The organism is Streptomyces shaanxiensis, assembly GCF_039537145.1.
Lineage (GTDB): Bacteria > Actinomycetota > Actinomycetes > Streptomycetales > Streptomycetaceae > Streptomyces > Streptomyces shaanxiensis.
Map to the genome: position 1 here is coordinate 311945 of NZ_BAAAZY010000028.1, position 57671 is coordinate 369615.

44 protein-coding genes, 1 pseudogene and 1 riboswitch (1 of these 46 cut by a window edge) are annotated in these 57671 nt (G+C 71.2%); of the genes and pseudogenes, 12 read left to right on the forward strand and 33 right to left on the reverse strand.

Features of this window, described 5'->3' with window-relative positions:
* Window positions 1-88 carry the 5' portion of a Dyp-type peroxidase gene (locus ABD932_RS39635; RefSeq protein WP_345020785.1) on the reverse strand. Its footprint begins 866 nt before the window's first position, so only the first 88 of its 954 coding nucleotides appear in the window; the start codon lies at window positions 86-88; the stop codon falls past the left edge of the window.
* A 167-nt stretch (window positions 89-255) separates the two neighbouring features.
* Here ABD932_RS39635 and ABD932_RS39640 point away from each other — a divergent pair, with 167 nt between their 5' ends.
* A complete protein-coding gene (locus ABD932_RS39640; protein ID WP_345020787.1) occupies window positions 256-2421 on the forward strand; it encodes a TerD family protein in 2166 nt (721 codons plus the stop codon).
* 102 nt (window positions 2422-2523) lie between these two features.
* Here ABD932_RS39640 and paaE read toward each other — a convergent pair whose 3' ends face one another.
* The 25 genes from paaE to ABD932_RS39765 all read right to left on the reverse strand — a co-directional run bounded on the left by paaE (window position 2524) and on the right by ABD932_RS39765 (window position 36396).
* Window positions 2524-3726: a 1,2-phenylacetyl-CoA epoxidase subunit PaaE gene (paaE, locus tag ABD932_RS39645; RefSeq protein WP_345020788.1), complete on the reverse strand. Its 1203-nt coding sequence runs from the start codon at window positions 3724-3726 to the stop codon at window positions 2524-2526.
* Window positions 3727-4239, reverse strand: coding sequence for a 1,2-phenylacetyl-CoA epoxidase subunit PaaD (gene paaD, locus ABD932_RS39650; protein WP_250081293.1), 513 nt, complete (start codon window positions 4237-4239; stop codon window positions 3727-3729). It abuts the gene before it with no gap.
* Entirely contained in the window at window positions 4233-5060 is an 828-nt protein-coding gene (paaC, locus tag ABD932_RS39655) for a 1,2-phenylacetyl-CoA epoxidase subunit PaaC (protein ID WP_345020789.1), read from the reverse strand. The genes paaD and paaC overlap by 7 nt, the downstream gene beginning before the upstream one ends.
* A gap of 10 nt (window positions 5061-5070) precedes the next feature.
* Window positions 5071-5364 (reverse strand): 1,2-phenylacetyl-CoA epoxidase subunit PaaB, encoded by a 294-nt coding sequence (gene paaB, locus ABD932_RS39660; RefSeq protein WP_328429416.1) that lies wholly within the window; start codon window positions 5362-5364, stop codon window positions 5071-5073.
* Window positions 5361-6338 (reverse strand): 1,2-phenylacetyl-CoA epoxidase subunit PaaA, encoded by a 978-nt coding sequence (paaA, locus tag ABD932_RS39665; protein WP_345020793.1) that lies wholly within the window; start codon window positions 6336-6338, stop codon window positions 5361-5363. The genes paaB and paaA overlap by 4 nt, the downstream gene beginning before the upstream one ends.
* Before the next feature lie 144 nt (window positions 6339-6482).
* The gene (locus ABD932_RS39670; RefSeq protein WP_345020795.1) at window positions 6483-7370 is read right to left on the reverse strand and encodes a peptidoglycan-binding protein; all 888 of its coding nucleotides are present in this window, start codon (window positions 7368-7370) and stop codon (window positions 6483-6485) included.
* Complete coding sequence (locus tag ABD932_RS39675; RefSeq protein WP_345020797.1) at window positions 7370-8917, reverse strand: DUF6519 domain-containing protein; 1548 nt, start codon at window positions 8915-8917, stop codon at window positions 7370-7372. Before ABD932_RS39675 ends, ABD932_RS39670 begins: the two co-directional genes overlap by 1 nt.
* A gap of 102 nt (window positions 8918-9019) precedes the next feature.
* Window positions 9020-11215, reverse strand: coding sequence for a hypothetical protein (locus ABD932_RS39680; RefSeq protein WP_345020799.1), 2196 nt, complete (start codon window positions 11213-11215; stop codon window positions 9020-9022).
* Window positions 11215-15030, reverse strand: coding sequence for a putative baseplate assembly protein (locus ABD932_RS39685; protein WP_345020801.1), 3816 nt, complete (start codon window positions 15028-15030; stop codon window positions 11215-11217). Before ABD932_RS39685 ends, ABD932_RS39680 begins: the two co-directional genes overlap by 1 nt.
* Window positions 15027-18134: a putative baseplate assembly protein gene (locus ABD932_RS39690; protein WP_345020804.1), complete on the reverse strand. Its 3108-nt coding sequence runs from the start codon at window positions 18132-18134 to the stop codon at window positions 15027-15029. The genes ABD932_RS39685 and ABD932_RS39690 overlap by 4 nt, the downstream gene beginning before the upstream one ends.
* Window positions 18131-18514 (reverse strand): GPW/gp25 family protein, encoded by a 384-nt coding sequence (locus tag ABD932_RS39695; protein ID WP_345020806.1) that lies wholly within the window; start codon window positions 18512-18514, stop codon window positions 18131-18133. The genes ABD932_RS39690 and ABD932_RS39695 overlap by 4 nt, the downstream gene beginning before the upstream one ends.
* On the reverse strand, window positions 18511-18864 hold the full coding sequence (locus ABD932_RS39700) for a hypothetical protein (protein ID WP_345020807.1): 354 nt from the start codon (window positions 18862-18864) through the stop codon (window positions 18511-18513). Before ABD932_RS39700 ends, ABD932_RS39695 begins: the two co-directional genes overlap by 4 nt.
* 19 nt (window positions 18865-18883) lie before the next feature.
* Window positions 18884-19417 carry a phage baseplate assembly protein V gene (locus tag ABD932_RS39705; RefSeq protein ID WP_345020809.1) on the reverse strand — a complete coding sequence of 178 codons (534 nt, stop codon included), beginning with the start codon at window positions 19415-19417 and terminating at the stop codon, window positions 18884-18886.
* Between the two features lie 86 nt (window positions 19418-19503).
* Window positions 19504-20595, reverse strand: a complete 1092-nt coding sequence (locus ABD932_RS39710) for a hypothetical protein (protein WP_175647801.1) — start codon at window positions 20593-20595, stop codon at window positions 19504-19506.
* A 43-nt stretch (window positions 20596-20638) separates the two neighbouring features.
* Window positions 20639-21007, reverse strand: coding sequence for a LysM peptidoglycan-binding domain-containing protein (locus ABD932_RS39715; protein ID WP_345020811.1), 369 nt, complete (start codon window positions 21005-21007; stop codon window positions 20639-20641).
* 7 nt (window positions 21008-21014) lie between these two features.
* Window positions 21015-21701 (reverse strand): hypothetical protein, encoded by a 687-nt coding sequence (locus tag ABD932_RS39720; protein WP_345020813.1) that lies wholly within the window; start codon window positions 21699-21701, stop codon window positions 21015-21017.
* On the reverse strand, window positions 21698-22480 hold the full coding sequence (locus tag ABD932_RS39725; RefSeq protein ID WP_345020815.1) for a hypothetical protein: 783 nt from the start codon (window positions 22478-22480) through the stop codon (window positions 21698-21700). The genes ABD932_RS39720 and ABD932_RS39725 overlap by 4 nt, the downstream gene beginning before the upstream one ends.
* 13 nt (window positions 22481-22493) lie before the next feature.
* The gene (locus ABD932_RS39730) at window positions 22494-28973 is read right to left on the reverse strand and encodes an eCIS core domain-containing protein (protein WP_345020817.1); all 6480 of its coding nucleotides are present in this window, start codon (window positions 28971-28973) and stop codon (window positions 22494-22496) included.
* The gene (locus tag ABD932_RS39735; RefSeq protein WP_345020819.1) at window positions 28970-29278 is read right to left on the reverse strand and encodes a hypothetical protein; all 309 of its coding nucleotides are present in this window, start codon (window positions 29276-29278) and stop codon (window positions 28970-28972) included. Before ABD932_RS39735 ends, ABD932_RS39730 begins: the two co-directional genes overlap by 4 nt.
* Window positions 29269-31284 carry an ATP-binding protein gene (locus tag ABD932_RS39740; protein ID WP_345020821.1) on the reverse strand — a complete coding sequence of 672 codons (2016 nt, stop codon included), beginning with the start codon at window positions 31282-31284 and terminating at the stop codon, window positions 29269-29271. Before ABD932_RS39740 ends, ABD932_RS39735 begins: the two co-directional genes overlap by 10 nt.
* Window positions 31285-31317: 33 nt before the next feature.
* Window positions 31318-32316, reverse strand: coding sequence for a Pvc16 family protein (locus ABD932_RS39745; protein ID WP_345020822.1), 999 nt, complete (start codon window positions 32314-32316; stop codon window positions 31318-31320).
* 33 nt (window positions 32317-32349) lie between these two features.
* Window positions 32350-33096, reverse strand: coding sequence for a hypothetical protein (locus tag ABD932_RS39750; RefSeq protein WP_345020824.1), 747 nt, complete (start codon window positions 33094-33096; stop codon window positions 32350-32352).
* A complete protein-coding gene (locus ABD932_RS39755; RefSeq protein ID WP_345020827.1) occupies window positions 33089-33946 on the reverse strand; it encodes a hypothetical protein in 858 nt (285 codons plus the stop codon). The genes ABD932_RS39750 and ABD932_RS39755 overlap by 8 nt, the downstream gene beginning before the upstream one ends.
* 26 nt (window positions 33947-33972) lie before the next feature.
* Complete coding sequence (locus ABD932_RS39760) at window positions 33973-34497, reverse strand: phage tail protein (protein ID WP_004003113.1); 525 nt, start codon at window positions 34495-34497, stop codon at window positions 33973-33975.
* A gap of 33 nt (window positions 34498-34530) precedes the next feature.
* A complete protein-coding gene (locus tag ABD932_RS39765; protein ID WP_345020829.1) occupies window positions 34531-36396 on the reverse strand; it encodes a phage tail sheath subtilisin-like domain-containing protein in 1866 nt (621 codons plus the stop codon).
* Window positions 36397-37020: 624 nt separating this feature from the next.
* Here ABD932_RS39765 and ABD932_RS39770 point away from each other — a divergent pair.
* Window positions 37021-37418 (forward strand): annotated as a pseudogene (locus ABD932_RS39770) (enolase C-terminal domain-like protein); the annotation flags it as partial.
* Window positions 37419-37449: 31 nt separating this feature from the next.
* Here ABD932_RS39770 and ABD932_RS39775 read toward each other — a convergent pair.
* Complete coding sequence (locus tag ABD932_RS39775; protein WP_345020831.1) at window positions 37450-38196, reverse strand: dienelactone hydrolase family protein; 747 nt, start codon at window positions 38194-38196, stop codon at window positions 37450-37452.
* A 7-nt stretch (window positions 38197-38203) separates the two neighbouring features.
* The gene (locus ABD932_RS39780) at window positions 38204-39109 is read right to left on the reverse strand and encodes an NAD(P)-binding domain-containing protein (protein ID WP_345020832.1); all 906 of its coding nucleotides are present in this window, start codon (window positions 39107-39109) and stop codon (window positions 38204-38206) included.
* Here ABD932_RS39780 and ABD932_RS39785 point away from each other — a divergent pair.
* The 5 genes from ABD932_RS39785 (at window position 39075) to ABD932_RS39805 (ending at window position 45667) form a co-directional block, all read left to right on the forward strand.
* Window positions 39075-39680 carry a TetR/AcrR family transcriptional regulator gene (locus tag ABD932_RS39785; protein WP_345020834.1) on the forward strand — a complete coding sequence of 202 codons (606 nt, stop codon included), beginning with the start codon at window positions 39075-39077 and terminating at the stop codon, window positions 39678-39680. The genes ABD932_RS39780 and ABD932_RS39785 overlap by 35 nt on opposite strands.
* A gap of 53 nt (window positions 39681-39733) precedes the next feature.
* Entirely contained in the window at window positions 39734-41302 is a 1569-nt protein-coding gene (locus ABD932_RS39790; protein WP_345020953.1) for an amidohydrolase, read from the forward strand.
* 136 nt (window positions 41303-41438) lie between these two features.
* Entirely contained in the window at window positions 41439-42497 is a 1059-nt protein-coding gene (locus ABD932_RS39795; protein WP_345020836.1) for an NAD-dependent epimerase/dehydratase family protein, read from the forward strand.
* Between the two features lie 141 nt (window positions 42498-42638).
* Window positions 42639-42814: riboswitch (cyclic di-AMP (ydaO/yuaA leader) on the forward strand.
* A 56-nt stretch (window positions 42815-42870) separates the two neighbouring features.
* On the forward strand, window positions 42871-44349 hold the full coding sequence (locus ABD932_RS39800; protein WP_345020838.1) for a C40 family peptidase: 1479 nt from the start codon (window positions 42871-42873) through the stop codon (window positions 44347-44349).
* A 313-nt stretch (window positions 44350-44662) separates the two neighbouring features.
* Entirely contained in the window at window positions 44663-45667 is a 1005-nt protein-coding gene (locus ABD932_RS39805) for a sugar ABC transporter substrate-binding protein (RefSeq protein WP_345020840.1), read from the forward strand.
* A gap of 87 nt (window positions 45668-45754) precedes the next feature.
* Here ABD932_RS39805 and ABD932_RS39810 read toward each other — a convergent pair whose 3' ends face one another.
* Window positions 45755-46756, reverse strand: a complete 1002-nt coding sequence (locus tag ABD932_RS39810; protein WP_345020955.1) for a LacI family DNA-binding transcriptional regulator — start codon at window positions 46754-46756, stop codon at window positions 45755-45757.
* Between the two features lie 244 nt (window positions 46757-47000).
* Here ABD932_RS39810 and ABD932_RS39815 point away from each other — a divergent pair, with 244 nt between their 5' ends.
* The 4 genes from ABD932_RS39815 to ABD932_RS39830 are packed head-to-tail and all read left to right on the forward strand — an operon-like array spanning window position 47001 to window position 51326.
* Complete coding sequence (locus ABD932_RS39815; RefSeq protein ID WP_345020842.1) at window positions 47001-47960, forward strand: TIM barrel protein; 960 nt, start codon at window positions 47001-47003, stop codon at window positions 47958-47960.
* An 11-nt stretch (window positions 47961-47971) separates the two neighbouring features.
* Window positions 47972-49396 (forward strand): sugar porter family MFS transporter, encoded by a 1425-nt coding sequence (locus tag ABD932_RS39820; RefSeq protein WP_345020843.1) that lies wholly within the window; start codon window positions 47972-47974, stop codon window positions 49394-49396.
* A gap of 50 nt (window positions 49397-49446) precedes the next feature.
* The gene (locus ABD932_RS39825) at window positions 49447-50463 is read left to right on the forward strand and encodes a Gfo/Idh/MocA family oxidoreductase (protein ID WP_345020845.1); all 1017 of its coding nucleotides are present in this window, start codon (window positions 49447-49449) and stop codon (window positions 50461-50463) included.
* Window positions 50460-51326, forward strand: coding sequence for a sugar phosphate isomerase/epimerase family protein (locus ABD932_RS39830; RefSeq protein ID WP_345020847.1), 867 nt, complete (start codon window positions 50460-50462; stop codon window positions 51324-51326). Before ABD932_RS39825 ends, ABD932_RS39830 begins: the two co-directional genes overlap by 4 nt.
* 36 nt (window positions 51327-51362) lie before the next feature.
* Here ABD932_RS39830 and tgmB read toward each other — a convergent pair whose 3' ends face one another.
* Both tgmB and tgmA read right to left on the reverse strand, forming a co-directional pair.
* On the reverse strand, window positions 51363-52319 hold the full coding sequence (gene tgmB, locus ABD932_RS39835; protein ID WP_345020849.1) for an ATP-grasp ribosomal peptide maturase: 957 nt from the start codon (window positions 52317-52319) through the stop codon (window positions 51363-51365).
* Window positions 52320-52334: 15 nt separating this feature from the next.
* Window positions 52335-52526: a putative ATP-grasp-modified RiPP gene (gene tgmA / locus ABD932_RS39840; protein ID WP_345020851.1), complete on the reverse strand. Its 192-nt coding sequence runs from the start codon at window positions 52524-52526 to the stop codon at window positions 52335-52337.
* Between the two features lie 281 nt (window positions 52527-52807).
* On the opposite strand from tgmA, the gene ABD932_RS39845 reads away from it, so the two are divergent.
* A complete protein-coding gene (locus ABD932_RS39845) occupies window positions 52808-54802 on the forward strand; it encodes a GDSL-type esterase/lipase family protein (RefSeq protein WP_345020853.1) in 1995 nt (664 codons plus the stop codon).
* A gap of 132 nt (window positions 54803-54934) precedes the next feature.
* Here ABD932_RS39845 and ABD932_RS39850 read toward each other — a convergent pair whose 3' ends face one another.
* Together ABD932_RS39850 and ABD932_RS39855 are read right to left on the reverse strand one after the other, a co-directional pair.
* Entirely contained in the window at window positions 54935-56128 is a 1194-nt protein-coding gene (locus ABD932_RS39850; protein WP_345020855.1) for an esterase-like activity of phytase family protein, read from the reverse strand.
* A gap of 54 nt (window positions 56129-56182) precedes the next feature.
* Entirely contained in the window at window positions 56183-57661 is a 1479-nt protein-coding gene (locus ABD932_RS39855; RefSeq protein WP_345020957.1) for an MFS transporter, read from the reverse strand.
* Window positions 57662-57671 lie beyond the last annotated feature (10 nt).

Genomic DNA, 57671 nt, shown 5'->3' on the forward strand with positions numbered 1-57671 from the left:
TGACCACCAGGAAGACGGCAACGGGCGCCGGCGGACTGAGCATTGCTTGTGGCTGTGCTCCGGCCCACCGTATCGACGACGACGGCATGGTTCCCCTCTCACCCTCAAACCCCGCCACCTAACGATGCCCGGCCGAACGGCGTACGATACCCGCCGAATTCCGCACATCCGGCGAGTGCGACGGGTGAGGAAGACCGGGCTCCGAGGCGGGAAACCCGCATGCGAACAGGCGTATGAGTCTGGGACCATCCCGGCATGGTCCACCGTCTCGAACCCCTGGTCGTCCGGCATGCCCACCGCCTCCCCTCCCCCGCGGGACCCGCCGGGGAAGGCGCGGTCGCGGCACGGCAGTTCGACGCCGCGTTGATGTCCGTGGGCTTCAAGCTCTCGGGGGAGCTGCTGACCCGTCTGTCGGGGCTGTCCGAGGGAACGGTCGTCGACACCGCCGTACGGACGCTGGGCACCGTCCGCGAGATGGTCGGCGACCATGTGCGGCACAACGTGTACTTCATCGACTTCCCGGCCAACGTGCCGGACACCTATGACTTCTGGACGCACTGCATCGCCGAGGCGCTCGCCGACGACGCGACGCGCCAGAGCGTGCTGGAGCAGTTGAGCGACGGTGTCGTCGACCTGCTCACCCTGCCGTCGTACGGCCGCTACCAGCACTCGTACGCCGAGATGCTCGGCCACCACGAGGAGCTGATCGCGGCGGCGGGCGACCGTATGACGGTGCTGCACGCGGGCGGCGACGCAGACGCCGAAGTCACCGCCCTCTACCTGGCGTTGGCGGGCAGCACCACCCCGCTCGGCGAGGACGCCCTGCGGGATCTGGAGGTGCTCGCCGAGGCATGTGTGGGCGGTCCGCAGCCCGCGGAGATCCCGGTCCGGGAGAACCGTGCCGTGATCAACCGGGCCCGGCTGCGGGCCGGTTCGGAGCTGCTGCTGGACACGGTCACCGATGTGCTGCGGCTGGCCTGCGCGGTGTCGGGCGGTGACGTGACCCTGCTGGAGCCGACCCGGTTCCGGGGGCTGACCCGGCCGGTGCGCCGTGCTCTGCTGGCGGGCCTCGACTCGGTGGTCGCCGACGCGCCCGCCAAGCTCGCGGACGTCCCCGCGTACCGGGAGGAGTTCAAGCGGCTGGGCGAGCGGCTGCATCCGCACGAGTACCCGCAGTGGCCGCACGCCGCCGACGTGTTCGCGGTCGCCCGTGGCGAGAAGAAGGCGCGTTCCTTCGACAGCCTGGTCGAGGAGCTGCTCGAGGCGCATGACGTCACCGGCGCGGTGAAGCTTCTCAAGTCTGCGCCGGGCAAGCTGTTCCGCGCCCTGGACCGGCTGCTGCGCATGGCGCTCACGCAGGAGGAGCGGTTCGCGGTCGTGGCCGCCGCCGAGGAGGTCGCCCCGCAGGTCGCCGGACGGGTGCTGCTGTCGGTGCGTGAGCACCTCCACAACCGGGCGAAGGAGACCGGCGAGCGCCGTGTGTTCGTCAACCGCCTCGGCCGTGCCTGGGTCACCGAGGACACCCGTCAGGCGGTCCTGCCGTCCTTTCGGCTGCGCCTGACCACCATGCTCGACGCGGAGCTGCGGCGCCGTCTGCCGGCTCCGGGTCATCTCCTGCTCGACCCGGCCGTGCTCGACGTCGCGCTCCCGCTCAGCGGCAAGGCGGTCTCGTCCGGTCTCGGCGTGCTGCCGCGCGGCTCCTTGTCGACGATCGACGGCGAGCTGCTGCGCTTCTTCGTGTACTGGAAGCAGAAGAGCCGCGACACCGACTACGACCTGTCGGCGCTGATGCTGGACGACGACTACCGGACCGTCTCCTGGCTGTCGTACACCAACCTCACCGACGTCGACGGAGAGCACTCCGGCGACATCACCGAAGCGCCCGAGGGCGCCTCGGAGTTCATCAACCTGCGGCTGGGCGCCGTGCGGGGGACGTTCATCGTGCCGCAGGTCAACCTCTTCTCCGGCGAGGGCTTCGAGGAGGTCGAGGAGTCGTTCTTCGGGTTCATGCTGCGCGAGGGTGAGCAGCAGGGGCGTCCGTTCGAGGCGCGTACCGTGCGGATGAAGTCGGAGCTGCGCGGTCCCGGCCGGGTGGCGCTGCCGCTGGCGTTCTGGCGCGGGGAGGACGGGCAGTGGCGTGCCAAGTGGCTGCACCTGTATCTCAAGGGCAGCCCGGCGGCCAACCGGGTCGAGGGCAACCAGGTGTCGGTGGCGACGCTCCTGCGCGGCATCGTGGAGCGCGAGCAGCTGACGGTGCGCTATCTGACGGGTTTGATGGACGCCGCGACGACGACCCTGTGGGACGGCGAGAAGGTCCCGGACGGCCCGGTCACCTTCATCGGTCTGCAGCGCCCGGACGGGCTGCACCCCGAGTCGCGGATCCTCACTCCCGAAAATCTGCGCGACCTGATCCCCGCCTGAGTGCTAGCGTTCGTCGTGGCGAGGCCATGAAGGGGCTTCCTTCTCAACCTCCTTGAATCTAGTCCCTTCGCTTTCCTCGCCACTCAAGCTTCCTCAGCCGGCTCAGCTGTCGTAGTCCACCGTCAGCGTCTCGGACACCGGGTACGACTGACAGGTCAGGACGTAGCCGGCGTCCACCTCGGCCGCCTCCAGCGCGAAGTTGCGCCGCATGTCCGCCTTGCCGTCGGTGACCAGCGCCCGGCAGGTGCCGCAGACGCCGCCCTTGCAGGCGAACGGCAGGTCGGGGCGGGTGCGTTGGGCGCCGTCGAGGATGGTCCGCTCCCTCGGCAGGGCGGCCGTGGTGGAGCGGCCGTCGAGGGTGATGGTGACCTGGCTGACGGGCCCTTGCGGGCCGGCCTCCTCGTGGTACACCTCCCGTACGGGCTCGTCGTCGGCGTAGAACAGCTCCTGGTGCACCCTCTCCGGCGGGACCCCGAGTGCCTCCAGCACTCCCTGCGCGTCCCGGACCATGCCGTGCGGGCCGCACAGCCACCAGTGATCGGCGGCCGTCACGTCGACCAGGGCGTCGACGAGCGTCGCGAGCCGGTCGGCGTCGATACGGCCGGACAGCACCTCGGCCTCGCGGGGTTCGCGGGAGAGCACGTGGGCGAGCTGGAACCGGGTCGGGTAGAGGTCCTTCAGGTCCGCGAGGTCGTCGGCGAACATCACGGTGTCGCTGCGTCGGTTGCCGTAGAAGAGGGTGACCGTCGAGCGGGCGTCGGCGGCCAGGACGGACTCGGCGATGGACATCATGGGCGTGATACCGGAGCCCGCCGCGATCAGTACGTGATGGCCGGGCGTGGTGAGGTCGGGGGTGAAGGCGCCGGTGGGTGCCATGACCTCGACGGTGTCGCCGGGGCGTACGTCGTTGACGAGCCAGGACGAGAACAGGCCGCCAGGCACGACCCGGACGCCGATGCGCGGACTCGACCCGGCCGGCGAGCAGATCGAGTACGACCGCCGCTCGTCCCGCCCCTCGACCTCGCGCCGCAGCGTCAGCGACTGGCCCGGCGTGAAGGCGAACTCCTCGGCCAGCTCCGCCGGGATGTCGAAGCCGACGGCGACGGCATCCGCGCACAGGGGCTGTACGGCGGCGACGCGCAGGGCGTGGAAACCGGGGCGGCGGCGGCGCGCACGCGGGCGTACAGCCGGGGCTGCTTCGGTGCCGGAAGCCGGGGCGGGGGTAACCGCGTCCGGGTCCGGTGCGATGCGGGCGTCGGGCGTCGGTTCGGCCTGGGCCGCCGGTCCTTCCCTCAGGCCTTCCATTCAGATCTCCTTGACGTACTCGAACGGCTCGCGGCAGGCGCGGCAGCGCCACAGCGCCTTGCAGGACGTGGCGGCGAAACGGGAGGTCTCCTCGGTGTCCGCCGAGCCGCAGCGCGGGCAGGTCACCGCGTGCCGGGTGGGTGACAGCACGAGCGGGACGGGGCCGGCGCCGCGCGGTGCCGGCCCGGGCGGGGCGATGCCGTGCTCGGCGAGCTTGCGGCGGCCGGCCGGGGTGATCCAGTCGCTGGTCCACGGCGGGTCGAGCACCGTACGGATCTCCACGCGCGCGTACCCCGCGTCACGCAGCCGCGCCGCGACATCGGCCCGCATCTCGGCCATGGCCGGGCAGCCCGAGTAGGTCGGGGTGAGGCGGGCGACCACCGTGCCGTCCTCGGTCAGTTCGACGCCGCGCAGGACGCCGAGGTCGGCCAGGGTGAGCATGGGCAGCTCGGGGTCCGGCACCTGTTCGGCGACATGCCGGGCGCGCCGCGCGTCGAGCAGGGTGGTCACCATGTCGCCTCCGGGTGAGCGCGGGCCACGCCCTGCAACTCGGCCAGCAGCGGGGCGAGATGCTCGGTGTGCTCGCCGTCGCGGCCGGAGCCGGGGAATGGCCGGTACACCGGCATGGGCAGTCCGGCGGCCTCGGTGACCTGGCGCAGGACGGCGACGACCTCGTCCCGTGCGTCGTAGGCCGTGAACAACTCGCCGAGGTACGGGGCGACTTGCTCCTGGGCCCGGCGCATCCGCCGGTGCGACTCCTGCGTGCCGTCGCCCAGGCGCACCGCCCACTCGGCGGCGTACTGCCGGTGGTAGGCCAGCTCCTTGACGCCCTTCGCGGCGATGGCCGCGAGCACCGGGTCCGGGTGCGCCGCCAGCCGTTCGAAGTGCGCGAGACGCCAGCTGGAGAGCACCAGCAGCCGCGCGATCGAGAACGCGAAGTCGGCATTCGGCAGTTCCGCCAGGCGTACGTTGCGGAAGTCGCCGGCGTCCCGGAAGTAGGCGTAGGCGTCCTCGTCGCGGCCGGTGCCGTCGACCTGGCCGGCGCGGGAGTAGAGCAGGCGGGCCTGGCCGAGCAGGTCGAGGCCGATGTTGGCGAGCGCCACCTCCTCCTCCAGCTCGGGGGCGCGGGTGACCCACTCGCCCAGGCGCTGTGCCGAGACCAGGGCGTCGTCGGCCAACGCCACGCACAGGGCGGCCAGTTCGCCGGCGTCGATACCGTCGGGCACGGTGGTGTCGACGCCGTGCAGCGGGTCCTCGAAGCCGGTGCCGTAGGCCCAGCGGGTGTCGTCCTCGTGTCCCTCGGCGAGGGTCATGTAGACGTGGTCGTCGCTCATGCCCTCTCCTTCAGATGTGGGGGACGTCGTCGGGGATGTCGTAGAACGTCGGGTGACGGTAGACCTTGTCGGCGCTGGGCTCGAAGAACGGGTCCTTCTCGTCGCGGGTCGAGGCGGTGATGTGCTCGGACCGCACCACCCAGATGGACACGCCCTCGTTGCGCCGCGTGTACAGGTCGCGCGCGTGGGTGAGCGCCATCCGGTCGTCGGCGGCGTGCAGCGAGCCCACGTGGACGTGGTTGAGTCCGCGCTTGCCGCGCACGAACACCTCGTACAGCGGCCATCCCTGCTTGTCGGCGCTCATGCCACCGCTCCCTTCTCCGCACGGGCCGCCTGCTTGGCCGCGTGGGCGGTGGCCGCCTCCCGCACCCAGGCGCCCTCCTCGTGAGCGCTCCTGCGCCGCTGCATCCGCTGGTCGTTGCACGGCCCGCCGCCCTTGATGACCCGCATCAACTCGTCCCAGTCGGGGGTGCCGAAGTCGTGGTGACCGCGCTCGGCGTTCCACCGCAGTTCGGGGTCGGGCAGGGTGACGCCGAGCTTCTCGGCCTGCGGGACGGTCATGTCGACGAAGCGCTGACGCAGCTCGTCGTTGCTGTGCCGCTTGATCTTCCAGGCCATGGACTGCGCGGAGTTGGGCGAGGAGTCGTCCGGCGGGCCGAACATCATCAGAGAGGGCCACCACCAGCGGTTCACGGCGTCCTGCACCATATCGCGCTGGGCCTCGGTGCCGCGCATCATCGTCATCAGCAGTTCGTAGCCCTGCCGCTGGTGGAACGACTCCTCCTTGCAGATCCGCACCATCGCGCGCGCGTACGGCCCGTACGAGCTGCGGCACAGCGGCACCTGGTTGCAGATCGCGGCGCCGTCCACGAACCAACCGATCACACCGACGTCGGCGAAGCTCATGGTCGGGTAGTTGAAGATCGACGAGTACTTCTGGCGCCCCTCGATCAGCCGGTCGGTCAGGTCCGCACGGTCGGCGCCCAGGGTCTCCGCCGCCGAGTACAGGTACAGCCCGTGTCCGGCCTCGTCCTGCACCTTGGCGAAGAGGATCGCCTTGCGGCGCAGGGACGGTGCCTTGGTGATCCACTCGCCCTCGGGCTGCATGCCGATGATCTCCGAGTGGGCGTGCTGTGCGATCTGGCGGACGAGCGTCTTGCGGTAGCCGTCCGGCATCCAGTCGCGGGGCTCGATGCGCTGGTCGCGCGAGATCGTCGCATCGAAGTGCTCCTGCAGGTGCCCCGGTGGGGGCGCCTCGGCGGAGTGTGAAGTCGTCATCGATAACCAGCTTCCCAACCGACCATTCGTTCGGTTCCAGTGTGACGTGTTTCCGATGGCTGGGCAAGACCTTTGACGTGCATGAAGACGGCCCAGGACACCCCCGAGGGGTACCTGGGCCGTTTCAGCGACCGGGAGAAACCGTCACACGTTGGGCACCTTCAGCTTGTCCCAGCTGACCTTGCCGGGAATCCCGTCCGCGTCCTTGCCCCTGAAGTGCAGCTTCTGCTGCCAGGCGGCGTAGGAGCGGCGGTCGGCCTCGGTCCACTCGGGGCTGGGACCCTCCTCGTAGCGACCGCAGCCCTCGGCGACCAGGCGGCGCCCCATGGCCGTGATGATCGGGGACTTCTGACCGATGTGGAAGAAGCCGCTGCCGGGGAAGGGCTCGTACTTCGGCTTGGGCGCGGGCTTCGGGTCCGGAGTCGGATCCCCTCCCCCGCCGCCCTTCAGCCGCTGCGCAATGCGCCCCCGCATCCCGTCCATCGTGAAGCCGCGCGGGTCCGTCTTGCCCGGCTGCCACTCCTTGTGGCCGATGACCGAGCGCTCGGTCCAGCCGTGGTGGCGGCAGATCGCGGCCGAGACCTTCTCGATGGCCTCCTTCTGCGCCTCGGGCCAGGGGTCCTTGCCGTCGCCGAGGTTGATGCACTCGAAGCCGTAGAAGTGCGCGTTGCCGTCGGTGTCGGCCTCGTTGTCGTGCGGCAGCCTGGACTCGTTGATCACGGCGCGCAAGACGTCGCTGTCACCGAGGCCGGCGTGGTTGGCCCGGCCGTTGCCGACGAGGTGGATCTCGCCTTTCTTGTCGATGACGCCGTGGCACAGCGGGCCCGGCAGGCCGGAGTAGCCGTTGTAGCAGATGTCGACCGAGGACTCGGTGCCCTTGGTGACGGTGTGGTGGATCATCACGCCGTTCACCGGGCCCCAGGGGCCCTTGCTGTTGCGGTTGTGGGTGCGCCACTTGCGGACCTCGTGGACCGTGAGGCCCTCCGCACGCAGTATCTCCACCATCTTTGACGCGCTCAGGGGCTTGGCCATTACTCGTCTCCCTCCACCGCCGCCTCCGCATCCGCCGTGGTCTGCGACCGCCCGCCCGACGGGTCCTCCGCCAACTGCTCCTCGCGGCGCGCCTGTTCCTCCGCCGCGAGCGACGCCTCGTCCGCGGCCTGGACGCTGCTCGCCAGCGGGTTGAAGGCGAGGCGCAGGTCGACGGTGCTGCCCTCGCCCTTGACCAGGGCCAGCGGCGCGAAGCCGCGGACGATACCGGCCGGGCCCTGGAGCAGCGGGCGGCGCGCCGCGTCCGTGGGCCACTCCACGCTGCCGGTGGCGGTGCGGGCCGGGATGATCCAGTGATCGCCGGTGCGGTAGGTGGCGCCCTTGGCGAAGTACACCTCGACGCCGTCCTCCAGCGTCAGCCACTCCCCCTCGGCGACGGGCACGGCGCCGCCCTTCAGAGCGGTCGTACGGCCCTTGCGCTTCGGTCCCTCGTGGTGGTCCCAGCGGCGCAGGAACGGGTTGAGGTGGGGCAGCCGTCCGACGGCCTGGTCCGGCTCGGCGGACAGGCGGACCCGGCGGCCCGGCAGGTCCAGCTCCTCGACCCGGAGCAGGGGCAGGGGCTCGAGGCGGGAGGCGTACGCGGTGTCGACGAGCTCCACGTGGTCGCCGACGTCCAGGTCCAGCTTGTCGTCGTACCCGAGCGACGCCAACTGCACCCAGGTGCCGTCGAGTTCGTCGACCGGGAAGACCACGGAGCCGTTCTCGCGGGACCACTTGAAGGTGGCGTCCTTCGCCTCGCCGCCGGCGTGCACCTCGACGCGGTACAGCTGGTTCTCCTGGCCGCGGTAGCGGGCGTCCGGCTTGACCAGGCAGGGGTCCTCGTCGGCGTGGTCGGGCCGCTCGCTGCGGGCGGCGAGGCGCGCGCCGGTCGCGGCCTGCTTCAGCGCCCACTTGTCGAAGGCGGCCCGCACGACCTCCTTGGACGGGTTGCCGTCCTCGATCTCCAGCGCGGCCAGCGACAGCGGGAGCACCTGCCACACGACCTTCACGCGGGCCGCGGTGTCCGGCATCGCGGCGCCGAGGGCGACCTCGCGCAGGGCCGGGTCCTCGGCGGCGGAGACGGCGCGCTCCCACACCTTCAGATAGACCACGAACGGCGTCGTGGCGGGCGAGGGCAGCCGGTCGCCGGGCTTCTCCGGGTCACGGAAGCCGTCGGGCTGGTCCCAGTAGGTCCAGTACGCCGGCGGGGCGGCGGTCTCCTGCTCCTCGGCGTCCTCGTCCGGGACCGGCACGCCGGGCGCCGGGCGGGTCGCGTCCAGCAGGATGCCGTCGACGTAGTAGCGGCCGCCGTTGATGTGGAGCGTGTCGATGTCGTGCTTGCCGCCCACGTAGTCGATCTTGAAGCCCGCGGCGTCGCGCGGCCCGCCGTGCCGTCCGATCAGGTCGGCGGCGAGGGTGCGGGCCTGGTGGAGCTGGATCGCGGTCTGCTCGTTGATGTCGGCGTCGAGCTGGACGCGCCCCTGCTGGGCGATGACCGCCGAGTAGCGCCGCTGCGGGCGGAACGTGAGGCGGGAGAGGTCAGCGTGCATGAAGGGAGTCCCCCTGGTTCAGGAAAGTGCGGGTAGGGCTTACGGCGGCGGCGCGCACGGCTCGGCTCATGGCCGGCATCACGTCAGGGATCACGTCACGCCTCACGTCACGAAGAAGATCCCGGCGTCCGTGCCCGCCGGCGTGTACTCCGCGAGCCGTGCCCTGAGGCCGTCCTCGCGCTGCGGCCGGTACAGGTCGTGGAAGGCGCCCATCTCGGCGCCGTCGTCCGAGCCGCGCCGGATCTCCTCGGCGCACCGGTCGGCCAACAGGCCGTACCAGGGCGTCCCGTAACGCTCCGAGGTGAACAACGGCCGCACACGAGCGGCCTGTTCGGGTCCGGCCAGGTCGGGCTGGCAGCGGAACCGGCGCGGGGTGCGCGAGCCCGGCGGCACATACGAATACCGCACGCAGCCGATGCCGCGCCGGGCCACATGGAGCCTGCCGGTGAGGATCGAGTTCTCGGCGATCTTCACGGCGTGGGTGTGGATCTCGCCGATCACGGTGGTGCGGTGCAGATGCAGCACCGCGTGCGCGTGGCGGCAGTCCGGTGCGGACAGGGCCTCGCGGCTCGGGCCGGTGGCGTCGAGGATGCTGTCGCGCAGGTGGATGTCGAGGGGGTCCTCGCTCACCTCGTCGCCGATGACCTCGATGGTGCCGAGGATGCTGTGCTCGACCTGCAGGCACGCGGTGGTGCGTTCCAGGACGATGCTGGGCTCCTCGGGCGAGTGCGGATCGCACTCGGGCTCCAGCGACCAGCCGGGGACGAGCGTGGAGTGGCGTACGACGACCGCGCCCATGGGGCCGGTGACGTTGATCCCGCGTCCGGCGACCAGCAGGCCGTCGAGGACGAGGCGCGGACGCTCGTGCGGGGCGCAGTCCTCGGACACCGCACGGATGTTGAGGGCGTCCGGCCGGTTGCTGTACCAGTCGAGCAGGCGTATCACCGGCCGCGCGCCCTCCGCGGCCCGCACTTCGAGGCGGTCGCCGGGGTCGAGGTCGAAGTCCAGCTGCTCCTGGTAGGCGCCGCTGTGGGTGATCTCGATGATGCCGTCGGGGCCGGTCCGGCCGGCGCGGCGGTCGTGCTGCCAGGCCCGGTACGCGTCCATGATCTGGCGGTACGGCTGCCCGGGCCCGACCCGGTAGAACTCGGCGTCCGGACGCGCCTCGCGGTCCAGCCGGTCGTACTCCCCACCGCCCATGTCCGCGCCGAACGCGTGGTGGTAGTCCACCCACACGCCCTGCCGGGGCGCGGACCGCGAGCCGAACGCGATCCGCCCGAGCTCCGGGTCGACGGCCACCTGCCCGCGCTTGGGCCGGTAGCGCCAGTCCGACAGATCGGCGACCACGATGTCGGACGGCGGCACCGGCTGGTCCTCGCCGTCGCGCCGGATGACGAGGCTCTTGCCGGGGCCGTAGTAGTCGGTGAGCCGGTCGTGGAGCCGGCGGCGGGTGACGAACGCCGGGACGTTGTCGATCGTCGCGATGTGGGTGGGCGACGGCTCCGGGAACGGCTTGGTGACCAAGGGCGTGTCGTTGCCCAGGATCGAGAAGGTGTAGAGGTTGCGGGCGCGGTCGATGCAGTACGCCGGGGACTGCGTGAGCGAGTGCGCCTTCAGCCGCCAGACGAAGAGTGCGACCCCGGCCGGAGTCCACCCACCCTGACGATGCCGGGAGTTGGCGCGGCGGACGTCGACCGTGCGGGCCGTGGCGCCGAAGGGGCCGCCCGCGAGGTCGAGGGCGGAGTTGTCGCGCAGGTCGACGAGACGGCCGCGCCCCCCGCGGTGGACGCCCGTGTCGCCGTACAGCTTCACGGGCTGGGTGTGGGAGACCTGCCGGGACAGTTCGACGGCGCGGGCGGGCCAGCCGGTGACCTGGTCGGAGAGTTCCTCCAGGAGGTGCAGGGTGCCCTTGCGGCGGCGGTTGGCGACGGTGGCGGCCACGTCGGCGCGCGGGGCGACGGCCTCGGCGAGGGCGGCTCGGCCACCCTCGTGCAGGCCGGTCGTCAGGACGCGCTCGTAGCCGGGCAGGGTGCGGTAGCCGACCAGGTCGCCGAGGTACGGCAGCACCCAGGGCGCCGCCGTCTCCACGAACAGGTCCTCGTAGCCCTGCTGGACGCCGTCGCGGACCCGGTCGAGCTGCTCGGCGATCACCGCGAGGAGCGCGCGCAGCGGCTCGCCCTCCTCGGCGTCGCGCAGCAGGTGCCAGCGAGGCAGCAGCGCGGCGAGCCCGTCGGGTTCCCTGGACGCCGTCGCCGGGGCTGCGGTCTCCAACTGGACATCCGCCGAGTGCGCGGCCATCACTTGACCTCCGTCAGAATCAGGGTGTCCGCGGCCCTGGGCGACAGCATCGCGAGCTGTGCCGGGCGGATACCGCGGAAGACGAACACCGAACGGCCCTTCGCCAGGCGGCGGGTGTCGGTGATGTCGGGGTTCAGGCGCAGCAGTTCGGCGAGCGGGACGCCGTACTTCGCGCAGACCTCCGACAGCGTCTCGCCGTTCGCGGCGCGGACCGTGTGGATCTTCTCGTCGTACGTCGCCGGGTGGGCCGGGACGGACGACTTGGGCGGGCCGGGGTCCGTGAGGATCCCGGTGAGTTCGTCGGGGGTGGCGGACGCGGGGACGCCGGTGAAGACGTCCACGTCCACGTAGTCGACGCCGGGCACGGTGTGGGCGGTGGCCAGGACGTCCGAGAGGCGAGCGGGTCGCCCCAACTCCCGCCCCTCGTAGCCGAGTCGGCGGAGCAGCGCCTGACGCAGTCGCGGCTCGACGATCTCCCACGCGTGGTCGGGAGCGACCTTCACCTTGGCGGCGATGAGCAGCAGGACCAGCTCGCGTACGTCCACCCGGACGGTGAGGTTGAGGTCCCCGTACTCGGTCAACGCGCCCCGCAGGGCCCTCAGCGTGTCCGAGTCGCCGTCGATCGGCACGTCGTCCGTACCCGCGACCGTCACGTGCAGCACGCGCCGCCGCCCGTCGAAGAGTTCGCGTGCGGCGGCCCGGCCGATGCCGGCCCGGGAGCGGGCGAAGTCCTCGTAGTCGGACGCGGAGACCAGGCGGTCCAGCGCGGAGACGGCGAGCGGGATCGTACGGCGGGTCAGGCCGGGGCCGTCCGCGTCCGCGCCGCCCTTGGCCGGGCGCGGGTTGGTGACCTGCGTGACGCCGAGCGGGCGGGTGAGCGGCTGGGTGACGCGGTCGGCCGCGACGTTCGCCGCCTTGCCGGTGCCGAAGCGGTAGCGGGCGCGGATGTTCTCGTGGCCGGAGGGCAGCCGGGCGCCGTTGACGCCGTCGCCGAAGGTCACCGTCGTACGGCCGTCGGCGGTGGAGCCGGTGATGTAGACGCGCTCGCCTGGGCCGCGTCCGGCGAGGCTGTCGACCTCGTGCCAGAGGACGCCGTCGACACGGATCTCCAGCACCGGGGTGGCGCCGAGGGGGTTGTCGTCGGCGAGCCAGGTGAGCGGGGACTGCCACAGCGCGAACGTCTGGTTCACGCGACCCGAGTCACCGCTGCCGATGGCCTCCTCGCGGCTCTCGCCGTGGGTGGCCTCGACGACGTTGCCGAGGATCTGGACGGTCTCGCGGCGGTAGCGGTGGGCGAGGTCGGCGGTCAGAGTGATCCTGGTGTGGACGTGGTCGCCGGGCAGTTGGAGGTCGACGGCCGGGTCGGCGGCGGCGATCGTGACGACCTCGGTGGCCTGGACGCCCGCCGTCCCCGGGATGTCGCTGCGCTCGCCGGTCACGATGAGCGTCCGTCCGGGCCGCAACCCGTCGTACAGCACGGCGAGTTCGATCTCGTTGCCGTGGACGTCCTCGCCGAGCGGTTCGTCGGCCAGGCGCAGCGGCTCGCCGGCCGCGTGCACCGTGGTGTCGCGGATGTGTGAGAGGAGGACGTCGAACTCGTCCAACCACGGGTCGGCGAGGGTGAGTTCGGTGCCGCGGCCGGTGATCCCGTAGTTGGTGTACGCCGCCGTACGCGCCGCGACCACCTTGGTGGTGACGAACGCCAGCTTGGCGTCGCCGGGGATGCCCTCCTGGGCGCCCTTCGCCGGGCGCTGGATCGCGACCCAGCTGTCGACCGTGATGCCGGGGTGGACCGTGTCCAGCTGGAGGATACGGCGGTTGAGCGGCTCGGGCTTGCTGGCGATCACGATCTCGACGTTGGGCTCGGTGCTGCCCACCGTGTACTTGAGGCTGACCTCGTACTCGCCGTGCGTGAACTGCTCGCTCGCGTTCGGCCGCAGCGCGATCTGCTCAGACGTGCCGTTGTGGACGCCGACGTGGACCAGGCCCTCGTCGTCCGGACGGGACACGAAGAGGGTGCGCTCGGGCAGGCCCGAGTGGAGGCGGGCCGTGACACCGGGGTCCTGGGAGTCGGTGGGGCGGCGGTTGAGCCAGTTCAGGTCGCGGTCCTGGCCGGAGCGCACGGACAGCTCGACCTGGCCGGTGCCGAGCGGGAAGTTCACCGGCTGCGCGACCGGCAGGTTCTCGGCGCGCTGGTCGGAGCTGCTGCCCTCGACGTACTGGAACTCGGCCCGGACCGGGGTCCGGCCCGACGTGTCGTAGACGACCCGCAGGCTCGCCAGCACGGCGCCCGTGAGCGGCCAGTCGGCGGTGCGGATGACGCGGCCTCGGTCGTCCTGGACCGGCTTGAGCGGGGCCGTGGCGCCGAAGGGCGCGGCCGTGACCCGCATGGCGAGCAGTTCGCGCAGGAGCTGCGGGGTGCCGGGGGCGGCGGCCGCCGCCGTGCGCCAGGCCGGGTAGAGGCTGCCGAGGGCGGGGTTGAGGGCGGAGAGCAGGCGCGCGGTGTCGCTGCCCGGGCGCCGGGCACCGGTGCCGCCGCGGGGGGCGGGGGTTGAGGCGCGCAGGGCGGGCAGGACGGCGCTCAGGGTCTGCAGGGCGGCCGCGCGAGGCTCGACGGCGGCCTGCCGGATGCCCTCGCTCTCCTGCGCGTTCCGCACCGCCGGATCACTCCCGGCGTCCTGCGCGGGCGCCAACCGCAGTGCGCGCTGGGCGAGTTCGGCGAGCACCGCCTCCAGCTGCTCGAACCAGGCCGCCACGTCCTCGTACGGCTCGGCCAGCACCTGTGCCTCACCCAGCCGGGCGACGGGCTCCGCGAGCCGGGCCGCGAGCCGCTCGGGGGTCTTGATGCCGTCCAGGTCGTCCCGCAGGGGCGCGAGGACCTGGTCCTCGAAGTCCTCGATCAGCCGGCTGACCGGCCTCGGGTTGGGGACCTCGGGCGTGGGCGGCTCGTCGCCGGGCTCGCCCGGTGCCGCGGGGGCGGCGGTCCAGCGCCGTACCTCGTCGACGAGTTCCTTCAGGGTGGGAGGGGCCGACTTCGGCAGGGAGATCGCGGTGATCTCGTCCTCCCGGTCGACGCGCGCCTTGGCGACCGGCAGCAACTTGCGCTCGCCGCCCGCCTGTTCACCGAAGACGAAGAGCAGCTGCTCGCCGGTCTGCAGCGAGTTGGCCGTGCCCTCGACGAAGATCTCCGAGCGGCGCTCCAGGTCGGCGGGGGTGATGAGGGAAGGGCGCCGACGGCGCACCTTCAGCTCGTTCCAGTCCCAGCGGGCCGTCAGGTCGCGGCTGGTCTCGAAGGTCAGGGACTCCTCGTCGGCCGACGCGGGCACGCTGTGGCTGCGGGCGCCGCGCGGGATCAGCACGGGCAGCGCCTCGGCGCGCGGGTCGCGCTCCAGGGTGTACGCCAGGTGCGTGGCGGCGGCGACGCCGGGGCGTGGGCGGTGGCCGACGAGGCGGCCGAGCAGGACCAGGGAGCGGTGCTCGTTGGCCGTACGGATGTAGGCCTCGTCGGCGATGCGCTCGGAGTGGAAGGTGAGCAGGTCGCCGAGGACGGCGGTGGCCTCCAGGAGGCCGATCGCCGGGTCGTCCGGGGTGCGGACGGTGAGGCCGGCCAGGGCCGGGTACGCCGGTGAGGCGAGGCGGTCGAGGAGGGCGGCCCGGAAGGAGCCGTACTCGCCGACGCGGTAGTCGAGGGCCGTGCGGCCGGGCGGGTTGTGCACGGGGGCCGGGGCGAGGCGCTCGTCGTGGCCGCCGCGGCAGGCACCGCCGCAGGTGCACTCGTCGGTGATCGTGCCCTCGGTCGTCGGGACGTCGGTCATCGGGCACCTCCCAGGGAAATCGCCAGCCGGCCGCTTTCCGGCCGGTCCGGGTCGTTGTCACAGGTGGCGATCTCCAGCGGGCCGAGCCGCAGCACGCCGTCCTCCCTCTCTCCTCGGTCCGGCTCGAACAGCCTTTGCAGCCGGGTGACTTGGACGCTCTCCACGCCGGGGACCGCGGCCGCGACGGCGACGAGCCGGCTGAGCCGTACCGGTTCGCCGAAGGTCAGCGCGTCCGGGTGGAAGAAGCCCCGCACACCGCTGCCGAGTACGCGGTACAGCTCGGCCAGGATCTGCCCGTGCTGGTGACCGGGCTTGGCGCACACGGTCAGCGCGATGTCCAGCGGAACGAGCCGCGCGGCACCGACGACGAGGTCGTGGCCGATGCGCCGGTACGGCTCCAGCGCCTGGGCGACGGAGGTGAGCAGTGCGTCGGACGGGGCGCCGGTGCCGTACGCGTCGATCGCGATGTGCGCCTCCTGGACGCTGCCGGTCCAGCGCAGCTCCGCCGCCGCGCGCTGCACGCCGGGCAGGGCTGTGGCGAGGGCCGTGTAGTCCTCGGCGGTGACGGCGCGCAGGCGGGTGCGGCGCAGGTCGAGCGGGGCCAACTGGCGTACCTGCTCGACGGGTTCGGGCTCGATGCCGCCGACGGCGGGCAGCGGGTTGCGGACCACGGCGGCGGGCGGTGTCTCGCAGTCGGACTGGACGACGAGGTGGTTGATGGCTTCCGCGCCGACGTTGCCCGCGGTCCCTCCGCCGAGCCGGTAGTGCAGGGCGAGCCGGGATCCGGGCGTCGGCTTCGCACCGTGCCGCCCGTCGCCGAATCGCAGGGCCAGCCGACCGTCGTCCTCCAGTTCGCCGACGAAGTGCCGGTCGCGGGGGCCGCTGTCGAGCAGGTCGCGGCGCGGATCCCATGCGACGTCCTCGCCCTCGTTCTCGTGGACGCGTACGGCGGGCAGCGCACGGCGCGGGTCCTGGTCGAGGCCGGCGGTCGCGGAGCCGCGCAGCACCAGCTCGTCGGGGTGCAGTCCGGCCGCGTACGACGGGCCCCAGCTGTGGGCGATCTCCCAGGCGATGTGCCCGTCCAGGACCGTGCCCGCGCGGGCACGTGCCGTGAGGACCTCGATGCGGCGCAGCTTGGCGTCGAGCAACTCGTCGCTGCGGTGCAGGAGTTCACGCAGGGCACGGACGGGGTGGCGGCGCAGCTCGATGCGCTCCAGGATCCGCAGGCCGTAGATCACCGCGAGTTCGGCGATCTCGGCGTCGGCGAGGCCGTCCCGGTCGCGGGCGCTGCGCCACAGCTCGACGAGCCGCTGCCGCACCCGTCCCGGAATCGCGGCGATCCGCTCGGCCTGCCCGGCGGCGACGGTGCCGCGGTCGGGGAACGGCACCGCCTGCGTCACGGGCGCGCGGCCGAGGACGGGGCGGAAGCGGGGCTGGATGCCCGGGTAGACGGACTGGGCGAGCAGCGTGCGCAGGGCGGCGGTCTGGGCGTATGCCGTGCCGGGCACGACGCGCTCGTGGCGCTGCCCGGCGCGTTCCAGACCGATTCCGGCCCTGGTGGTCGCCCCTTCGCCGATCACCTGGAACAGCTCGCGGACGTCGTCGGGCGTCAGGGCGTCGCCCGATTCCGCCTTGTCCGTGAGGGAGTTGATGAGCCGGGCGGGGGCGTTGCCCTCGTCGCGGTCGGCGCACCCGAAGGCGGGCGGGTCACAGGGGGCGACGACGGCGGGTACCTGCGGGACGGTGAACGTCTCGGGCAGCCCGTGCAGGGTACGGCCGTGGTCGACGAGGACGACGTTGCCGCGGGCGAGGCTCACGTCCTCGACGGGCAGACAGTCCCGGCCGCCGCGCGTGGTGAGGCAGAGCGGGAAGCGCAGGGCGTCCCCGGCGGCCCAGGTGACCTCCAGGACCGGCTGGTCCTCGATGCGGTCCACGGCGGGGGTGACGGAGGTCAGGCGCACGGCCTGGCGATGGGCCGGGTCGGCGTCGCCGGGGGTGCCGGTGCGCGGGCCCTTGATCTCCTCCAGGATCAGCAAGTCACCTGGCCTGAGGTCGAGTTGACGCTCCCGGCAGGTCTCCGGGTCGACCCACTCGTCGCGCAGGGTCGCGGAGGTGGCGCCCTTGGGCAGGGTGCAGACCTCGCCGCCCCACGTCCACAGCCGGATCGCGTTGTGCGCGACGCGCAGCTCCAGCGGGTCGGCGGTGACGACCGGTTCGAAGACCTCCACCGAGCCGCGCTCGTCGAGGTCGCCGAGGTCGGCCTCGTCGACGACCGTGCCGGGTTCGGGCCGGTCGTGCGGGTCGAGGGTGCGGACGTCGACGGAGGCGAAGCGGAAGGTGCCCGGGGCGAGCGTGTGGTCGCCGGCGGTCTCGACGGCGACGTATGCGCGAGCGGTGCAGCCGTCGTGCATCGCGTAGTCGATGAGCCGGACGTGCCGCCGTACGGAGACCCTGCGGCGCGCGGTGTCGAGGTAGGCCTCGGTGGCGACCGCGTCCTGCTGGTAGCTGATCTGGTCGCCCGTGTAGGCGAGCAGCTCGACCAGGGTCATGCCGAGGTCGGCGGGGTTGCGCTCGACCCAGTCGGGGGTGGTGAGCGCGAGCCGGTCCAGGAGCAGCTTGCGGATGGTGTCGTAGTCGCGGGCCGTGTAGTCGATGACGGGCGCGGCCGGAAAGTCCGTGCCGCCCTGCTCATCTTCCTTGCAGTCGAAGGGAGTCGGGCAATCGGGCCGAAAGACGAAGGTCGCGCTGTGGTAGCGCTGGTCGAAGCCGCGGTAGGGCTCCGTCCCGGGCCGTCCGTACGGGTCGGTCTCGACGAGGGAGAGCCGGTACCGGGAGGTGTCGCCGGCCTTGTCGAGGGTGACGTAGAGCCGGTCGTCGAGCTCGGGGTCCTCCTCGCGTTCGACGCTGACGTCCACGGCGGTGACGCCGGTGATGCGGCGGCCCCCGTCGATGCGGACGTTCTCGGGGACGAGGCCGTGCGGGGCCTTGCCGAGGAAGGTGACGGTGAGCAGCAGACCGTCGTCGCCGACCTCGACGGAGTCGACCCCGTTGAGCTGGGCGGCGCGGACCTTGGCCCGGCGGGAGGTGGTGGTCGTACCGGTCATGCCGTGGCCCGCCCTTCGAACACGTCGTCGCGCCGGGCGCCGTCGGCGCGTATGACGTACGACAGATACACACGGACGACGTTGTCCTCGCTGACCACGTCGAGGGCCTCCACGTCGATGAGGTCGCCGAGCCAGCGCTGGAGCGAGGCCTGGACGGAGAGTTCGAGGGTGCTGATGAGTTCCGGGCTGGTCGGGGCGAAGACCAGGTCGAGGAGCCCGCAGCCGAAGTCGGGGCGCATGACGCGCTCGCCGGGGCTGGTGAACAGCAGCTGCTCGATGAGGTCGTGGACGTGCTCGCCGCGGGTGGCGTGCGCGGTGCGGCCCCGGCGGTCGGGGCGGAAGGGGAACGCGATGTCGGAACGGGTGACCGGCCTGGTCATCGTGTGGACACCTCCTGCTGCGCGGCGTTGACGACGGGTGGTCCCTGTGCGACCAGGGCCGCGCTGAAGCACTGGGCCGCGGAGATGTCGAGCAGCACGGGGGCGCCCGCGACGGAAACGCCGCTCGCGGGGGCCGTGAACCGTACGGACACGCATGGCTGCAGCACACCGTTCACGGTGTGGACGCAGCCTGCGACGGTGTAGGTATGAGCGGCGGTGGCCGCCGCCCGGCCGCCGATCAGCACCGCCGGGGACGGCGTGTGCGCCGGTGTGGCACGCCCCCCGTGCGGGCAACTGATCACCGTGTCGGCGGCCAGCAGCTTCCCTGCTGCCCCGGATGTCCCGGACACGTTCGTCGTTCCCCCGTTCCTAACGCTTCGGTTCCACGGTCAACTGGCCCTCGTTGACGATGACCCTGCCGTCCTGGAGTGTGATGCGGGCGTTGCCTGCGGCGATGACGATCGCCGCCTCGGTGATGCGGATGTACGCCCCGTTCTTGGCCTGCAGCAGGATTCCCTCGTCGGGGCCGGTCACGTCGTTCATCACGATCTTGTGCGCCAGCTGGGTCTGGACGACGACGGGCTTGAGCTGGGAGGGCCGCGCCAGCTCCCGTCGTGCGTCGGGCGGCAGCTCGGCGCGGTCCCCGTACCAACACCCGGTCCAGATCGGGAAGCTGGGATCGCCCTGCTCGAACTCCACCCACACGCCGGCGTCCTTCGGCGGCACCACGACCTGACCCGCCTCCTGCCCGGTGAAGGGCAGGCAGGGCAGCGCCCAGGTCGAGGGCTCGTCGCCGAGCACATCGGGGACCTGGACCGTGATCCGCCCGATGCCCAGCGGGTCGTTGTTGTCGATCACCCGGCCCCGGAACTTGCCCAGGTACCGGTTGTTCGGTGCCGCCATGCGTCAACTGCTCCTGTTTTCGGTGTTCCGGTGTCCCGGCGTTCCTGCGTTCCGGTGTTCCGGCGTTGCTCGGGTAGTCGCCGTTGTCACGGCCGTACGGTGTCGCCGCGCGCGACCAGGCCCTCCCGGGAAAGCGTGAAGTTCTGGGTGAACGAGCCGGGGCGCAGGCTGTGCGTGACCGACTTGACGTAGTAGTCGCCGTCGTACATCGGTCCCGAGCCGCGCACCCCGACGAGGCTGCGCGGGTGCAGCAGGTAGCCGTGCCGGGTGACGTCGAGAGAGCCGGATCCGGTGATGACGTCGGCCGACGTCGCGGCCCGGGCCAGAAGTTCGGCCTGCGCCTGCTGGATCTGCTGCTTGGCCGTGCCGGCCAGGGTCCGGCGCTTCAGCGCGGGCGTGGGGCGGCGGCCGAGCGGGGGCCGCAACGGGCTGATCGACGGCTGACCGAGCAGCGTGGCGTGCCGGTTCTCCGGGTTCTGCCACCGTGCTTGGGGCTCCTCGCGGGCGGTGCCGTCGTAGGCGAACGTCAGCTGGTCCACGGTCGAGTTGGCGTCCATGTTGACGTTGAGGGCGTGCTGACGCACACCGAGCCGCACCTCGGGTCCCCAGTAGGCGGACGACAGCCCTGGCGCGGGCCCGGGTTCGAGGTAGAAGACATAGCCGTTGGCCTTCGCCAGCTCCGTCACGTACTGCAGATCCGTACTGGTCTGGTACGGAACCCGCAGCTGCTCCTGCGGGGGCTGCAGAATCTGCTCGTCCTTGACGTCGGGCCGGATGCCGTAGTCCCGATACCGGCCGAGAATGGACAGAACGCGCCGCGAAGGCGCCAGGTTGGGGTACCCGGCGGTGCGCTCCTCCAGGTCCATGAGCAGGGTCAGATCCTCGCCGGTCACGGTGAGGGTGGTCTGCCCCGGCTGGTTGCTGGCGCCGACCTCCTGCCGGACGATCAGCCCGTCGAACAGCACCTGGGAGGTGCCGCGCACGCTCACGCTCACGATGACCCGGGTCTTGGGGTCGAAGAAGCCTTCGGGCAGCAGATTGCGCTGGATGAGCCCGCGTTTGGTGAGGTCGAAGGCGAGCTGGAACCCGCTGCGCTCCCCCGCGGTCGCGGTGATCTGCGCGGACAGCAGAGCTTCCATGACCTCGGCGGGCACGGGCCGGGTGAGCCTGGGCCCCATCTGCAGGGACATATGGACGGGCCCCGGCCCGACGGGCAGTTCGTCAGGCACTCCGGCCCCCCTGTGGGAACCCGCCGGGGAGCGGTACGTCGATCGCACGCCCGGGTTCGGCGGTCAACTCCTGCGGATCGAGCACCGGATTGGCGTCGGCGATCTGCCACCACTGCCCCGGATCGCCGAACAGCCGCTGCGCGAGCAGGTCGGGACGCTCACCGGCGCCGACGAGGTGTTCCTCGGTCTCCTGCGCGCCGAGCGGCGGCAGCAACCTGCGCTTGGTGTACCGGACTTCAGTCCCGTCAGGTTCGGCGTGCACCCCGATCTCGGCGTCGTGGTACCGGCTGTCCCGGGGATAGGGATGAGCCCCGGGGATCGAGTCCAGGGCACTCCCGTACGGCTGTACGCCCTCGGCCATACGCAGCTCAGCCCCTTCCCAAGGTCATCGTGTCGCGGCCGCCCAGCCCCAGCGCGCCGAGGCTCCCGCCGCGGGCGGCTGCGGCGAGCCGTTCCTTCTGCGCGAGGTGCGCCATGTACAGATCGGCACCGCGGTGCCCGGCCGGCAGGTCGCTCACGCTGAGCACCTTCAGCCCGATGCTCAGGCTCGCCCTGATCGGGTTGAGGTTGACGTCGAACGCGGACTCGTTGATCGACAACTCGGTGAGCCGCACGGGCATGACGCGCTTGCTCCCCCAGGTGAAAAGGGTCAGCGGCATCTCGATCGGCGTGATCTCGATGGTCCCCTTCTGCGTCTGCCGCGCCGCCTCCCGAAGCTGCGCGGTCGTCGGCTGCACCAGCATTTCCAGCACGGCGAGTTGGGGGTGAATCCCGTCGGGAGCGGCGACCTCCAACTGGTCGGTGGCGTCGATCTCGGCGGTGAACTTCCAGGTCTCCTCGGCGGGGCCCTTGAGGCGGAGGGCCTCGTTACGGTCACCTCCGCCGGTCCCGCCGCCTTCGGCGTTCTGGCCGCCGGCGGTTTGGGGGGCGAGGGAGCGTTCCAGGGTGTCGGGGTTGAACTGGAGGATGATGATGCGTTGGGGGGTGCCGGTGTCGGGGTTTACTACGACTAGGCCGGAGCGGATGGGTTTGGGGATGTCTGCGTAGCGGGTCATTCGTTACCGCTCCATCGCGTGTGATCAGGACGGTCTGCATGCAGTGCGTCGAGGACGGCGGCGGCTGGGTACGGAACGTTTTCCGGCCAGGACTCGACCACTTGCTCGACCACCGCGCGATGCGTGGACAGGTGGTGGGTGGCGAGGATGATCGCCGCATGCACCTGGAGGTCATGGTCATCCGACTCCAGGGCCTGGGCGGCAATGTCGGCTGCCCGGGGAGACTTGACGTTGTTGAAGGCCTTCAGCGCCTCTACGCGTTCCCAGATACCGACAGACTCTCCGGAAATGATGTCGCGCAGAGCCGAGATCAGCTCCTCGTCGAGGACGGTGGAGCGGTCCAGAGCCGTGGCGGCGGCCATGGTCGCGGCTTCCAAAGCGTCCGGGGTCGTCGCTTGGCGGAGAGCCGAGGCGATGAGGCCCGAGTCCTCGGGGCGGGCATGGTTGAGCATGGCAAGAAGAGCGCTGGCGTGATCCGCTCCGTCCTTCTCCGCCCCTGTTTCGCTGCTCGGAGCCGGAGGGGCAGACAGGATCTCCCTCGCTCGGTCGAGGACTTCGGCCACGTGGTGCGCAAACGGGTTGCCGCCGCCGTGTCGGCTTACGGCATCAGCGTGATGGAAGTGATCGAGGGCCATACCGACAGCCGCCGTGCGACCGCTGCGAAGGAGGAGGAGGAAGGCGTCCTCGTCTGGGGTCTCCGAAGCAAGCACGGCACGAGCCCTTTCGAGCTCCGGATCATCCAGTGGACAATCGCGCCAATGGTACGTATTGAAGACCATCCCACACTTCCCTCTACTGAGCCTTGATGAATTCAACGATAGCGGCGCCCGGAATCTCCCCCTTGACGAGCACTTCCTGAGTGCGCACCACGTCCTGCAGGGCCTGCTCCATCTTCGGCGTCTTAGGGTTGCTCAGTTGCCAGAGGCTCTGATTCTCCCTTTTCGTCAGGTCGAAGATGTTCTTCGGTGCGACTTGGAGGAGGTCGATGCGCACACGCCCGTACTGTCCGCCAAGCTGTTCCGACCTGTTCGAGTTGGTAATCTTCGCACCCTTCTTCTTGGTTGTGGAAATGAAGGGCGTCTGCTCCTTGCCGCCCACGTGCCCCGGGATGTCGAACGCCGCGTCCGGGTTGCGCGCCACGAGTCCCCTCTTGCCAGGCTCTGGCCTGCGTTGCAGGTCCCTCGCCGAAATATTCCTGTCCACATAGCGGGGGACAAGAGTGTTGTTGGCGTCCAGCACGTATTCGCCGCCACGGCTATCCATGAAGAGTGTCTGTTCGCCCTGCTTCGATATTTCCCGGTAGCGCTTTTCCTTGCGGAATTCCGCGATGGCCCAGCGGGGGTTCTTCTCCCTTTCGCGCTCCAGGGACAGCACAACGTGATCCGGCTGAGACTCGACCTTGTCCGACACATCCTTGGGATCCCACACCAACTTGGCCTGGGTGCTGTCGGCAGCGGCCTTGTCGTCCTTCCTTCCCTTTCCTGCCTTTACCCCCCTCGACCCCTTCTTCGCCTTAGCCCTTTTCCCTTGCTGCTCGGCGTTCAGGACTTCCTTGGCGACTTCGTCACAGATGGCCTTGGCGTCAGTGAGCCTCCGGATCTGCCTGTTCCCGATCCTCGCTTCAATGCCTCGGCGAATCGCGGTTGCCACCTCGTCATCCGGCCCGATGTCGAACAGGTCGAAGTGTGCGTCGGTGACCCTTTCCTGCGGGTTCAGGGCGGCGACGAGGCTGAAGTCGTCGTCTCCTACGGGTGCCAGGCTTGTCAGGCGGTTCCAGACCCGCATGCCGCGGAGGACCGCGTTGAACACCGGCTCGTAGAGACCTCGCTGAAGGAGACTGACGATCTTCGGGCGAATGCGGGCAACGATCTTGCGCAGCCGCGCCGCCTTCGACTCCTTCGACTTCTCGTCCTTGCGCCGCTGGTCCTGCTGCTGCTTCTTCTGCTCATGCTGCCTGCGCTTGTCGTCGCGCAGACGGTCCTTCTTCTTCTTGAACTGGTCGCGGAGCTTCGCCGCGCTGTTCTTGAGGGACTTGCCAAGCTTGGACTTCTTCAGCTTGTTTCCGAGCGTCTTCGCTGCGTTTCCGACCTTCTTCAGGGCGGACTTGACCGCGCCCTTGGCCTTCGACAGGGCTTTCCTTGCAGGAGACTTGGGCTTCTTCGGCTTGGTCGGCTTGGGGCCCTCGATCTCCTTTTTCTTCTTGGGGGTCGGGGAATCGGGGGTCTTGCCCCCGGCGGGTCCCTGGTCCTTGTCGGGGGTCCGATCCTTCGCCGGCTCCTGCGTACGGTCCTTGCCGGGCCCATCCTGCTTCGCCGGTGCCGCATCCTTCGGCTTCGCCGTCGCCGGATCCGGCTTGGCCGGCCCCTTAGGCGTAGCCGTGTCCTTCGGCTTAACCGGCGCCTTCGGCCCGGGCGAAGGAGCCCCCTTCGGCTTCGGCGCTGCGGCCCCAGGCGCCCCCACCTTCTGATTCGCGTTCCGCAACGCCCCCCGCGCGTTGTTGACCGCATCCCCCGCAGCCTGCTTCGCGCCCTTCCCAGTCCGCTTCAGCCCATCCGTGATCTTCTGCGCCATCCCCTGAAGCCGCTTGCCCACGCCCTTCGTCGCCGAAGACAGCCGAATCATCAGGAAGTTGGCGATGAAGTCGAGCAGGGCCACCACGCCCGCCGCGACCGCCTCCGCGAACAGGCAGGCGGCGGGGCCCGCCTTGACCGCCTTCAGGTACGCCCAGAACTTCGAGAAGGCCGCCAGGATGGAGCTGATGCTCTGCCAGGCCGCCATCAGGCCCTGGACGATCGTCAGGATCGCGCCGGCCGCGGGCATGATCATCGAGACGACCTTCTCGATGACCAGGGAGGCGATCATCATCGGCAGGGACGCGATGATCGCGTCCCAGGCCATCTTGCCGATCTGCTTCAGCGAGACGCAGCCCTTGACGAGGACGTTGATGACGGCCTTGCCGAGGCCGAGGATGCCCTCGACCTTGGTGTCGAACCACTGCTTCACGGCCACCTTGATGGCGCCCCAGAGGTGGTCCGAGATACCGGTCTTGGCCGCGGAACCCGCCTTGGCGATCCAGCCGCCCGGGTCCGGCGCGATGTCCGCGATGAGCGCCGCGAACTTGCCGAGCGCCTCGATCGCGGCCTGGGCGAACTTGATCGCGCCCTCGATCACCGCCTGGAAGGCCTTGATGACGGCCTTGAGCCCGGCTTCCAGGACATCCAGCAACTTGTTCAGGCCCGCCGCGAGCGCGTCGAGCAGCGCGTTGACCGCCTTCTTCAGGCCGTCCGCCAGTTCGTTGACCTTGGCGATCGCCGCGTCCCGCAAGCCTTCGATCGCGTTGCGGAACTTGTCGCGCAGTTCGGGGAAGGCGGCGAGAAGGACGTCACCGATGGCGATCAGGGCGTCGGCGAGCGCGTTGATCGCCGAGATGGCCAGGTCACGGACGAAGTCGATCGCCGCGTTGGCGAACTCCTTGAACTTGTCGATGATCCCGTTGACGGCGGCCCGCGCCGCCTCGAAGACGGCGGTGACCGCTTCGAGCAGGCCCTTGAAGAAGTCGCCCACCGCATCGGCGAGCATCCCGAAGAAACCGCCGGACGGCTTCTCCTCCTCCTTCTTCTTCTCGGCCTCCTTCTCGGCGTTCTCCCGCTCCTTGTCGATCGACTCGTTGTCCTTGCCCTTGCGGTCGTCGACCTCCTTGTCCTTCTCGTCGCGGGCCTTGACGATCTCCTTGTTCTTGGCGGTGTGCTCTTCGTCGGACTGCTTGTCCGCGTCCTCGACGTGCTTGTCCTGCTCGGCCCGCCACTGCTCGCGCTGCACCTGGGTCTCGCGGGCGACCTTGCCGCGTTCGCCGGTCTGCTTCTCGGTGTTCTGCGCGACCTCGCGGTCGATCTCGGCCTGCTTGTCCTGCTTGGCCTGCTGCTCGCCCTGCCGCTGCTCCTGCTCCTTGGCGGCCAGGTCACCCTGCGCCTGCCCGGCGGCGCCCTGGATCTCGCCGCCCTTCTCCTCCGCGGCGACCTTGCCGACGCCGGCCTTCGGCGGCGACATGGCCCGCAGGGCACCGCCCTTGCCGCCCCCGCCTCCGGAGGCCTTTCCGGTGAGCTGTTCCTGGGGCGCGTCGGGGAAGATCTGGTCCTCGCCCATCGGCTTGGCCGCGTCCTCGCGGCCCGTCGACTGGATGTCGGACTGCTTCTCCTTCAGGGCCTTCTGCTGGTCGTCCGTGCGGGTCGGGTCGCTGGCGCCCTCGAGGCGGATCTTCGGCGCGGGACCGACGGTCTTGTTCTCCAGGGCAGGGTCGCGCGTGGGCACGGCGTCGGCCGCGGCCTCCACGTTCTGTGCCTCGGCCTCGCTGAGTCCCTCGGTCGGCACGGCCGGGGGCGGCGGCGGAGGGGCGGTCGGCTTCTCACCCTCGGCCTTGTCGCTGCCCTTGGCCTTCTGCTTGTCGCCCTGGTTCTCCGGGCCGATCTTCTCGACCTTGCCGGAGACCTGCGCCGCGGCCGGAGCCGCCTCGGGCGGTGCCGAACGGGTCTGCGGTGCGCCCGAGGGACGTTCCCGCGTGGGCGGGGCGGCATCCAGGCGCTGCTGCTCCTCGCCGACCTTCTTGTCCGCGGCCTGGTCCACACCGGGCATGGCGGCGGCGGCCTGGTCCGGCGCGAGCTTGCTGACGGTCTGGACGGCGGCCTTCGGGTCCTGCCCGGAGACGTCCGGCGCCTCCTGCTCCTTCTCCTCGGGCGCGGCTTCGCCACCGCCCCCGCAACTGCCCCCGCCACCGTCGTCCTTCTCCGCGGCGGGCTCGGGCGGTGCGCAGCCACCGCCGTCCTTCTCCAGCGACGCCTCGGGCCGGGGCGCAGCGGCCCCCGCCGACTGGCCGGGGCCCCCGGTCTGCTCGGCCGCCGGACTGACCGCGGCCTGTCCGACGGACGGTGCGGCGCCGGGCCCGGCGGCGGTCGTCGGTCCGGGTCCCTTCTCGCTGCCACCGACCGGCCCGCGCGGCGCGGGTGCGGCCGCGGACTCCTGCGGCACCTGCGACTTGGCCTTGGGCGCCTCGCGCTCCGGCTTGGGCGGCGCCGCGGCGCGCCGCGCGGCGGGCGACGGGTTGCGGTCCTCGGCCGGTGTCTTCGGGGTCTGCGCACCGGCGGGCTTGCGTACAGGAGCCGGAGTGACGGCAGCAGCGGTCACCGACGCCGCGGCCGGCTGCGCCCCGTCCGCCGTACGAGACCCCGGCTCGGTGCCGGCCTGCGCCGCCGGGGTTTCCTCCCGTACGTCCGTCGGCTCGTCCGGGTCGCGCTCGTCCTCGGCCGCGTCCGGCTCCTTGGCCTGCTCCTTTTCCTGTTCCTGCGCGGGGTCGGGCTTCTCGGCCTCGGGCTCGGGCCGTTCCTTGTCCTCGGTCGCCGGGTCGGGACCGACCTCCTGGTCGAGCGGTTTCTCGGTCTCCTGCAGGTCCTTGGCGCTGCGGTCCTCCGCCTGAGCGACGGGCCCACCCTCGGGCGGCGGCGCCTCGCCCTCGACGGGACCCTCGTCCTGCCCTGGGGCCTTGGCCTCGGGCCCGGCCGCGTCCTCGTCCTGCTCCTGCTCGTTCTGCTCGCGCTCTCGCTCGATCTTCTCGGCCTTGGTGGGCGGAGGCGTCGGGAAGGACGGCACGGACGGTTCGGAGTCCCCGGGCTTCAGCTGCTCGGCGGTCGGTACGGCGCTGAGGTCGAGGTCGGTGTCCGGCAGATGGTCCTCGGGCTTGATCGAGGGTTCCGGCTCGGCCTCCGCGGCCTTCCCGCCCTTCTCGTCACGGCCCTCGATCTCCCCGTCGGCCCCGGCTTCGAGCCCGAGCGGCTTCTCCTCCTCGCGGACGTCGTCCTCGTGCTCGTCCTTCTCGTGCAGGCCGTGCTCGGACAGCGCGGAGTCGCGCTGCTCGGCCCGCTCGTCCACCTTCTCGGGGCGTACGGGGCCGGGCTGCGCCTTGGCCTTCGGGTCCAGTTCCTCGCGCTTGGACCCGGCGGCGGGCTGGGTCTGCTCGTCGCGCCGCCTGCGCTTGTCGGCGCCCGGCGCGCTTGCCTGCTGCGGGTCGGCCTCTTCGCGTTCGCGCTGCTCCTTGCGCTCCTCCTTGGCCTGCTCGGCGCCCTCCTGATGCCCTTCGGTGCGCCGGTCGGCGGCCTCGTCGACGCGTTCGCGGTCGCCGGCAGCCTGCTCGTCCTCCTGCTGCTGCTCCTCCTGGGCGCGCTGCCGGGAGGCGTTGCGCTCGTCCTCCTGCTCCTTGCGCTGCGCCGCCTCCTGGTCCTCGGTGGCGGCGTCGGACTGCGCCCGGCTGCGCTTCGAACCGGCCTTCTCGTCGCGGTCCTTGGCGTCCTTCTGTTCCTCGCGGGCGTCGGCGGCACGCTTCTCCTTCGTGCCGCCGGCCGTCTCCTGCTTCCTCTTCCACTCGACGCGTTCGACGCCGAGTTCCGCGAAGAGGTCCACCTCGGGCAGCGGCACCTCGGCGGGCTGCAGTTCGAGCGGGCCGGTCGTCCCCGACTCCTCGAAGAGGTCGAGCAGTTGCTCGTACTCCGACGTGAGCAGTCGCCGTTCCAGCCGGTCGACCACCTTGTCCGCCAACTGGTCGGACATCCGCCCCAGTTGGAGCCGCACCCGGCCGGACGCGTCGCTCGGGTCGCCGCGCAGCGAGCGCAGCACATTGTTCGCGAGGCGGTCCACGAGCGTGGCCGGGTCGACGGCCTCGGCTCGCATCCGGTCGGCGTCCAGCGTGGCGTAGCGCAGCCAGCCGGGCGTGGCCTGCCCCTCCTCGACCTCCGGAGCGGCCCCCTCCGCACGTGCCGCCTCCGGACGGACGAGGTCCTGCGCCGCCGACTCCGCCTCCCGCTCGATCGCCTGCTGCGGCAGGCTGACCGCGCCGAGGTCGCGTCCGGCGCGCAGCGTGCCGAGGCCGTGCGGGTTCTGCACGGTGTGCAGGAGCTCGTGGGCGAGCAGGCGGCGGCCCTCGTCCGTGCCCGGCTTGAAGGCGCCCTCACGGAAGAAGACGTCCTGGCCGACGGCGACCGCGTCCGCGCCGAGCAGGTCCGTGAGCTGTCCGGCGTCACGACCCGTGTGCAGCCGTACGCGGCTCAGGTCATGGCCGAGCTGTTCCTCCAACTCCCGCCGCACACCGGGGTCTAGGGGCTGACCGGCGCCGCTGACGATGTCCTTGGGCTCCGGCGTACGGGACTTGGCGGCGCGTTCCTTGCGCTTGCGGCGGCGCTGTTCGGCCGACTGCTCCGAACGGGCGTCCTGTGCCTGGGCGTTGCTCATCGCGACACCTCCCCGTGGCCGCTGAGTCCCTCGTGCACGACGCGGGCCAGCTCCTGGCCGAGGCGGCGGGCGGACAGTCCGGAGGGCAGCGGCGGGAGGCCCGTGAGCGCGTCGACGGCAAGGGCGCCGTCGGCCGCCAGCGGGACGCCGTGCGCGCGGACCAGGCGGCTCAGCTCCTGCTCGAAGGCGGCCGAGACCCGCTCGGGGTCGGCGCGGAAACCGTGCAGGGCGAGTTCGCCGATCTCCACCCGGATCGCGCTCGGTTCCCTGTTGACGTCCCGGTTGACGTCCCTGTTCACACCCACCCGCGGACCTCCGTCGGCGTCAGGGAGCGCTCCAGCTTGAGGTACTCGGTGCGGGCCGCGGCCAGCATGTGCCGCATCTGCAGCCGGTCGCCCTCCTCCGCGGCGAGGAACGCCCCGGACAGCGCGATGTTGCGGATCGAGCCGCCGGCGACGGTGAGCTGCGCGAGAAGGCCCGGGTCGATGTCCTTGACGGGTGCCTGCGACGGCAGCACCCGGCGCCAGATCTCGGCGCGCTCGTGCTCGGCCGGGAAGGGGAAGTCGACGACGAAGCGGATACGGCGCATGAAGGCGGTGTCGAGGGCCTTCTTCATGTTGGTGGTGAGGATGGCGAGGCCGCGGTAGGCCTCCATCCGCATCAGCAGGTAGCTGACCTCCAGGTTGGCGTACCGGTCGTGGCTGTCCTTGACCTCGCTGCGCTTGCCGAACAGGGCGTCGGCCTCGTCGAACAGCAGCAGCGCGCCACCGCGTTCGGCGGCGTCGAAGACCCGGCGGAGGTTCTTCTCGGTCTCGCCGATGTACTTGCTGACGACCTGGGAGAGGTCGACGATGAACAGGTCGAGGCCCAGCTCCTTGGCCATGACCTCGGCGGCCAGCGTCTTGCCGGTGCCGGAGCCGCCCGCGAACATCGCGGTGACGCCGAGGCCGCGGCGCAGGGTGCCCGCGAAGCCCCACTCCTGGTGGACGGTGCCCCGCTGGCGCACGTGCGCGACGATCTCCCGCAGCACGTTCACCTGCCGCTCGTGCAGCACCAGATCGTCCCAGCCGGCCTCCGGCTCGATCCGCCGGCCCAGCTGGTCCATGCCGACGCGGGCCTCCTCCAGCCCGGCGCGCCAGGCGAGTTGGGCGGCGTCCAGCTCGTCCTCGTACGGCAGCCGGCGGCGTACGGTGGCGGCGGCGGAGCGTACGACGTGCGGCGGCAGCTGGAACTGGGCGACCAGGGAGCGCAGTTCACCGTCGTCGAGGTCGGCGACGGGGTGGAAGGCCTCGGCCCACAGCTCGACCTGTTCCTCGTCGTCCATCCGCGGCACGGCCACCCGGGCGCCGTGCGGCCGGTCCGTGCGGAGCGGGTCCTCGCTCGACACGACGACCGGTACGGCGGCCCCGGCCAGGAAGGCCTCCGTCGCCGCCCGCTGGTCGCGGTCCAGCTCGCCGACCTCGACGAGCAGCGCGGCGGGCAGCAGGATCGCCTCGCGCTGCCAGAGCCGGGCGAGCCGGTCGCGTTCGGCGGGATCGGTGGGTACGTCCTCGGCGCCCATGGCGTACAGCCCCAACCCGGACCGCGCGGCCGCGGCGGCGGCGATGTCGGCCCGGCTGCGCAGATCACCGCCGGTCACCTCGACGAGCAGCGGCGCGTCCGGGCTCGCCCCCGTCGTCCAGCCCTCGGCGGCACGGCTCGCGGCCAGGTCGTACGACGGCGGCAGCTCACCCGGCACGGGCGTGCGGCGCAGGCGGCCGTGCAGCCGGGCGTCCAGGTAGGGCGAGCCCAGCAGGAAGTGCAGGATCCGCTCGTCGAGCCGCAGCCGGGAGGTGGTCAGCCTCGACTCGTCGTCCAGCTCGACGATCCGCCAACGGCGCAGCGGCGCGACGGGCGTGAGCGCGCTCCAGTGCGGTTCGGCGAGGGCGGCCAGGGCGAGGGAGAAGGTCGGGTACGCCCGCTGGGGGTCACCGCTGGCCGCGGCGCAGCGGGCTGCCGTGGTGGGGTCCAGTTCGTCGGCGGCGGTGAGGAGGACCAGGTCGCGTTCGAAGGGGGTGAGGCCGAAGCAGCTGACGAGGGCGTCGAGGGGGGCGGTGCCGGGTGCGGCCAGGGGAGCCGGGCTCGCGGAGCCGGTGGCGCCGGGTGTGGCGGATCCGGCGTCGGGCTCGGGGCCGGCGGCCTGTCCGGCGCCTGCCGCGTGGGCGTCGATGCGGGTCAGGACACGTCGGATCTCCACGGTCAGCGTCGCGCTGCCGCCGTGTTCGCCCGCCGTGCCCGAAGTACCCGCCGTGCCCGGCTCGTTCGTCCCCATGTCCTCACCTGCCCCCGTCGTTCCCATGTCCTGTCAGCTCTCCGTGCCGTCGGGCCCGCCGTCCGCGTCGCCGCTACCGGGCGCCCCGCCTCCTGTCTTCGACGGCCCGCCCGGCTGCGCCGCCTTGCGGCCACGTGCCGGGGTTTTCGCGGGCGTCTTGGCGGCGGTCTTACCGGGAGCCTTCGCGGCGGCGCTCTTGGCAGCCGTCTTCACCGGCGCCTTGGCCGGGACCTTCGCCGGTGTCCTGGCGGCGGACTTCGCGGATGTCCCGGACTTGTCGGCGCCATCGGCGACCTCGACGTCACCACCGGACCTGCCGGTCGACTCGACGTCGCCACCGGACCTGCCGGCCGCCTCGACGTCACCACCGGACCTACTGGTTGACGCACCGTCACCGATCACCGGCGGCACCGGCGCCCCCGGCGCTCCGAACGGCAGAACCCGCACCTCAGGCCGCTCCACCGGCTTCCCCGGCACCGGTGTCTCGCGCCCGTCGATGAAGATCAGGGACGCCTGGTAGACCACCGACAGCGAGTACGGCGTCTGGTAGAGCATTCCCCACAGCTTTGACGTCTCGTCGACGTCCATCACGGTCGGCGAGAACCGCACCCGCTGTGCCGCCTCCGCGAGGTCGCTGCCTGCCAGGTACGGTCGCTCACCGGCCTGTTCGATGACGTCCTTCGGCAGGATCGGGATCTCGTGCAGGGTGCGCACGACCGCACCGATCAGCCGCTGCCCGACCAGTTCCGTCTCGTCGCCGTACGCGCTGATCAGGTAGTGCAGGTCCAGCGCGGCGGCCGGCCGCTTGACCAGCGTGCCGTCGGCCGCCCTGGTGGGCAGGTCGTTGTTGCGCATCGCCGTGTTGGGCGTGACCTGGTACAGGAACACGTTGATGGTGGGGTGGTCCGGCGCCTCCGCCGGCGGCTTGCGCGGTTCGACCTTGACGGCCTCGCCGAACTCCGGGCCCACGTTGTTCTCGAGCAACAGGGCGAGGGCCTGGGTGACATGCGCGATGGCGAGTGCGTTGCTCATGGCGTCGGTTCCTCAGTTCCTCGGTCTGTCATGTCACTCCCGTCCCCGCGCCAGGTAGTCGGCCAGGCTCAAGGTCGCCCCGGTACGTCCCGTCGCGGGCGTCCGCTGCCGCCCGCCCCCGCTCGGCGACGGTCCGGCCGTCACCTCCAGCCGCCCGATCTGCACCTGAACCACCTGCTCGGGCGCCTTCCCGGGCCGCCGGGCCGCGGCCTGCCGTACGGCGTCCCGTGCCGCCGCCGTGTCCGCGGCGCTGGGCCGCAGGGGGGTGGACACGGCGGCGGGGGAAGCGGCGTCCCGGCCCGGGGGGATGGGCACGGCCGCCGCGCTCTGGGTGGAGTCCCGCTCCTGGCGCCCGCGGCCCACCGCCCGGTGCGCGGCGTCGGGCGTCGGGCGCGGGCCCGTCGCGACCGGCGCGACGGGGCGCAGCAGGGGCGCCTCGGGCAGGGCCCTCGGGGCGGGCTGCGGTGCCGGGTCGGACGGGGCGCGTTCGGTGCGTACGACCGTCCGCTCCCGCTCGGTGTGCGACCGGGCGGCGTGCGCAGCCGGGCGCGGTGCCTCCACCGGCCGTACGTCCGACGGTGTGGTGGAGGGCCACAACAGGTCGGTCCCGTCGTCCGGTTGCGGTGCCGTGGCCCGTACCGCCTCCACCCGTTCGAACGGGCCGGCCAGCCGGGGACGTACCCGCGACACACCCGGGCGCGGTCCGGCGGCGGCCGGGGCGTGCCGGGCGATCAGCCGGTCGAGGAAGTCGGGAACCGGCGCCCCTTCGGCGTCAGACATCCGCACACAGCTCCAGGTAGTAACGGCGCCGCAGCGGGCTGAGCGCCAGGATCTCCGGCTCGCTCCAGCCGTACGAGGTGGCGAGCAGATGGACGTCGAGCAGCAGGTCCCGGGCCCAGGCGTCCAGTTCGGTCCACAGGTAGGAGGCGATGTCGAGTTCGGCCCGGGTGGCCGCACCGCACTCGGGGCAGCCGACGTTGAGCGTGACGTCGGCCCCCGGGTCGGCGGCCTCGACGGCCTCGGCGATCCGGCGCTGCACCGGGACGGGCAGGTCACCGGCCCCTACGGCCGCCCCGTCGCGCACCGCCGAGACGACGCACCGGGCGAGCAGGGCCGCGCGCGGGTCCGCCGCCCGGGCCGCCGCCGTCAGGTCGGCGACACCGGGCAGCCGGAACGAGACGTCCCAGCCGTCCTGTCGGACCCGCACGACGGCCCCGGCGGACGGATCGGGGCCGGCGGACGAGTCGCCCCCGCCCACCGAACCGCCGTGGCCCACCGAACCGCCGTACTCGTCCGGCGAACCGCCCTGCCCGTCCCGGAACCCGCCGTGCCCGTCCCCCGAAGCGTTCCGCACGCCCAGCGACCGCGCGAACTCCCCGGCGTCCAGGTCGAACTCCATGTCCTCCCCGCACGCCGAGCAGGCCAGCCGCACCTGCATCCGCTCCCCGAACAGGGCGCGGCGCAGGGCGAAGAGGTCGGCCTCCCGCTCCCCCACCGGCAGCACCGGCAGGCTCGCGGCCCCGACGTCCGGGCGGGCCGCTCGGTGCAGCAGCAGGGCGCGCCCCGTCGGTGCCTCGGCGAGGCCCGCCTCCCAGGTGGCCAGCAGCTCGGCCGCCCCCGTGTTCGCCATCTCGTCCCCCCTCGACTACCCGCTGGTCAAGCTGGGTTGAGGAAGGACGGCTCCTCCGGCTCGGGCACCTCGTAGTCCCGCTCCCAGCCCTCGCACTCGAGCTTCAGCGACTGGATGGCCACCGCGTTGGCGTTGGCGTCCAGCTCGCCGAGGACCTGGTACTCGCTCGGCCAGGTCCGGTAGAGCTTGTGCGAGACGGCGACCTGGCCGGCCTCGTTGAGGACCTGGATCACTATGTCCTTGCGGAAGTCGGCGAGGGACACCTCGGAGCCGAGGCCCGCGCCGACCTGCCAGACCTTGTTGGCCCAGCGGTCGAACTCGGGGTCGTGGGTGACCCCGCGCTCCAGGGTGATGCCCTCGAACTCGGAGCGGCCCGGCGACTTGCGCGGGGAGGAGGGGTCGCCGCCGTGGCGGTGCTTGACGACCTCCGTCGTCCGCTTCAGCGGACTGATCTTGCTGATGCCGGCTACCGTCCGACCGTCCCACAGGACCAGGAACTTGAAGTTCTTGTAGGGGTCGAAGCGATGCGCGTTGACCGTGAACTCAGCCATCGGATTCCTTCAGTTCTCCACGATTCCCGGCGCCTAGAGCGCGAACTGCCCGGACGTCTGCTGGATTTTGACGATCACGAACTCCGCCGGCCGGACCGGTGCGATGCCGACGAGCACGTTGACGATGCCGTTCTCGATGTCCTCGGTGGTCGTCGTGTCGCTGTCGCACTTGACGAAGTACGCCTCGCGCGGGGTGCCGCCCTTGAAGGCGCCCTGGCGGAAGAGGGTGTGCAGGTACGAGGAGGCGGCGAGCCGGATCTGCTGCCACAGGTTCTCGTCGTTGGGCTCGAACACCACCCACTGCAGGCCCCGCTGGAGGCTCTCCTCCACATGCAGCGCGAGCCGGCGCACCGGCACGTACTTCCACTCGCTGTCGAGCGCGTCCGAGCCCTCCAGCGTGCGCGCGCCCCAGACCACGGGGCCGGTCACCGGGAAGGTGCGCAGGACGTTGACGCCGAGCGGGTTGAGCAGGCCGGTCTCACGGTCGGTGAGGTTGACCGTGAGCGAGTGCACGCCCGCGAGCCGCGCCTCGGTGCCGGCCGGGGCCTTCCACACGCCGCGCTCGGAGTCGGTGCGGGCGATGACGCCGGCGACCGCGCCGGAGGGCGGGAAGGAGCGCAGCCGGCCCGTGAGCGGGTCGGTGAGCTGCAGGTGTGGGAAGTACAGGCCCGCGTGGTTGCCGCGCACGGCGTCGAAGGCGGCGAGCCCGGCGCGTGCGGTGTCGACGCTGACCCAGGTGCTCGGCGCGTCGACCAGCAGGAAGATCCGCCGCTCGGCGGCCAGTCGCTGGGCGGCCGAGATGACGGTGAGCGCGTCCTCGACCTTCTCGTACGCCGCGAGCTCCGGCAGCGCGAGCAGGTTGACGTCGGCGACGCCGCGCAGCGCCTGGATGCCGGTCTTGTCGGCCTCGGAGCCGATGAGGTCGCGCGGGCCGGGAGCCGCGCCGTCCTCGCCGCCCTCCAGCGGGAAGACCGGCGGGTTCACGGAGGCCTCGAGACCGAGGTCGTTGGCGCACTCGCCGAGGAATCGGACGATGTCCTCGGGGTCGGTGGAGCCGGCGACGACCTGGATACGGCGGCCGAAGGCGGTGACCTCGGCGCCGGCGAAGGCGTGCTTGCCGGGCGCGTCGGGCAGGGCGCGCAGCTTGCGCTCCAGGAGCAGCGCCAACTCGGCGACGCTGCACGGGGCTTCGCCGTCGCAGTCGGGGTCGTAGAGCTTGAACTCGCGCTCCACCTCGCCGATCTTGACGGTCAGGTCGACTTCCAGGTTCGGCAGTTCGTCGCCGAACGGCTTGGAGACGGTGCCGGACGGGTCGGGGCGGCCCTCGCCGACGACCTCGACACGGATGAGCCTGGAGCCCGCGTTGATCACGGTCTGCGCGTAGCGGCCGTGCGAGGAGTCCATGGACAGGCCGGTGAAGCTCTCCCGGGCGTCGCCCTTGGCGTCGTAGACGCGCAGGTTGAACGTCTCGTCGGGGCACGGCGTGTCGTGGTCGACGGCGACACGCAGGCCGTTGCCCCAGAGGCCGGGCTCCTTGGCGTGCACTTCGAGGACCGGGCCCTCGCTGTGGCCCTCGGTGGACTTGAGGGTGACGCAGGCGGCCTTGCCACTGCCGGCCTTGGCGACGCGGACGATGACCGCGACGGTTCCGCCGTTGCCGAAGAACTGGTGGACGGCGTAGCCGACGGCGCTCTGGGCGCTCAGCCCACCGAAGCGGCGCTCGAACTCCGCGAAGCTGGTGACGCGTACCGGCTCGTTGAGCGGACCACGTCGGGTGTGGCCCACAAAGGCGGTCACGGACGTGGTCAGGGTCGAGATGGTGCGGGTACTGCTGGGAAGTTCCTCTACGTAGACGCCGGGATACGTCGGCTTGGCGGCGCTGACCGCGCTCATCGGCATTCCCCCTCCTATCCCTGTCTCGGGTACCGGACAAAGGCACCAAGAGATGGCAGAGGGAGGCATTCCCGACCCGGGGCACGAAAACGCCACTCACACGAGCGACGTTGACACGTGCACCGCAACAGTTTCCCCCGTCATCGCCATGGGCGGTCGGCCGCACGGCTCAAGCAAACGCGCTTGTGACTCCTGATGCTCAAGTGCTCAACACACCTTCACGTGTTCGAAGTTGACCGAGCAAGGCGCCTTCAGGCCACCCCGGGAGGGGGTTTGGTGAAGACCCCCTCGCGGCATCCACACATCTCGCCTGCGCGCCCCGGCCAGGTGGTTCACAGATTCCGCACGCAGGGGGGCGCCACAGAGCGCCGAGCAGGTCCCCGCGACCTCGGAAGGGCCCCCATCCCCACCGTTCGACTGGTCGCACGTCCGTACGCCTCCCCGAGTCGTACACAACGTGCCGTGGCTGGTTTTCCCAGGGTGACGCGAACCCGCCTCCTCAGCCGACTGCCCCTATGGGGCCGGTGAAATCTCGGCGCCATGTCTTGACATACGACTGAAACGATTCGCAGCTTGGCCGATCATTTACATTCATGAAGTCAGTTCATGTATATGAACATTCAGAATGATGACCGCCACTACTGGGGCGGACTGCGCCGCACCCGTGAACTAGCCGCCGTCTGCGAGGGGTTCGGCATCGCCCTGTCGATGCACTCCAACTCGCACCTGGGCATCAGCCTCGCCGCGATGGCCCATGTGGCGGCGGCCATCCGGAACCTCGACCACTCCTGCGACACGCACTACCCGTGGAACTCGGCCGACGACGTGATCGTCCCCGACGTCCTGGAACTGCGGGACGGGGCGGCCGAGGTCCCCCCACCGGACCGGGGCTCGGCGTGGAGCTCGACCACGACGCCCTCGACCGGCTGCACCGGCAGTACGTCGACTCGGGGATGCGCTCACGCGACGACACCGGGTACCAGCGGCGGATCCAACCGGAGTACGAACTCCGGCTGCCGCGCTGGTGACTGACTGATCGTCACCGCGACCGACAGCTCGTCACAAGGTGCGGCCCAGCAGATCCAGCAGGGCCGCCCAGTGCCGCTGAGTCGCCTCGGCGTCGCACATCGCGGTGTCCGCCTGGGTGAAGCCGTGGTGGGCGCCGGGGTAGACCTCGCCGCGGTGGTGGACGCCGGCCGCGGTGAGGGCCTTGTCGAGGCGGTCGATCTGCTCGGCGGGGTTGGTCGAGTCCCGGTCGGCGTGGCCGAAGTAGAGCTCGGCGGTGATGCGGTCGGCGAGCAGGTGAGGGCTGTCCGGAGCGTCCGTCGCGAGGTACGCCCCGTGGAAGCCGGCCGCGGCCGCCACGCGGTCCGGATACGTCCCGGCGGTGCGCAGGGCGAGGCCGGCGCCCATGCAGTAGCCGGTGACGCCCACCGGACCGTCGGCCGTCAGCGGGGAGTCGGCGAGCCAGTCGAGGTAGCTCCCCGCGTCCCGCACGGCCGCCTCGGGGGTGAGGGTCTCGGCGGCCGGGCGCAGGCTCTGGATGATCTCCGGGCGCTCGGCCGGGTTGATGAAGTCGGGCAACTCCACGACGGGCGCCGGGCCGTGGCGGTAGAAGACGTTGGGGACCAGGACGGTGTACCCGGCCGAGGCGAGCCGGTCCGCCATCCGCTTCAGGTGCGGGCGCAGGCCGAAGGCGTCCATGTACATCAGCACCGCCGGGTGCGCGGCGCCGCCCTCGGGGTGGGCGAGGTAGGCGTCGGCGGTGCCGTCCGGGGTGGGGACGGTGACGAGTGTTCCCTGCATGTCGGCCTCAGTTCTCGGAGGTCGTGGCGTCGACCAGTTCCCTGACGCGGTCCGCGGAGACCGGGACACCCGGCGTCTCGAAGAACCAGCGCTGCGCCTCTTCCTGGCTCAGCCCCTCGGGCCGCGGTGCCATGTACGGCTGGACGTAGACCGGCGTACCGGGCTGGCTCCGCCGGCTGTCGGCGAGCGTGCCGATGTCCACGGCGTCGTAGCCGAGGGTGTCCAGCAGTCGGACCACCTCGTCCTTGGCCCCGGGGTCGTCGCCCGCGATGGGCAGTGCGCCGCGGTCGGGGGCGCCGGAGGGGCGGGCGGAGGTCGCGAGGCGCCGGAAGTCGATGTTGTTGAACGCCTTCACCACGCGGGAGTCGGCCAAGTGCCGTTGGACCAGGGCGCTGGAGGTCAGCTCGCCCGAGTCCAGTTCGGCGAGGCGGCCGTCGCGGTCCGGGTAGTAGTTCATCGTGTCGATCACGGTCTTGCCCGCGAGGGCGGCGACCGGGAGGCGGTCGTGGGCCTTCAGCGGGACGGTCGCCACGACCAGGTCGCCCGCCTGCGCGGCTCCCTCGGGGGTGGCCGCCCGTGCGTGGTCGCCGAGTTCGGCGACGAGGTCGGCGAGCGTCTCGGGGCCGCGCGAGTTGCTCAGGACGACGTCCAGTCCGGCGGCGACGGCGAGGCGGGCCACCGCGCCGCCGATCATGCCGCTGCCGATGAGTCCGAGGGTCTTGGTCACGGTGTACGTGCCTCCGTCACTGCGCTGGTGAAGTCGGGTTTCGTGTAGTCGAGCTCTGTGAAGCTGAGATTCGTATGTGAAACTGAGTGTCACGCTAGTGACCGAGTATCGGAACTGCAAGTCGGGTCGGGTGACGGGATAGGGTCGCGGGGTGAGCGCAGCAGCACGTACCAGCACCAGAGACATCGCCCGGGCGGCCGTACGGGCCCAACTGGCCGAGGTGGCACTGGAGTTGTTCCAGCGCGAGGGCTTCGAGAAGGTCACCCTCGATGACCTGGCCACTGCCGCCGGCGTGTCCCGCAGTACGTTCCTGCGCTATTTCGGCACCAAGGAGGAGGCCGTCCTCGCCGCCTTCGACGCCCATGGCGACCAGGCCGCCGACGCACTGCGCGCCCGGCCCGCCGACGAGGACGACTGGACGGCGCTGCGGCACGCCCTGGACACGGTCGTCGCGCGCTACCGCGAGGATCCGGCCCGCGCCCTCGCGACGACCCGCCTCGTCAGGGACACCCCCGCGCTGTGCGCACGGCAGCTGGAGAAGCAGCACGGCTGGCGCCCCGCCCTGGCCCGGGCGCTCGCGGAGCGTGCCGGGTCCTCAGCCGGTTCCCCGGCGGCGGCGACGCTCGGGCAGACGGTGCGCGCCGCCGCGGCCCTGGACTGTCTGAACGTCGCGGTCGAGCACTGGAGCGCCTCCGACGGCCGACTCGACCTGGTCGAGCTGCTGGACGAGGCGTTCGCCGCGCTCGCGCCCCGCTAGCGCGGCGGTCCGTGCGCGGCCGCGACATCGTCGCCGTCGGCAGCGACGCCGAGATGCGCGCCCTGGCCGGTCCCGGCACGCGGATCGTCGAGCTCGGCGGCCGGACCGTGCTGCCCGGCATCAACGACTCGCATCTGCACGGGGCCGCGTACGGCCTGGCCAAGCCGCCCTTCGCCCTGGACGTCGGCCATCCGACGGTGGGATCGATCGCCGACGCCGCCGCTGCCGTGGAGCGGGCGGTACGCGCGTCCCGTCCCGGTGAGTGGATCGTCGGGCTCGGCTGGGACGCCGGATACCTCGCCGAGTGTCGGGCGGATCCGCGGCGCTTCCCGCACCGCCGGGACCTGGACGCCGTGGCGCCCGAGAACCCGGTCTGTCTGACCGACTTCTCCCAGCACATGGTGTGGGTCAACAGCGCGGCCCTGCGCCTCTGCGGCATCGACGCGGACAGCACGCCCCCGCCCGGCGGTGTCATCGACGTCGACGCCGTCGGGGAACCCACCGGCATCCTGCGGGAGGCGGCCGCAAAACTCGTCCAGGCCGCGCTCCCCTCCCCCACCGTCGCCCAGCGCCGCGAGGCCGTCCGGGCGGTGGTGCGGGAACTGCACTCACGCGGCATCACCAGCTACACCGAGCCGGGCCTCGGCCCGGGCGGCGCGGAGACCCTCTTCGGCGGCCTCGGCACCGACAACTGGACCGCGTACGCCGAACTCGTCGAGGACGGTGAACTCGACGCGCGGGTCAGTGTGTTGCTGCTGCCCGCGCCGAGGGGCGGCTCCGCGGACGACGTACGCAAGGTGCTGGCCGAACTGCGCCGGCCGGAGTCGGCGGGCCCGCGTCTACTGGCGGCGATCGGCGTGAAGATCTTCGGCGACGGGGTGCCGCCGAACCGTACGGCCTGGATGAGCGAGCCGTACGCCAGCGGCGGCCACGGCGCGTTGTGCGTGCACGGCACCACCCCGGCGCTCCAGGTCGCCGAGTTGCGCGAGATGATCCGGCTGGCGCACGAGGCCGGCTTCCAGCTGGGCGTGCGCGTCACCGGGGACCGGGCCATCGACACGGTCGTGGACGCCTTCGTCGCCGCGAACACGGCCGCGCCCCGCCCGGACGCCCGGCACTACGTCATCCACGGCGACTTCATCGGCGCCGACAGCCTCGCCAAGCTGGCCGCACACGGCTACGGGGTCAACATGAACCCCGCCATCAAGTGGACCATCTCCGACCTGATGGACGAGGTCATCGGCACCGAACGCTCCGCCTACCAGTGGCCCGTGCGTACCGCCGTCGAGGCCGGTGTCGCGGTCTGCGCCGGCTCCGACGCGCCGATCACCGCGCCCGACTGGCGGCAGGGCGTGGCCGCGATGATGCTGCGCGAGTCGAAGGCGAGCGGACGGCAGAGCGGCCCCGAGCAGTGCGTGGACCTGGCCGAGGCACTGCGGGCGTACACGATCAACCCGGCCCGGCAGGACTTCGCCGAGGAGTGGAAGGGTTCCGTCGAGGTCGGCAAGGTCGCGGACCTGTGTGTCCTGGACCGTCCGCTGCTGGACCTGGACCCGCACTCGATCACGGACACCGAGGTGATGATGACGGTGTTCGACGGGCGGATCGTGTACGAGCGCTGAGGGCTCCGTCTGCGCTGAGGGTTCCGCCTGCGCTGAAGGCGCCGTCTGGGCTGAAGGCTTCGCGTTGAAGCATGGCCGTGCACAGGTGACGCCGCTACCGTGATCGACCGGCTTCCGCGCGGGAGAAGGAGTGACGGTGGGCGCAGTCGGGTCGAAGACCGTGTTGGTCACCGGTGGCAGCGGGTTCGTCGGCAGCCATCTGGTCAAGCGGCTTCTGGAGCGAGGGTACGAGGTCCACAGCACCGTACGGAGCACCGCAGACCCGGCGAAGGTGCGCCCGCTGCGGGAGATGCAGGAGGCGCACCCCGGCCGACTCTCCCTGTTCGAGGCGGACTTGCTCAAGGAGGGCTCCTTCGACGAGGCGATGAGCGGCTGCCGGGTCGTGTTCCATGTGGCCTCGCCGTTCCGCATGCCGGAGAAGATCAAGGACGGCCGCCGGGACATGGTCGACCCGGCCCTGCTCGGCACCCGCAACGTGCTGGCGGCCGTCGAGCGGACGCCCACGGTCGACAGGCTCGTCCTCACCTCCACCGTGGGCGCGATCTTCGGCGACTACGCGGACGTCCTGGCCATGGACGACGCCGTACTGTCGGAGCGGTACTTCAACACCACCAGCACGGTGGAGAACAACCCCTACCACTACGCCAAGACGGTCGCGGAGCGCGCGGCCTGGGACGCCGAGGCCGCCCAGGGCCGCTGGCGGCTGGTGACGGTCAACCCCGGCCTGATCCTCGGCCCTTCCCTCACCCCCGCCTCGGAGTCCGGCAGTCTGTTCCTGCTGGAGGAGCTGTTCAAGGGCTACTTCTTCTACGGTGCCCCGGACTTCAGCTTCACCACGGTGGACGTCCGCGAGGTGGCCGAGGCGCACATCGCCGCCGCGGAGAACCCGGACGCGAAGGGCCGTTACATCCTCGCCGCCCCGACCATGACGTCCTTCCACGAGATGGCCCGCATCCTCCGGACCCGCCACCCCCGCGACCTCCGCCTACCGCGTTCCGCACTCCCGCACTGGCCGGTGCGCGTCCTGGGCCCGGCCTTCGGACTCACCCAGGACTACATCCGGGGGCACCTCGGCATCCGCTTCCGGGTGGACAACAGCCGGAGCGTGAGCGAACTCGGCATCAGCTACCGCCCGATCGAGCAGACGGTCCTCGATCATTACGCGGCGTGGCGGAGCCAACGCGCCGCGAAGTGAATTCGGCCGCCGGTCCGCCCCGAGCGTCGAAGGTCACAAAAACGTATCGGACATTTCACACGTCAACCTTCACGTGAGTCACACAAGTTGGCTAGGTTACGCCTAGGCAGCACGACGACCTCCGGCGAACCCCGTCGGGACGTGCGGCCTCCGCCGAGTCCGGTAGGTCCCCAGGGGCCGCTGGAGCCGGGGACCCAACCGAAACTTGGGGTGAATCGGCCCAACTACCCTTCGGGGCAAGGGCCGTAGGGCACACCTTCCGGAAACGACCGCCCGAACCCGTCAGCTAACTCGGTAGGCGGATCACGGAAGGAGTACGTCGCCCATGGCGCCGGAACGCACCGCGCGTCCGGGGGCTTTGAGCCTCCCCGGCATGCGCAATTCCGCACTCGCGTCGGCGGCTCTCACCTCTGTGGCCCTGCTCGCCCAGACGGCCAACGCCGCCCCCTCCGCAGGAGACGAGGCCCCGAGCCGCGAGGAGGTCAGTCGACGGGTCAGCTCCCTGTACGACCAGGCCGAGTCCGACACCGGCACCTTCAACGCCACGCGCGCCGCGGCGACAGGACCGCGCAAGCGCGCCGACCGGCCCACGGACGCCGGACGCAGGCCCGTCGGCGAGGCCGGCAGTGGCCGGAGCGAGGAGAGCAGGCGCAGCGACCCCGCACTCGACAATGTCGCCCGGCAGTGGTTCGACGTCGCCCGCTCGAAGCTTGGCCCGACCGTCCCGGCCGCGTTGCCGAGGGACAGAATGCCGGACCGTCCCACCGGGACACGGCCCGCCCGCTCGGCGGAGCGCGCGCTGGAGGGCCTCACCGAACTGGGACGGGAGCCGTCCGGCCGCGCAGCCCTGGAGCTGCCCGCCGCACCCGTCGCCGAGCTCCCGGCAGCCGGGGCCACTGGAACGGCTCCCATGGCGGAGCTGACCGCGGGCCCGATCGCCGCCCTGCCTCCCGCCCCCGAGGCACCGCCTGCCCTGCCCGCCCCGACGGCCGACCCTCAGCGGTCCCCCCTCCGGACGACCAAGGAGCAGAACCAGCGCAAGCTCGACCGCGCCCGCGAGTTGCTGTCCGCGTACACGGTGCGGCAGAGCATGGAACTCACGCCCCTCGAGGCCCCGTTGGGCCAGGCCCCGGCCGCCGACACCTGGAGCGCCACACCGGCCCCGGTCCAGCCCTCGGCCGAGACACAGTGGCAGGCACTGCAGGACCTCGGCGCATCCGACCTGACCCCGGTCCCGGCGGGCACAACAGCCTGGTCCGGCACGGCAGTTCAGCCCGCCTACGCCCCTTCCGCGGCCGCCACCGACCAGAGCACCGCCGCGAGTCAGGTCCTGGACACCGGCCAGACCTACACCACTGGCCAGGCCCTCGGCACCGGCCAGCCCTACACCACCGGCCAGTCCCTCGACACCGGCCAGACCTACGCCACCAGTCAGCCCTTCGACACGAGCACCGCCCTCACCACCGTCACAGCCACCACCGCCACCACCGCCCCCCAGGACACCCGAGCCATGCGGGCACTGGACTTCGCCCGCGCCCAGATCGGCAAGCCCTGCGTGTGGGGGACGACAGGCCCGGACGCGTACGACGGCGGGGGCCTCGCCCAGGCCGCCTGGAGGGCCGCCGGCATCACACTCCCCCGCACCCCGCAGGAACAGGCGACCGCGGGCCGGGGCATCGCCCTCACCTATGCCGAGCCCGGCGACCTGGTCCTCTTCCACGTCGGCCACGTCGGCATCTACTCCGGAAACGGCATGATGATCCACGCCCCCGGTCCGGGACGGGTCATACGCGAGGAGCCGATCGACCACGCCGGCGAGTCGGCGATCCACAGCGTGATACGCCCGGCCTGACCGGTCGGAGCGCACCCTTCCCGAAGCGTCGGTCGTCCGCCGCCCCGCCTCCGAGAGGCGGGGCGGCTTCGCGTTTCCCCGCCGGTGAAGCGGACCTCGACGCCGATCGCCACGCCCACCGCGACGCCCCCTCCACCTCGGCTTTGTCGATACGTCCTGACAAGCCCATTGACACCCGCCTCCGGGCGACCGCATAGTACGTGCCACTAGAGCGCGCTAGTAACGCGCTCCAGCCGTATCCGACGGGCGGTGACCCGTGACCCTCCCCCCACCTGAAAACCCGCCCTGATCAGCACAGCGAGGTGCATGGGACATGCGCAGACACCACCGAGCCGCCGCTCTGACCGCCACCGCCGTGGCCGGCGTCCTGTTCGCCGCGGGCTGCTCCAGCAGCTCCGGCGGCAAGGACTCCGAGGAAGGCGCCGCGGACGCCTCGGCGGGCAAGGCCACCACGCCCCGGATGACCGTGGCCATGATCACTCACGCCGCCCCCGGCGACACCTTCTGGGACCTGATCCGCAAGGGCGCCGAGGCCGCCGCCGCCAAGGACAACATCAAGCTCGTCTACTCCAGCGACCCCAGCGCCGGCAACCAGGCCAACCTGGTGCAGAACGCCATCGACCAGAAAGTCGACGGCATCGCGCTGACCGCGGCCAAGCCCAGCGCCATGAAGGCCGTCGTCGCCAAGGCCACCGCCGCCGGCATCCCGGTCGTCGGCTTCAACTCCGGCCTGGACGACTGGAAAGACCTCGGCATGCTCCAGTACTTCGGGCAGGACGAGAACATCGCCGGCCAGGCCTTCGGCGAGCGGCTGGGCGAGAGCGGCGCCAAGCACGCCCTGTGCGTCATCCAGGAACAGGGCCACGTCGCCCTCGAGGCCCGCTGCGCCGGTCTGAAGAAGGGCTTCAAGGGCACCACCGACACCCTCTACGTCAACGGCACCGACATGCCGTCCGTGAAGTCGACGATCACCGCCAAGCTCCAGCAGGACTCCTCCATCGACCAGGTGGTCACCCTCGGCGCACCCTTCGCCCTGACCGCCGTGCAGTCGGTGTCCGACGCCGGAAGCAAGGCCAAGATCGCCACCTTCGACCTCAACAAGGAGCTCGTCACCGCCGTCCAGGACGGCAAGGTCGAGTTCGCCGTCGACCAGCAGCCCTACCTCCAGGGCTACCTCTCCGTCGACTCGCTGTGGCTGTACAAGACCAACGGCAACTTCAGCGGCGGCGGCACCGCGCCGGTGCTGACCGGACCCGCGTTCATCACCAAGGACAACGTCGACGCTGTCGCCGAGTTCGCCGCCAAGGGAACGCGGTAACCCCCAGAACGGGCGGGGCCGGCCGTGACCGCGACGGGGCACGGCCGGCCCCGCCTCACCGCTCTCTCAGAGCCTGCGCCCAGGCTCTCAGGCCGGCTCCTTCGGGGCCGGTCCGCTCGTGCCCCGGACGACGAGCTTCGGGTCCAACACGGCCTCGCGCGGCTCCAGTTCCCGGTTCTCCAGCCGCTCCACGGCGAACCGCACCGCGTTCTCGGCCATCAGCAGCGCGTCCTGACGGACCGTCGTCAGGCCGATCGGCATCAGGTGGGAGAGGTGGCTGTCGTCGTAGCCGATCACCGACAGGTCGCGTGGGACCTCGACGCCCGCGCGGGTCAGGGACATCAACAGACCCATGGCGCAACGGTCGTTGCCCGCCAGGACGGCGGTGGGCAGGGGCAGTCCCCGGTCGCGCTCGGCGAGGAGCAGCAGCCCGGTCTCGATGCCCGACTCCTCGGTGTGGGCGCCGGGGATCACCCGCGCCTCGGACTCCAGACCGTGTCGACGCATCGCGGCCCGGTACGCGCGCCGCCGCTCGGCCGAGCCGGGGCCGCGCCCGCCGTCGATGTGCACGATCCGGCGGTGGCCCAGCTCCACGAGGTGGTCCATGGCCTGCCGTACGCCCTTGCCCTCGGCGCTGTGCACGAAGTCCACGTGGGCACCCGGGGCGCGGCGGGCGACCGAGACGGTCGCGGCACGGTGGCCGAGTTCGTCGAGGTAGCCCGGGTCGGCGTCAGGGGCGAGCAGGATCAGCCCCTCGCAGCGGTGGCTGAGCAGCGCCTCGATCGCCTTGGCCTCGCCACGGCCCGGAGTGGTGCCGGAGAGCAGGACGTCGTAGCCGAGCCGTTCGGCCTCCGGATAGATGCCCTCGATGAGGTCGGTGTGGAAGGTCTGCTGGACGATGAACATCACGCCGAGCGTGCGGCTGCGCCCGCGCGCGAGCAGCCGGGCCGCGTTGTCGGGCCGGTAGCCGATCTCGTCGGCGACGCGCAGGACCCGCTCACGGGTCTCCTGGCTCGCCCCCGGCTGGTCGCGGAAGACGATCGAGACGAGCGCCCGGGACACGCCCGCCTTCTCGGCGACATCCGCCATCGTGGGCCGCTGCCTGCCCGATCCGTCCACCTGTGCACCCACCTTTCGACGCCGCTCACCTTAGCCGGATCGCGAAAACGCCTGCCGGATCGCGAAGATCCGCGGCCGGGTCTCGCAATCTCCCGGCAACAAGCTATTGACATGACATTTGGACCAGGGTCATCGTACTCGGACTAGAGCGCTCTAGTAGAGCGCGACAGCACAATCGTCCAGTGGCTTCCGTCCCCTCCCCGAAGGACCCGTCATGGCAACGGCGCCAACCTCGCTCCGCACCACCGCGGGCAATCTCTGCCTGGGCTCGGCCCCCGACTCCTGGGGCGTCTGGTTCCCCGAGGACGACCAGCAGGTCCCGTACACCCGCTTCCTCGACGAGCTCGCCGCGGCCGGGTACACATGGCTGGAGCTCGGCCCGTACGGCTACCTCCCCACCGACCCGGCCGTCCTCGCCGAGGAGCTCGCCGTGCGCGGCCTCAAGGTCTCCGGCGGCACCGCGTTCGGCGCGCTGCACCGCCCCGAGGCCTGGGACGAGATGCTCGCCCACGTCCGCCAGGTCGCCACGCTGACCGCCGCCGCGGGCGCACACCACCTCGTCCTCATCCCGCCCATGTACCGGGACGAGAAGACCGGCGCGTTCACCGAGTCCCCCGAGCTGACCGCCGAGCAGTGGGCGGGCTTCGGCATGTCCGCCGACCGGCTCGGCAGGCTGCTCCTGGACGAGTACGACGTACGGCTGGTCATCCATCCGCACGCCGACAGCCACATCCAGACCCAGCCGGAGATCGAGCGGCTGCTGAACGAGTCCGACTCCCGCTGGACCAACCTCTGCCTGGACACCGGCCACGTCGCCTACGGCGGCGGCGACAACCTCGACCTGATCCGCCGCTTCGGCGAACGCGTCGGGTACGTCCACATCAAGCAGATGGACCCCGAGATCCTCGCCCAGGTGGCCACCGAGAACCTCTCCTTCGGCGAGGCCGTCAAGCGCGGTGTGTGCGTGTCGCCGCCCGCCGGGGTACCGAAGCCCGCCGACGTCGTCGCCGAACTCTCCCGGCTCGACGCCGAGTTGTTCGTCATCGTCGAGCAGGACCTGTACCCGTGCGCGCCCGAGGTGCCGCTGCCCATCGCGGTCAGCACCCGTGAGCACCTGGCCGGCTGCGGCCTGGCCGGGACCCGCCGTCCGAGTCTCACGACTCCCGACCGGTGAGGAGGCGGCGCATGGACGTCAGGGACGACGCGACACAGGCCCCCACCACCGGCACGGACGACGCCCCGCCCGCGGTGTGCCGCAGGCTGCGGCTCATCACGGTCATCGCCACGTTCGGCGGACTGCTCTTCGGCTACGACACCGGCGTCATCAACGGCGCCCTGCCCTACATGACCGAAGACCTCGGTCTGACCGCCGTCACCGAGGGCATGGTCACCAGCTCGCTGCTGCTGGGTGCCGCGCTCGGCGCGGTGGTCGGCGGGCGGATGTCGGACGCCCGCGGCCGGCGCCGTACGATCCTCGCCCTCGCGGTGCTGTTCTTCGTCGGCGCGCTCGGCTGCACGCTGGCGCCGACGACCGCCGTGATGGTCGTCGCCCGGTTCGTGCTCGGCCTCGCGGTGGGCGGTGCCTCGGTGACCGTGCCGGTCTACCTCGCGGAGGTCTCCCCCGCCGAGCGGCGCGGCGCACTGGTCACCCGTAACGAACTCATGATCGTCAGCGGCCAGTTGCTGGCGTTCACCTCCAACGCGATCATCGCCCGGGTGGGCGGTGAGTCCGGCGGGGTGTGGCGCTGGATGCTGGTGATCGCCACCCTCCCGGCCGTGGTGCTGTGGTTCGGCATGCTCGTCATGCCGGAGAGCCCGCGCTGGCTCGCCTCGCAGACCCGCTTCAACGAGGCCCTGGACGTGCTCAAGCAGGTCAGGTCCCGGCAGCGCGCCGAGGCCGAGCTCGCCGAGGTGTCCGCGCTCGCCGTCAAGGAGGAGCAGGAGAAGCTCGGCGGCTGGCAGGACATGAAGGCCACGCCGTGGATCCGCAAGCTGATGCTCGTCGGCTTCGGTATCGCGATCGTGCAGCAGATCACCGGCGTCAACACGATCATGTACTACGGCACCCAGATCCTCACCGACGCCGGCTTCGCCGCGGACAGCGCGCTGACCGCCAACATCGCCAACGGCGTGATCTCGGTGCTGGCCACCTTCGTCGGCATCTGGCTGCTCGGCCGGGTCAACCGCCGCCCGATGCTGATGGCCGGTCAGATGGGCACCACCGCCGCCCTGTTGCTGATCGGCGTCTTCTCACTGGTGCTGCCGTCCGGTGACGGCCGTGCCTACGCCGTGCTCGCCATGACCGTCACCTTCCTCGCCTTCCAGCAGGGCGCGATCTCGCCGGTGACCTGGCTGATGCTGTCGGAGATCTTCCCGATGCGGATGCGCGGCTTCGGCATGGGCGTCGCGGCCGTGGTGCTGTGGCTGACCAACTTCGTGATCGGGCTGGTCTTCCCGTCGCTGGTCTCCGGCATCGGGATCTCCCACACCTTCTTCCTGTTCGTGGTGGCGGGTGTCTTCTCGCTCGCCTTCGTGAAGCGCTACGTCCCCGAGACGAAGGGCCGCTCGCTGGAAACCCTCGAAGCCGAACTCCGGGCGCGCTTCTCCTGATTCCCCCCTGTCCCCGGTCCGGCCGGGGACCGCAGAAAGGACCACCACCCATGACCGTACGAGTAGGCGTCATCGGCGCCGGCTGGATCGGCAAGGAGCACATCCGGCGCCTGACCGACACCATCACCGGCGCCCGGGTCACCGCCGTCACCGACATCGACGCCGCCCGTGCGCAGGAGGCGGCGGCACCGGTCGGCGCACGCGTACTGCCCGACGGTGCGACCGTGGTCGCGGCGGACGACGTCGACGCCGTCCTCGTGACGTCCTGGGGCCCGACCCACGCCGAGCACGTGCTGAACGCGATCGCCGCCGGGAAGCCGGTGTTCTGCGAGAAGCCCCTCGCCACCAACGCCGAGGACTGCCTGAGGATCGTCGAGGCCGAGGCCGCCCACGGCCGCCGGCTGGTCCAGGTCGGCTTCATGCGCCGCTACGACGTCGGCTACCGGCGTATGAAGCAGGTCATCGACTCCGGCCGCATCGGCGAGCCGCTGATCGTGCACTGCGCCCACCGCAACCCGACCGTCCCGGAGTCGTACACCTCCCCCATGGCCGCCCTTGACACGGCGGTGCACGAGGTGGATGTGCTGCGCTGGCTGCTGGACGACGAGATCGTCTCCACCCAGGTGGTCACCCCGCGCGCCACGAGCAAGCGGTTCGCACACCTCAAGGACCCGCAGATCATGCTCTTCGAGACCGCCAAGGGCGTCCGCATCGATCTGGAGGTCTTCGTCAACTGCCAGTACGGCTACGACATCCAGTGCGAGGCGATCGGCGAGGAGGGCCTCGTCCGACTGCCCGACCCGGCCTCGGTCGGCCTGCGCACCGCGGGACAGCACAGCACCGAGGTGCTCACGGACTGGGTGGGCCGCTTCGCGGACGCCTTCGACACCGAGTTCCGCGAGTGGATCGCGGGCATCGCCGCGGGCGACGAGCCCACCGGGCCCTCGGCGTGGGACGGCTACGCCGCCACCGTCATCACCGCCGCGACCGTCGAGGCCCTGGAGTCGGGCCGCGTCGTCGCCACCGACCTCAAGCCCCGTCCCGCCTTCTACGGAGGTGCCGCGTGAAGATCGCCCTCGACCCGTACATGCTCCGCACGCTGCCCATCGACGAGATGGTGCGCACGGTCGCCGAACTCGGCTACGCGTACATCGAGTTGTCGCCCCGCGACGACTTCATGCCGTTCTTCCTGCACCCGCGCGCCGACGACGAGCGGATCGCGGAGCTCAAGAACTCCCTGCGCACGCACGGCGTCCAGCTGTCCTCCGTGCTGCCGCTGTACAAGTGGTCCTCGCCGGACGAGACGGAGCGGCAGGCGGCCGTCCGCTACTGGAAGCGGATGATCGAGATCACCGCCGACCTCGAATGTCCGCTGATGAACTCGGAGTTCAACGGCCGACCCGAGCGCGCCGCCGAGAGCGAGGCCGCCTTCTGGCGGTCGCTGGAGGAGCTGCTCCCGGTGTTCGAGCGCGAGGGCATCGCGTTGAACCTGGAGGCCCACCCGGACGACTTCTGCGAGGAGAACACCCCCGCCGTCGACCTGGTCCGCGCGATCAACAAGCCGTGGGTGAACTACCTCTACTGCGCGCCGCACTCCTTCCACCTGTCCGGTGCGGACCCGACGGCGGACATCGCGGCGATGATGCGCTACGCCGGCGACAAGCTCCAGCACGTGCACATCGCGGACTCCTTCAACCACAAGGGTTCGTCCGGCCTGCGTTACATCCTCAACCCGCCCGGCACCCCGGCCCGTATCCACCAGCACCTGGACATCGGGCAGGGCGAGGTCGACTGGGAGGCCTTCTTCGGCACGCTGCGCGACCTGAACTTCGACGGCGTGGCCACGGCCTGCGTCTTCGCCTGGGAGGAGCGGGCCGAGGAGTCCTCCGCGTTCATGCTGGACCGGATCCGCAAGGAACTGGCCGCGTAAGCGGTACGGAGTTCGGGACGGCCTCGGGTCTCGAACTCACCCGTAGCTCTCGGGACGTCGGCGGTCCGCCCTGCGCTGTGCCAGCCACAGGGCGACCGCCTCCGCGATGGGCTGCCCGGTCTCCAGCTCCACGAAGCCGAACTGGCCGCCCTGGTTGCACTCCAGGAACCACCAGATGCCGTCCTCGTCCTCGGCGAAGTCGAAGGCCGCGTACGCCAGTCCGGCCAGAGTGACGTACTCCTGCACCGACTTGCCGATGCGCTCGGGGACCGGAACCGGTTTCCAGGCGTGCCCGGTGTCGCCGTAGCGGCCGTCGACCTGGCCGGGTTCGGCGTTCTTGCGTGCGGCGAAGAGGCGGGTGCCGACGCAGGTCAGGCGGATGTCGGCCCGCTTGGGGACGTACCGCTGGAGCAGCGCGGGCCCGGCCGCGACGGCCGAGAAGTCGGCGTCGGGGCCGACGAGAGTGGTGGGCAGATCCAGCACGGGGTCACCGGGCGGCGGCCCCGAGGCCGACTTCACCACCACCTCCCGGTACTCCTCGGCGAACTCCCGCGCCAGCCGGGGTGCCGTGGTGAAAACCGTCGGCGGCACGGCGAAGCCGCTGAGGTGGGCGACTCTCAACTGCCAGGGCTTCAGGCGTGCTTGGTCGGCGTTGCGCGGATGGTTCATCCACCGTGCGGCGGCGGAGTGGAGCATGCCGTACAACGCCTGCCGGGTCTCGGCGGTCAGCCACGGTGAGGGGTGCGCGGCGTGCGCGGCCGGTTCGCCGGGTCTGCGCACCCAGATGGAGCGCAGCCCGCCCATGCTGAGCACATGGCCGTTGACCGACAGGTGGCCGTCGAAGTCGCCGTGCGCGTAGTCGGCGGACAGCACGGCCTTTCCGGGCAGGTCGGCGGGGTCCAGCCGCAGCACGGGCGTTCCCGCCGCGTGCAGACTGGCCACCACCATGTCGGCCGTCACGTCCTCCTCGGACGTGAGGATCAGTACCGTCATGCGCGGTCCGGGTCGTCAGTCGTCGAAGTGGGTCGCGGAGCCGGCGGTGGACGTCGTCGTGCCGACGGCGAGCAGCAGGTCCGGGTCGCTGACGGCGGGGCGGCCGTCGGGCAGTACGTTCAGCTGGCGGGCCGGGTCGAAGTGATACGGCGTCAGCGCGTCGGAAAGCCCTTTGGGAGACGTGTAGTTGAGGGTGAACGGTCGCACTCGAAACCTCCGGGTCATGAATTGCTTGCCTTGCCGTCACTTACGCGCTTCTTGCGTAAGGAATTCACTACTTACCGCCACATCGGGGTGAAGGTCGTCACATCAAACGCACGGGTCGCACGCGTCTTCCCCACGACTCACCCATCGAATGAGTCGTCACATCTGTCACAGGAGTTCCCACCACCACAGGAGTCCTTGACGCTGAACCGTTTCATTGCTTCTCTCGAAACGCAGTTCTTCATGGGAGCGCTCCCAATCCCCCACACGCGAAAGGGATCCCCGTGCAGACAACCCCCCACCCCAGACGCACCCTTTCCGCCCTCTTCACCGCCGCACTCGTCGCCGCCCTGCTGTCGCTGTCCTGGGCGGGCGGCTCCCCGGCGCGGGCGGCGGCGGGCGACGGTTCGGTGTCCGACCCCAACATCGCGTACGTGGGCCGCTGGGACACGAGTTCGGGCACCGCGGCCGTGCCCCACTGGTCCGGCGCATATCTGCAGACGGCGTTCACCGGCACCACGGTCAAGGTCAGGGCCAGGGACGCGGTCAACTTCTACGCGAGCGTCGACGGCGGACCCGACGTCTTCCACGCGGGCGTCCGCGGCACGGTGAACCTCACTCCCCAGCCCCTGTCCCCCGGCACCCACACCCTGCGGATCTCCTACCGCTCAGGTGACACCGTCTTCCAGGGCCTGGTCCTGGACTCCGGTGCGCGCACCGTCGCTCCGGCGGTGCCGTCAGGGCTGGTCGAGTTCGTCGGCGACTCCATCACCACGGGCGCTCTCACCGACCGGCTCGCGCTCGACTCGTACGCCTGGAAGACCGGCGAGCGGCTCGGGATGCGGCACACCCGGATAGCCCGGGCCGGCTACTGCCTGGTCGCCCAGTCCGGTTGCACGGGCCTGAGCGGCCAGTACTTCCGGACGGGCAGCACCGGTGACCAGAACTGGGACTTCTCCCGCTACGGGGCGAGCGCGGTGGTCATCAACCTCGGCACCAACGACATCGGCCACGGTGTGTCCGGCCCCGCCTTCCAGGCGGCGTACACCAAGTTCCTGAGCGATGTGCGCGCCCGGCACCCCGAGGCCCAGCTCTTCGCCGTGCAGACGCTCAAGAAGCGCTACGTCGCCGAGACCAGGGCCGCCGTGAGCGCCCGCAACAGCGCCGGTGACGCCAAGGTGACCTACGTCGACACCACGGGCTGGCTCACCGACGGCACCGACTACGAGGACGGCAACGGGCACCCCAACGAGGCGGGCCACACCAAGTTCGCGGGCCGTCTGGCGCCCGTCATCGCCGCCCGGCTCGGCACCGCCACCGAGGCGTCCGCCCAGGCCGCCGCTCCCGGGCAGCCCGGCGACCCCAGCATCAAGTTCGTCGGCCGCTGGGACACCCGCAGCTCCAGCACCCTCTACACCCCGTACTGGGCGGGCGCGTACTACCGGGTCGGCTTCACCGGCCGGACGGTCAAGCTCAAGCAGCGGGGCACCATCGACTTCTGGGCGCGCATCGACGACGGGCCGGTGAGGTTCTACGACGACGTCAAGGGCACCGTGGACCTGACGCCGACGGCGCTGGCCGCCGGCAACCACACCCTCCAGGTCAACTACCAGGTGGTCGCGGGCTCGTACCGCGGCGACGCCGTGTTCCAGGGGCTGGCCCTGGACAGCGGCGCGACGACGTTCGCACCGCCGGCTCCCGCCAAACTGATCGAGTTCGTCGGCGACTCGATCACCGTGGGCACCACCAGCTCGCAGAACGCCCGTACCGCGTACGGCTGGCTGATCGGCGAACGGCTCGGTGCCGAGCACACGCAGGTCGCCCAAGGGGGTGCCTGTCTGGTGGCCACGGCGGACGGATGCGTGGGCCTGGAGCAGCAGTTCGGCAGGCTCAACCCCAACTCGCCCACGCCCAACTGGGACTTCTCCCGCTACCAGGCGAACGCCGTCGTCATCAACCTGGGCACCAACGACGTGGGCCACGGCGTCAGTTCCACGCAGTTCCAGTCGGCGTACTCCAGTCTGCTGCGCAAGGTCCGGGCCGCGTATCCACGGGCGTGGATCTTCGCGCTGGAGACCTTCCGCGGCCGTTACGTCCCGCAGACCGAAGCGGCCGTCAAGGCGGCCGTGGACGGCGGCGACACCCGGCTCTCCTTCGTCGACACGACGGGCTGGCTGGGCTCCGGCGACCTGACGGACTCCGTCCACCCCAACGACCAGGGCCACCGCGTCATCGCCGACCGTTTGGCGCCGATCATCGCGGCACGGATCGGCGGCTGACCGGCCCGCGCGGTGCCGCGTCGATCAGTTGGTCCACCTGGTGCTCGATCAGCCGGAGACACCCGCCGAGTGGGTCGGCGGGTGTCTCCGGGATCTCCAGCAGGTAGCGGTATCCGCCGTTCCGAGGAACAGTCAGCGGAGGGCGCGCCAGTCCGCGTGCAGCGGGGCCGAGAGCCGGACGGTGATGAACTCGTTGTTGTCCGCCTTGCCTGCCGTCCGGCCGGACGAGAAGGGGAAGTTGTTGTCGTTCAGGATCGCCAGCGTCCGGTCGTCGACGAGGTTGACGTCCTCGATCGTCTGGAACGGGAACCGAAACGTCTCCCCGAAGCCGCCGAGCCCCTTCGGGTTGGCGATGTCCAGCAGGTCGGCGACGAGGGTCTTGTCCATCAGGCCGTCGCCGTCGCGGTCCCGGGTGTCGGCCAGGTAGACGCGCTTGAACTTGGCGGTGTCGCCCTGTCCTCCGTCGCGCTCGATGACCAGGAAGCGGTGCCGGTCGACGGCGATGGCGTCGCCGATGGCGTTCGAGGTCGACTCCAGCCGGTAGCCGAAGCGCTTCCCGGTGTACGCGCGCTTACGCAGATCGAACTCGCTGAACCGCAGGTCGCCGGGCGTGTCCCCGGTCACCGTGCCCTCCAGGAGCGGGTAGAGGTGACGGCCGTCCACGGAACGGACCAGGCCCTCGAAGCCCTTGCTGCTCGCGATGTTCGGCTGGGCGCCGTTCAGGTAGGGGTTCTCCGGCGCCTTCACCCCGTCGAGCGCGATCGGCGCCTCCAGGAGACGGCCCTCGGCGGAGAAGTGCAGCAGCCAGGGACCGAACTCGTCGCCCAACCAGTACGTCCCGTCCGGCATCCGCACGATCGACTCGACGTCGAAGTCGGCACCGGTGAGCACCCGGTCGGCCCGCGTGAGCGGGAACGGAACGTGGCGGTCGGGGTCGCTCAGGTTGAACCCGCCGAGCACGGTGACCTTCCCGGTCCGCGGGTCCGGCTTGACGCGGTGGACGCGGAGCAGGAAGTCGGCGCTGTTGGCCTTGGTGCCGTACCCGTTGTCCGACAGCACGTCGAAGGTGCCGTCGCGCCTGTTCACGACACCGCTGAAGCCCTGGACGGGCTGATGGGCGAACGGCGCCGCTATGCCGTTGAAGGGGCCCGCCCCGATGGCCGAGCCGGACGGTTCGCTGCCCGGCACGAACGTCTCGGCCGGCAGCGACGCGAAGCCGGTCAGCGTGGCGCGGCCGAAGTCCGGTGCGCCCCGGTCGGCCACCGCGGGCGACGCGAGGGAGAGGGTCAGCAGCGCGGCACTGACCATGATCGAGGTTCTTCTCATGGCGCGCACAGTAAGAGCATGCGGTGACGCGGGCGCCAACGACAGGGGAACACCTCACGGCGTCGGCATTCCTCCGCCCTGGAGCCGCTCCAGGTCGGAGGGGCGGACCTGGATGACCAGGAGGGCGATCACCGCGGCGATCGCGGTGAAGATCGCGGCCACGATGAAGGCGGCGGAGACTCCCGCGGTGAGGATCTCGTCGGCGTACTGCGCCGGCAGCTGTCCGGTGCGTTCGAAGCGCAGCCGCTCCAGCGGGGTCGCCTGGGACAGGAAGGCCGGGATCTGTTTGTCGGCCTCGTTGCTGCTGGCCGTGCCGAACATCGTGACCAGGATGGACAGTCCGAGGGAACCGCCGACCTGCTGGGTGGCGTTGAGAAGCCCGGAGGCGGCGCCCGTCTCATGGACGGCCACGTTGGACAGCGCCATCAGGGTCAGGGACACGAACTCCATGCCCATGCCGAGGCTGAAGACGAGCATCGGGCCGAGGATGCTGCCCAGGTAGGTGGAGTGGATGTCGGTCAGGGTCAGCCAGGCGAGGCCGGCGGCGGCCAGGATCGCGCCCGTCACCATGAAGGGTTTGGGCCCGTACTTCGGCAGGAGTTGGGAGGCGAGTCCCGCGCCGATCGCGATGACGGCGCTCACCGGGAGGAAGGCAAGACCCGCCTGAAGCGGGCTGAAGTCCAGCACGTTCTGCACGAAGAGGGTGAGGAAGAAGAACATGCCGAAGATCGCGGCGGCGAGGCTCAGCATCATGCCGTAGGTGCCCGCGCGGTTGCGGTCCGCGAACATGTGCAGCGGCGTGATCGGCTGCCGGGAGCGCTGCTCGACCAGGATGAACAGCAGCAGGAAGACGACGGCCGCCCCGAACGCGGCCAGCGTGAGCGGGTCCCGCCAGCCGTCCTGCGCGGCCCGGATGAACCCGTACACCAGCAGCACCATGCCGATGGTGGACGTCAGTGCGCCGGTCAGGTCGAAGTGGCCGGGGTGGCGCTCGGACTCCTGGATCCAGCGCGGCGTGGCGAGCACGATGAGCAGCCCGATGGGCACGTTGACGAACAGCACCCATCGCCAGTTCAGCCACTCGACCAGGATGCCGCCCATCAGCAGCCCGATCGCGCCGCCGCCCGCCGAGACCGCGGCGAAGACGCCGAACGCCCTGTTGCGCTCGGGTCCTTCACGGAAGGTCGTGCTGATCAGGGCGAGGGAGGTCGGGGAGGCGATGGCGCCGCCGACGCCCTGGAGGGCACGAGCGGCGAGGAGTTGCCACTCGTTCTGGGAGAGTCCGCCGAGCAGTGAGGCGAAGACGAAGAGCAGGACGCCGAAGATGAACACGCGCCGTCTGCCGAGGATGTCGCCCATCCTGCCGCCGAGCAGCAGCAGTCCGCCGAATGTGAGCGTGTAGGCGTTGATCACCCAGGACAGGCTGGTCGTGGAGAAGCCCAGCGAGCGCTGGATGTCCGGCAGGGCGATGTTCACGATGGTGATGTCGAGCACCACCATCAGCTGACAGGACGCGATGACCAGCAACGCCATACCGCTGCCA

Coding starts and splice junctions, on each gene's coding strand:
- paaA (WP_345020793.1), bottom strand. CDS start 6,338: ATGACGACTTCACACTCCGCCGAGGCGCCCCCACCGGGGCACCTGCAG.
- ABD932_RS39705 (WP_345020809.1), bottom strand. CDS start 19,417: ATGGCGGCACCGAACAACCGGTACCTGGGCAAGTTCCGGGGCCGGGTG.
- ABD932_RS39640 (WP_345020787.1), top strand. CDS start 256: ATGGTCCACCGTCTCGAACCCCTGGTCGTCCGGCATGCCCACCGCCTC.
- ABD932_RS39815 (WP_345020842.1), top strand. CDS start 47,001: ATGGCAACGGCGCCAACCTCGCTCCGCACCACCGCGGGCAATCTCTGC.
- ABD932_RS39790 (WP_345020953.1), top strand. CDS start 39,734: ATGCGCGCCCTGGCCGGTCCCGGCACGCGGATCGTCGAGCTCGGCGGC.
- ABD932_RS39760 (WP_004003113.1), bottom strand. CDS start 34,497: ATGGCTGAGTTCACGGTCAACGCGCATCGCTTCGACCCCTACAAGAAC.
- ABD932_RS39740 (WP_345020821.1), bottom strand. CDS start 31,284: ATGGGGACGAACGAGCCGGGCACGGCGGGTACTTCGGGCACGGCGGGC.
- ABD932_RS39670 (WP_345020795.1), bottom strand. CDS start 7,370: ATGGCCAAGCCCCTGAGCGCGTCAAAGATGGTGGAGATACTGCGTGCG.
- ABD932_RS39800 (WP_345020838.1), top strand. CDS start 42,871: ATGCGCAATTCCGCACTCGCGTCGGCGGCTCTCACCTCTGTGGCCCTG.
- ABD932_RS39825 (WP_345020845.1), top strand. CDS start 49,447: ATGACCGTACGAGTAGGCGTCATCGGCGCCGGCTGGATCGGCAAGGAG.
- ABD932_RS39810 (WP_345020955.1), bottom strand. CDS start 46,756: ATGGCGGATGTCGCCGAGAAGGCGGGCGTGTCCCGGGCGCTCGTCTCG.
- ABD932_RS39745 (WP_345020822.1), bottom strand. CDS start 32,316: ATGAGCAACGCACTCGCCATCGCGCATGTCACCCAGGCCCTCGCCCTG.
- ABD932_RS39855 (WP_345020957.1), bottom strand. CDS start 57,661: ATGGCGTTGCTGGTCATCGCGTCCTGTCAGCTGATGGTGGTGCTCGAC.
- ABD932_RS39765 (WP_345020829.1), bottom strand. CDS start 36,396: ATGCCGATGAGCGCGGTCAGCGCCGCCAAGCCGACGTATCCCGGCGTC.
- paaE (WP_345020788.1), bottom strand. CDS start 3,726: ATGGAAGGCCTGAGGGAAGGACCGGCGGCCCAGGCCGAACCGACGCCC.
- ABD932_RS39750 (WP_345020824.1), bottom strand. CDS start 33,096: ATGTCTGACGCCGAAGGGGCGCCGGTTCCCGACTTCCTCGACCGGCTG.
- ABD932_RS39775 (WP_345020831.1), bottom strand. CDS start 38,196: ATGCAGGGAACACTCGTCACCGTCCCCACCCCGGACGGCACCGCCGAC.
- ABD932_RS39850 (WP_345020855.1), bottom strand. CDS start 56,128: ATGAGAAGAACCTCGATCATGGTCAGTGCCGCGCTGCTGACCCTCTCC.
- paaB (WP_328429416.1), bottom strand. CDS start 5,364: ATGAGCGCCGACAAGCAGGGATGGCCGCTGTACGAGGTGTTCGTGCGC.
- ABD932_RS39805 (WP_345020840.1), top strand. CDS start 44,663: ATGCGCAGACACCACCGAGCCGCCGCTCTGACCGCCACCGCCGTGGCC.
- ABD932_RS39715 (WP_345020811.1), bottom strand. CDS start 21,007: ATGGCCGAGGGCGTACAGCCGTACGGGAGTGCCCTGGACTCGATCCCC.
- ABD932_RS39695 (WP_345020806.1), bottom strand. CDS start 18,514: ATGACCAGGCCGGTCACCCGTTCCGACATCGCGTTCCCCTTCCGCCCC.
- tgmB (WP_345020849.1), bottom strand. CDS start 52,319: ATGACGGTACTGATCCTCACGTCCGAGGAGGACGTGACGGCCGACATG.
- ABD932_RS39720 (WP_345020813.1), bottom strand. CDS start 21,701: ATGACCCGCTACGCAGACATCCCCAAACCCATCCGCTCCGGCCTAGTC.
- ABD932_RS39780 (WP_345020832.1), bottom strand. CDS start 39,109: ATGTCTCTGGTGCTGGTACGTGCTGCTGCGCTCACCCCGCGACCCTAT.
- paaC (WP_345020789.1), bottom strand. CDS start 5,060: ATGAGCGACGACCACGTCTACATGACCCTCGCCGAGGGACACGAGGAC.
- ABD932_RS39690 (WP_345020804.1), bottom strand. CDS start 18,134: ATGACCGGTACGACCACCACCTCCCGCCGGGCCAAGGTCCGCGCCGCC.
- ABD932_RS39675 (WP_345020797.1), bottom strand. CDS start 8,917: ATGCACGCTGACCTCTCCCGCCTCACGTTCCGCCCGCAGCGGCGCTAC.
- paaD (WP_250081293.1), bottom strand. CDS start 4,239: ATGGTGACCACCCTGCTCGACGCGCGGCGCGCCCGGCATGTCGCCGAA.
- ABD932_RS39685 (WP_345020801.1), bottom strand. CDS start 15,030: ATGACCGACGTCCCGACGACCGAGGGCACGATCACCGACGAGTGCACC.
- ABD932_RS39680 (WP_345020799.1), bottom strand. CDS start 11,215: ATGGCCGCGCACTCGGCGGATGTCCAGTTGGAGACCGCAGCCCCGGCG.
- ABD932_RS39755 (WP_345020827.1), bottom strand. CDS start 33,946: ATGGCGAACACGGGGGCGGCCGAGCTGCTGGCCACCTGGGAGGCGGGC.
- ABD932_RS39730 (WP_345020817.1), bottom strand. CDS start 28,973: ATGAGCAACGCCCAGGCACAGGACGCCCGTTCGGAGCAGTCGGCCGAA.
- ABD932_RS39710 (WP_175647801.1), bottom strand. CDS start 20,595: ATGGGGCCCAGGCTCACCCGGCCCGTGCCCGCCGAGGTCATGGAAGCT.
- ABD932_RS39820 (WP_345020843.1), top strand. CDS start 47,972: ATGGACGTCAGGGACGACGCGACACAGGCCCCCACCACCGGCACGGAC.
- ABD932_RS39725 (WP_345020815.1), bottom strand. CDS start 22,480: ATGGTCTTCAATACGTACCATTGGCGCGATTGTCCACTGGATGATCCG.